Annotated in this window: 56 protein-coding genes and 1 pseudogene (2 of these 57 only partly in view); 42 read left to right on the top strand and 15 right to left on the bottom strand. The window is 54.5% G+C overall.

Features of this window, described 5'->3' with window-relative positions; genetic code table 11:
• The 12 genes from NR177_RS09245 to hisP all read left to right on the top strand — a co-directional run.
• On the top strand, positions 1-163 hold the 3' portion of the coding sequence (locus NR177_RS09245; protein ID WP_256852761.1) for a DNA polymerase V. The gene continues 77 nt to the left of window position 1, outside the view; 163 of the gene's 240 nt are visible here — the last part of the coding sequence; the start codon falls outside the window, past its left edge; its stop codon occupies positions 161-163.
• A 1-nt stretch (position 164) separates the two neighbouring features.
• On the top strand, positions 165-488 hold the full coding sequence (locus NR177_RS09250; RefSeq protein ID WP_256852762.1) for a phage repressor protein: 324 nt from the start codon (positions 165-167) through the stop codon (positions 486-488).
• A 158-nt stretch (positions 489-646) separates the two neighbouring features.
• A complete protein-coding gene (accD, locus tag NR177_RS09255; RefSeq protein WP_063880327.1) occupies positions 647-1561 on the top strand; it encodes an acetyl-CoA carboxylase, carboxyltransferase subunit beta in 915 nt (304 codons plus the stop codon).
• A gap of 91 nt (positions 1562-1652) precedes the next feature.
• The gene (folC, locus tag NR177_RS09260; RefSeq protein ID WP_218995452.1) at positions 1653-2921 is read left to right on the top strand and encodes a bifunctional tetrahydrofolate synthase/dihydrofolate synthase; all 1269 of its coding nucleotides are present in this window, start codon (positions 1653-1655) and stop codon (positions 2919-2921) included.
• The gene (gene dedD / locus NR177_RS09265) at positions 2911-3702 is read left to right on the top strand and encodes a cell division protein DedD (RefSeq protein ID WP_256852763.1); all 792 of its coding nucleotides are present in this window, start codon (positions 2911-2913) and stop codon (positions 3700-3702) included. Before folC ends, dedD begins: the two co-directional genes overlap by 11 nt.
• 264 nt (positions 3703-3966) lie before the next feature.
• Complete coding sequence (cvpA, locus tag NR177_RS09270) at positions 3967-4452, top strand: colicin V production protein (RefSeq protein ID WP_026021019.1); 486 nt, start codon at positions 3967-3969, stop codon at positions 4450-4452.
• Between the two features lie 37 nt (positions 4453-4489).
• Positions 4490-6007, top strand: a complete 1518-nt coding sequence (gene purF / locus NR177_RS09275) for an amidophosphoribosyltransferase (protein WP_063880324.1) — start codon at positions 4490-4492, stop codon at positions 6005-6007.
• Positions 6008-6108: 101 nt separating this feature from the next.
• A complete protein-coding gene (locus NR177_RS09280) occupies positions 6109-6678 on the top strand; it encodes a UbiX family flavin prenyltransferase (protein ID WP_256852764.1) in 570 nt (189 codons plus the stop codon).
• A gap of 270 nt (positions 6679-6948) precedes the next feature.
• Positions 6949-7731, top strand: a complete 783-nt coding sequence (gene argT, locus NR177_RS09285) for a lysine/arginine/ornithine ABC transporter substrate-binding protein ArgT (RefSeq protein WP_109717420.1) — start codon at positions 6949-6951, stop codon at positions 7729-7731.
• Between the two features lie 170 nt (positions 7732-7901).
• On the top strand, positions 7902-8588 hold the full coding sequence (locus NR177_RS09290; protein WP_063880321.1) for a histidine ABC transporter permease HisQ: 687 nt from the start codon (positions 7902-7904) through the stop codon (positions 8586-8588).
• Positions 8585-9301, top strand: coding sequence for an ABC transporter permease (locus tag NR177_RS09295; protein WP_063880320.1), 717 nt, complete (start codon positions 8585-8587; stop codon positions 9299-9301). Before NR177_RS09290 ends, NR177_RS09295 begins: the two co-directional genes overlap by 4 nt.
• 8 nt (positions 9302-9309) lie before the next feature.
• Complete coding sequence (hisP, locus tag NR177_RS09300) at positions 9310-10083, top strand: histidine ABC transporter ATP-binding protein HisP (RefSeq protein WP_063880319.1); 774 nt, start codon at positions 9310-9312, stop codon at positions 10081-10083.
• Between the two features lie 5 nt (positions 10084-10088).
• Here hisP and NR177_RS09305 read toward each other — a convergent pair whose 3' ends face one another.
• Entirely contained in the window at positions 10089-11039 is a 951-nt protein-coding gene (locus NR177_RS09305; RefSeq protein WP_096010896.1) for a sugar-binding transcriptional regulator, read from the bottom strand.
• Between the two features lie 193 nt (positions 11040-11232).
• Between NR177_RS09305 and dalD the strand changes: the two genes are divergently transcribed.
• The 3 genes from dalD (at position 11233) to NR177_RS09320 (ending at position 14281) form a co-directional block, all read left to right on the top strand.
• Complete coding sequence (dalD, locus tag NR177_RS09310) at positions 11233-12624, top strand: D-arabinitol 4-dehydrogenase (RefSeq protein WP_256852765.1); 1392 nt, start codon at positions 11233-11235, stop codon at positions 12622-12624.
• A gap of 20 nt (positions 12625-12644) precedes the next feature.
• Positions 12645-12929: a hypothetical protein gene (locus NR177_RS09315; protein WP_256852766.1), complete on the top strand. Its 285-nt coding sequence runs from the start codon at positions 12645-12647 to the stop codon at positions 12927-12929.
• Between the two features lie 74 nt (positions 12930-13003).
• A complete protein-coding gene (locus NR177_RS09320) occupies positions 13004-14281 on the top strand; it encodes an MFS transporter (RefSeq protein ID WP_063880315.1) in 1278 nt (425 codons plus the stop codon).
• A gap of 33 nt (positions 14282-14314) precedes the next feature.
• Here the strand turns inward: NR177_RS09320 and NR177_RS09325 are convergent, their stop codons facing one another.
• A complete protein-coding gene (locus NR177_RS09325) occupies positions 14315-15214 on the bottom strand; it encodes a TIGR01777 family oxidoreductase (protein WP_256852767.1) in 900 nt (299 codons plus the stop codon).
• A gap of 182 nt (positions 15215-15396) precedes the next feature.
• Between NR177_RS09325 and yfcF the strand changes: the two genes are divergently transcribed.
• Positions 15397-16038, top strand: a complete 642-nt coding sequence (yfcF, locus tag NR177_RS09330) for a glutathione transferase (protein ID WP_063880313.1) — start codon at positions 15397-15399, stop codon at positions 16036-16038.
• Positions 16039-16142: 104 nt separating this feature from the next.
• Positions 16143-16667 (top strand): NUDIX hydrolase YfcD, encoded by a 525-nt coding sequence (yfcD, locus tag NR177_RS09335; RefSeq protein ID WP_063880312.1) that lies wholly within the window; start codon positions 16143-16145, stop codon positions 16665-16667.
• A 390-nt stretch (positions 16668-17057) separates the two neighbouring features.
• Here the strand turns inward: yfcD and NR177_RS09340 are convergent, their stop codons facing one another.
• The 4 genes from NR177_RS09340 to NR177_RS09355 all read right to left on the bottom strand — a co-directional run bounded on the left by NR177_RS09340 (position 17058) and on the right by NR177_RS09355 (position 21608).
• A complete protein-coding gene (locus NR177_RS09340; RefSeq protein ID WP_063880311.1) occupies positions 17058-17882 on the bottom strand; it encodes an ABC transporter permease in 825 nt (274 codons plus the stop codon).
• A gap of 10 nt (positions 17883-17892) precedes the next feature.
• Entirely contained in the window at positions 17893-19158 is a 1266-nt protein-coding gene (locus tag NR177_RS09345; RefSeq protein WP_256852768.1) for an ABC transporter permease, read from the bottom strand.
• 44 nt (positions 19159-19202) lie between these two features.
• Positions 19203-20228 carry a polyamine ABC transporter substrate-binding protein gene (locus NR177_RS09350; protein WP_063880309.1) on the bottom strand — a complete coding sequence of 342 codons (1026 nt, stop codon included), beginning with the start codon at positions 20226-20228 and terminating at the stop codon, positions 19203-19205.
• A gap of 117 nt (positions 20229-20345) precedes the next feature.
• Positions 20346-21608: a 4-aminobutyrate--2-oxoglutarate transaminase gene (locus NR177_RS09355; protein ID WP_256852769.1), complete on the bottom strand. Its 1263-nt coding sequence runs from the start codon at positions 21606-21608 to the stop codon at positions 20346-20348.
• Between the two features lie 190 nt (positions 21609-21798).
• Between NR177_RS09355 and NR177_RS23985 the strand changes: the two are divergent.
• Positions 21799-21966, top strand: a pseudogene (locus NR177_RS23985) (GntR family transcriptional regulator); the annotation flags it as partial.
• On the opposite strand, the gene NR177_RS23990 reads toward NR177_RS23985, so the two are convergent.
• Positions 21942-22088, bottom strand: coding sequence for a chaplin family protein (locus NR177_RS23990; protein ID WP_371873607.1), 147 nt, complete (start codon positions 22086-22088; stop codon positions 21942-21944). The pseudogene NR177_RS23985 and the gene NR177_RS23990 overlap by 25 nt on opposite strands.
• 58 nt (positions 22089-22146) lie before the next feature.
• On the opposite strand from NR177_RS23990, the gene NR177_RS09360 reads away from it, so the two are divergent.
• Both NR177_RS09360 and NR177_RS09365 read left to right on the top strand, forming a co-directional pair.
• Entirely contained in the window at positions 22147-23220 is a 1074-nt protein-coding gene (locus NR177_RS09360) for a PLP-dependent aminotransferase family protein (protein WP_371874991.1), read from the top strand.
• Positions 23221-23486: 266 nt separating this feature from the next.
• Positions 23487-24572 (top strand): ABC transporter ATP-binding protein, encoded by a 1086-nt coding sequence (locus tag NR177_RS09365; protein WP_063880306.1) that lies wholly within the window; start codon positions 23487-23489, stop codon positions 24570-24572.
• 49 nt (positions 24573-24621) lie between these two features.
• On the opposite strand, the gene pta is transcribed toward NR177_RS09365, so the two are convergent.
• Positions 24622-26751, bottom strand: a complete 2130-nt coding sequence (pta, locus tag NR177_RS09370; protein WP_063880305.1) for a phosphate acetyltransferase — start codon at positions 26749-26751, stop codon at positions 24622-24624.
• 84 nt (positions 26752-26835) lie between these two features.
• Positions 26836-28038, bottom strand: coding sequence for an acetate kinase (gene ackA, locus NR177_RS09375; protein WP_256852770.1), 1203 nt, complete (start codon positions 28036-28038; stop codon positions 26836-26838).
• Positions 28039-28372: 334 nt separating this feature from the next.
• Here ackA and yfbV point away from each other — a divergent pair, with 334 nt between their 5' ends.
• The 3 genes from yfbV (at position 28373) to NR177_RS09390 (ending at position 30134) form a co-directional block, all read left to right on the top strand.
• Entirely contained in the window at positions 28373-28822 is a 450-nt protein-coding gene (gene yfbV, locus NR177_RS09380; RefSeq protein WP_063880303.1) for a terminus macrodomain insulation protein YfbV, read from the top strand.
• Between the two features lie 144 nt (positions 28823-28966).
• Complete coding sequence (locus NR177_RS09385; RefSeq protein ID WP_096010884.1) at positions 28967-29461, top strand: YfbU family protein; 495 nt, start codon at positions 28967-28969, stop codon at positions 29459-29461.
• Between the two features lie 13 nt (positions 29462-29474).
• Entirely contained in the window at positions 29475-30134 is a 660-nt protein-coding gene (locus NR177_RS09390; RefSeq protein WP_241567731.1) for a sugar phosphatase, read from the top strand.
• A 30-nt stretch (positions 30135-30164) separates the two neighbouring features.
• Here the strand turns inward: NR177_RS09390 and yfbR are convergent, their stop codons facing one another.
• Both yfbR and NR177_RS09400 read right to left on the bottom strand, forming a co-directional pair.
• Positions 30165-30764, bottom strand: coding sequence for a 5'-deoxynucleotidase (yfbR, locus tag NR177_RS09395; RefSeq protein WP_096010882.1), 600 nt, complete (start codon positions 30762-30764; stop codon positions 30165-30167).
• 70 nt (positions 30765-30834) lie between these two features.
• Positions 30835-32052 carry a pyridoxal phosphate-dependent aminotransferase gene (locus NR177_RS09400; protein WP_063880299.1) on the bottom strand — a complete coding sequence of 406 codons (1218 nt, stop codon included), beginning with the start codon at positions 32050-32052 and terminating at the stop codon, positions 30835-30837.
• 961 nt (positions 32053-33013) lie between these two features.
• Here NR177_RS09400 and lrhA point away from each other — a divergent pair.
• The 16 genes from lrhA (at position 33014) to NR177_RS09480 (ending at position 51372) form a co-directional block, all read left to right on the top strand.
• On the top strand, positions 33014-33937 hold the full coding sequence (lrhA, locus tag NR177_RS09405; RefSeq protein ID WP_256852771.1) for a transcriptional regulator LrhA: 924 nt from the start codon (positions 33014-33016) through the stop codon (positions 33935-33937).
• Between the two features lie 645 nt (positions 33938-34582).
• Positions 34583-35020, top strand: a complete 438-nt coding sequence (locus tag NR177_RS09410; protein WP_063880298.1) for an NADH-quinone oxidoreductase subunit A — start codon at positions 34583-34585, stop codon at positions 35018-35020.
• 15 nt (positions 35021-35035) lie between these two features.
• A complete protein-coding gene (locus NR177_RS09415; RefSeq protein WP_063880297.1) occupies positions 35036-35713 on the top strand; it encodes an NADH-quinone oxidoreductase subunit B family protein in 678 nt (225 codons plus the stop codon).
• 117 nt (positions 35714-35830) lie between these two features.
• On the top strand, positions 35831-37630 hold the full coding sequence (nuoC, locus tag NR177_RS09420; protein WP_096010881.1) for an NADH-quinone oxidoreductase subunit C/D: 1800 nt from the start codon (positions 35831-35833) through the stop codon (positions 37628-37630).
• A 2-nt stretch (positions 37631-37632) separates the two neighbouring features.
• Positions 37633-38148, top strand: a complete 516-nt coding sequence (gene nuoE, locus NR177_RS09425) for an NADH-quinone oxidoreductase subunit NuoE (RefSeq protein WP_013026512.1) — start codon at positions 37633-37635, stop codon at positions 38146-38148.
• 2 nt (positions 38149-38150) lie between these two features.
• A complete protein-coding gene (gene nuoF / locus NR177_RS09430; RefSeq protein ID WP_172823930.1) occupies positions 38151-39491 on the top strand; it encodes an NADH-quinone oxidoreductase subunit NuoF in 1341 nt (446 codons plus the stop codon).
• Between the two features lie 111 nt (positions 39492-39602).
• Complete coding sequence (gene nuoG, locus NR177_RS09435) at positions 39603-42326, top strand: NADH-quinone oxidoreductase subunit NuoG (RefSeq protein ID WP_218995459.1); 2724 nt, start codon at positions 39603-39605, stop codon at positions 42324-42326.
• On the top strand, positions 42323-43300 hold the full coding sequence (gene nuoH / locus NR177_RS09440; RefSeq protein WP_096010880.1) for an NADH-quinone oxidoreductase subunit NuoH: 978 nt from the start codon (positions 42323-42325) through the stop codon (positions 43298-43300). The genes nuoG and nuoH overlap by 4 nt, the downstream gene beginning before the upstream one ends.
• 11 nt (positions 43301-43311) lie before the next feature.
• A complete protein-coding gene (gene nuoI / locus NR177_RS09445) occupies positions 43312-43854 on the top strand; it encodes an NADH-quinone oxidoreductase subunit NuoI (protein WP_006120020.1) in 543 nt (180 codons plus the stop codon).
• 10 nt (positions 43855-43864) lie between these two features.
• Positions 43865-44416: an NADH-quinone oxidoreductase subunit J gene (nuoJ, locus tag NR177_RS09450; protein WP_063880292.1), complete on the top strand. Its 552-nt coding sequence runs from the start codon at positions 43865-43867 to the stop codon at positions 44414-44416.
• Positions 44413-44715, top strand: a complete 303-nt coding sequence (gene nuoK / locus NR177_RS09455; RefSeq protein ID WP_013026506.1) for an NADH-quinone oxidoreductase subunit NuoK — start codon at positions 44413-44415, stop codon at positions 44713-44715. Before nuoJ ends, nuoK begins: the two co-directional genes overlap by 4 nt.
• Entirely contained in the window at positions 44712-46547 is a 1836-nt protein-coding gene (gene nuoL, locus NR177_RS09460) for an NADH-quinone oxidoreductase subunit L (RefSeq protein WP_063880291.1), read from the top strand. The genes nuoK and nuoL overlap by 4 nt, the downstream gene beginning before the upstream one ends.
• 208 nt (positions 46548-46755) lie before the next feature.
• On the top strand, positions 46756-48276 hold the full coding sequence (nuoM, locus tag NR177_RS09465; protein ID WP_109717408.1) for an NADH-quinone oxidoreductase subunit M: 1521 nt from the start codon (positions 46756-46758) through the stop codon (positions 48274-48276).
• A gap of 6 nt (positions 48277-48282) precedes the next feature.
• Positions 48283-49740, top strand: a complete 1458-nt coding sequence (gene nuoN / locus NR177_RS09470; protein WP_063880289.1) for an NADH-quinone oxidoreductase subunit NuoN — start codon at positions 48283-48285, stop codon at positions 49738-49740.
• 198 nt (positions 49741-49938) lie between these two features.
• Entirely contained in the window at positions 49939-50844 is a 906-nt protein-coding gene (locus NR177_RS09475; RefSeq protein WP_256852772.1) for an alpha/beta hydrolase, read from the top strand.
• 60 nt (positions 50845-50904) lie between these two features.
• Positions 50905-51372: a GNAT family N-acetyltransferase gene (locus NR177_RS09480; RefSeq protein WP_256852773.1), complete on the top strand. Its 468-nt coding sequence runs from the start codon at positions 50905-50907 to the stop codon at positions 51370-51372.
• 148 nt (positions 51373-51520) lie between these two features.
• Here NR177_RS09480 and NR177_RS09485 read toward each other — a convergent pair whose 3' ends face one another.
• Positions 51521-53179: a glucan biosynthesis protein D gene (locus tag NR177_RS09485; RefSeq protein ID WP_241567727.1), complete on the bottom strand. Its 1659-nt coding sequence runs from the start codon at positions 53177-53179 to the stop codon at positions 51521-51523.
• A 343-nt stretch (positions 53180-53522) separates the two neighbouring features.
• On the opposite strand from NR177_RS09485, the gene elaB reads away from it, so the two are divergent.
• Positions 53523-53834: a stress response protein ElaB gene (gene elaB / locus NR177_RS09490; RefSeq protein ID WP_063880285.1), complete on the top strand. Its 312-nt coding sequence runs from the start codon at positions 53523-53525 to the stop codon at positions 53832-53834.
• Positions 53835-54050: 216 nt separating this feature from the next.
• Positions 54051-55247: a nicotinamide mononucleotide deamidase-related protein YfaY gene (locus NR177_RS09495; RefSeq protein ID WP_241567726.1), complete on the top strand. Its 1197-nt coding sequence runs from the start codon at positions 54051-54053 to the stop codon at positions 55245-55247.
• Between the two features lie 69 nt (positions 55248-55316).
• Here the strand turns inward: NR177_RS09495 and NR177_RS09500 are convergent, their stop codons facing one another.
• Positions 55317-55934, bottom strand: coding sequence for a TetR/AcrR family transcriptional regulator (locus NR177_RS09500; RefSeq protein ID WP_256852774.1), 618 nt, complete (start codon positions 55932-55934; stop codon positions 55317-55319).
• Positions 55935-56078: 144 nt separating this feature from the next.
• Between NR177_RS09500 and NR177_RS09505 the strand changes: the two genes are divergently transcribed.
• Positions 56079-56468, top strand: a complete 390-nt coding sequence (locus tag NR177_RS09505; RefSeq protein WP_063880282.1) for a RidA family protein — start codon at positions 56079-56081, stop codon at positions 56466-56468.
• A gap of 69 nt (positions 56469-56537) precedes the next feature.
• Here NR177_RS09505 and yfaE read toward each other — a convergent pair whose 3' ends face one another.
• Together yfaE and nrdB are read right to left on the bottom strand one after the other, a co-directional pair.
• Positions 56538-56798, bottom strand: a complete 261-nt coding sequence (gene yfaE, locus NR177_RS09510; protein ID WP_063880281.1) for a class I ribonucleotide reductase maintenance protein YfaE — start codon at positions 56796-56798, stop codon at positions 56538-56540.
• A gap of 2 nt (positions 56799-56800) precedes the next feature.
• On the bottom strand, positions 56801-57671 hold the 3' portion of the coding sequence (gene nrdB / locus NR177_RS09515) for a class Ia ribonucleoside-diphosphate reductase subunit beta (protein WP_063880280.1). 260 nt of this gene lie beyond the right edge of the window; the window shows 871 of its 1131 coding nt (coding positions 261-1131); its start codon lies beyond the right edge, outside the window — the gene reads right to left on this strand; the stop codon is at positions 56801-56803.

The following is a 57671-nucleotide window of genomic DNA, read 5'->3' on the forward strand; positions in this document are numbered from 1 at the left end:
GACTTCTGACTTTGTTGCTGAGCTTGCAAAGCGCAACTGGGAGATGAGCCACAAGCAGGCTAACGAGTGGATAGCGCAGAACGTCATGACGTTTCGCGATCAGTCGCCGGAAGAGGGCGAAAATAAGATCTGGCAGCGTTTCTACCATTACGGGGAGTATTGATATGGGATTTCCTTCACCGGCAGCAGACTTCGTTGAGAGCCGTATAGATTTGAACAAGCTGATGATTCATAGGCCATCGTCAACTATTCGTATTGAGACGCCAGGAGGGTTTGCGCTGGTAGACAGTTCACTGACCCCAACGCCGGGTAATAAGGTCGCCTGGCAGGTTGACGGTTATCCAATGGTTGGGAAGTATTTCAAAACGGGCATCATTACAGTGGATGGTGAGACGATCGACGGAGAATCTCTTGAAGGGGTTGTGATGCTCGGCGTTGTGACGCATGAGGTGTTGTCGGTATACGAGGCTGACTGGCTTCCATTTTAACAGTATAATGGGCACAATTGCCGTTCGAAATGGGCCGTAAGTCATTGTGTTATAAGTAGCACGATGTCGTTAATTGTGGTCTAATGTCGCATGTTTTTAATCCTTAAATTTAGCGTAAATCGTTGAATTATAACGGAAACCAACCCAAAGAGTCATCAATGAGCTGGATTGAACGCATTCTTAATAAAAGCAACATTACGCCTGCACGTCGTGCCAATATTCCGGAAGGAGTGTGGACGAAATGCGACAGCTGTGGCCAGGTACTTTATCGTGCCGAGCTGGAGCGTAATCTTGAGGTCTGCCCTAAGTGCGACCACCACATGCGCATGCACGCCCGTGAGCGCCTGGCGAGCCTGCTCGATCAGGGCACGCTGGTCGAGTTGGGCAGCGAACTGGAACCCAAGGACCTGCTGAAGTTCCGGGATTCCAAAAAGTATAAAGATCGTCTGGTGGCTGCACAGAAAGCCACGGATGAAAAAGATGCGCTGATTGTGATGAAAGGTCAGCTGCACGGTATGCCGGTTGTGGCAGCCGCCTTTGAATTCGCCTTTATGGGCGGGTCAATGGGTTCTGTGGTTGGCGCACGTTTCGTGCGAGCAGTGGAGCAGGCGCTGGAAGATAACTGCCCGATGATCTGCTTCTCTGCCAGTGGCGGGGCGCGTATGCAGGAAGCGTTAATGTCGCTGATGCAAATGGCGAAAACCAGCGCCGCGCTGGCGAAAATGCAGGAGCGGGGTCTGCCGTATATTTCGGTCCTCACCGATCCAACCATGGGCGGCGTCTCTGCCAGCTTCGCGATGCTGGGCGATCTGAATATCGCCGAACCTAAAGCCCTGATCGGCTTTGCCGGTCCGCGCGTGATTGAGCAGACCGTGCGTGAAAAACTGCCGCCGGGCTTCCAGCGTAGTGAGTTTCTGATTGAGAAAGGGGCGATTGATATGATCATCCGTCGTCCTGAAATGCGCTATAAACTGGCGAGTCTGCTGGCAAAAATGATGAATCTGCCAGCACCGCTGCACGACGGTGAAGCGTTCGCACCTGCGACGACCGACCCGGAGAGCAACGAGGCCTGACAGGAGACCGAAGGCGCGCGGGTCGCGCCTTCCACCAATGCACCGTATACCTTGCGGCTTTCACCGGGTATAAATTTGCAAAACGGGACATATGGACAATCTTCACCTTCCTCAAGCCACGTCGCCTTTGGCCACGTGGCTTTATTATCTTGAACACCTCCACTCTCAGGCGATAGAACTGGGCCTGGATCGTATTCGCCTGGTGGCGCAACGTCTGGACCTGCTTAAGCCTGCGCCCTTCGTGTTTACCGTTGCGGGCACGAATGGCAAAGGCACCACCTGTCGCACTCTGGAAACCCTACTGATGGCCGCCGGTTATCGCGTCGGGGTTTATAGCTCACCGCACCTTGTGCGTTACACCGAGCGTGTCCGGGTTCAGGGGCAGGAACTCAGTGAAGCCCAACACAGCGCCAGTTTCGCCGACATTGAAGCGGGTCGCGGTACGATTTCTTTGACCTATTTTGAATTTGGCACGCTGTCGGCGCTTAACCTGTTTAAGCAGGCAAAGCTGGATGTGGTCATTCTGGAAGTCGGGCTGGGCGGTCGGCTGGATGCGACCAACATTGTCGATGCAGACGTCGCGGTCATTACCAGTATTGCGCTGGACCATACCGACTGGCTTGGCCCGGATCGTAACAGTATTGGTCGGGAAAAAGCCGGTGTCTTCCGCCAGGCTAAACCGGCGGTCGTCGGTGAACCGGATATGCCCGCCACCATTGCTGAAGTCGCCCGTGAAAAAGGCGCGGTGTTAATGCAGCACGGGCGCGACTGGCAGTACCGGCAGCAGGCAGAAAGCTGGTCACTGCGCGATGCGCAAGGCGAGCTGAGTGATTTGCCTCTGCCTCAGGTGCCGTTGCCTAACGCGGCTACCGCCCTGGTGGCGCTTCGCGCTTCAGGGCTGAAGGTCAGCGAGGCGCTAATCCGTGCGCATCTGCCGCTGGCGATTTTGCCCGGCCGTTTCCAGACGATCAGCGAATCACCTCGCGTAATTTTGGATGTTGCCCATAATCCCCACGCCGCAGCCTATCTGGCCTCGCGACTTGCGGCGCTGCCGCAGGCAGGTCGGGTACATGCGGTCGTTGGCATGCTGCACGATAAAGATATTGCTGGCACGCTGGCGGCGCTGTCACCTCAGGTGGACAACTGGTATTGCGCGCCGCTTGATGGCCCTCGCGGTGCCAGCGCGGAACAACTCATGGCGCACGTGACCTCCGCTCAGGCGTTCGCGGATGTTGAACAGGCCTGGCAACAGGCGCGCCAGCAGGCGGAACCGCAGGATATCATTCTGGTCTGCGGCTCTTTCCTGACGGTCGCGCAGGTCATGGAATCGATTGAAACGGAGAAAGGACGTGGCGAGTAAGTTTCAAAACCGTTTAGTCGGTACCGTTATTCTGGTAGCCGTCGGCGTAATCGTATTGCCGGGGCTGCTGGATGGTAAGAAAAAGCATTACAAAGAAGAGTTTGCCGCGATCCCTCTGGTGCCCAAACCCGATGATCAGCAGGACAGCGAAATGGTGCCGCCGGTGACGCAGTCGCTTCCTGCGCAGCCACCTGCGGGCGCGGGCAGTGCGGTCAGCCATCCTGATGCGGATGACGCTGACGCCACCGAGGGCAGCAGTCAGCCAGAGCACAGCAGCGAGCCGAGCGTGGTATCGCCGCCGCCGGTACATTCGTCGACGGCCACGACCACACCGAAAGCCAAACCGGTGGAGCCAACCCGACCCAAACAGGTTGAACAGGTTAAACCGAAATCGGCAGAGCCGCCGCAGAGCAAACCGGTGGAAAAAACCCGGCCGGTTGAACAGGCTAAGCCGGTTGAAAAAACCAAACCTGCCGAACAATCGCAGCCTGCGGAAAAGTCCGCCCCAGCAGAGCAGCCTAAAGAGACTCAGCCTACTGGTCAGGCTTATGTCGTGCAGTTGGGTGCGCTGAAAAATGCCAGTAAGGTCAATGAAATCGTCGCGAAGTTGCGCTTGTCGGGCTACCGGGCTTATACGGTGCCGTCCACGCCAGTACAGGGGCAAATCACCCGTATTTATGTTGGGCCGGACGCTTCAAAAGCCAAAATGCAGGCGGCGGTAGCTGAGCTGAAAAACGTGTCGGGCTTAAGCGGCGTCGTAAAATCTTACAGCGCACGTTAAACCGCTGATTGGTGCTGCCGATAAGATTAACAGGCAGCGCCTTTCGCCGCGGGAACGGGGACGCCGGGTGCGGCTCAGGCGTGAATAGCGACCACTTTTCAACCTGTTAATGGGTTAATAATGACACAGGCGAAGAGGGATTTTTTCATCGCCTTTTTTATGGATGCAGAACCTGAAAACCCCTACGCAAACGTTTTCTTTTTCTGTTAGAATGCGCCCCGAACTGGAAGCAGGGGTGCAATGGCACTGGCGCTGGAAGAGTTCATGATCTGGATTGATTACGTCATTATTGCGGTAGTTGGTTTTTCGGCTTTGGTCAGCCTGGTTCGAGGGTTTGTCCGCGAAGCCTTATCTCTTGTTACCTGGGGATGCGCGTTTTTTGTCGCCAGTCATTACTATGCCTACCTTGCAGTCTGGTTCACAGGTTTTGACGACGAACTGGTTCGTAACGGAATCGCGATTGCGGTGCTGTTCATCGCGACCCTGATTGTGGGGGCAATCGTGAACTACGTTATCGGCTCGCTGGTTGAGAAAACCGGCCTGTCGGGAACCGATCGGGTATTAGGCGTTTGTTTCGGGGCGTTGCGTGGTGTGCTCATCGTGGCCGCTTTGCTGTTCTTCCTTGATACATTCACGGGCTTTTCGAAGAGCCCGGACTGGCAGCAGTCTCAACTTATTCCCGAGTTCAGTTCTATAATCAGGTGGTTTTTTGACTACCTGAAAAGCACGTCGAGTTTTTTGCCCCGGTGAGGCCACCGGGCGTACGGCTTAATGAGGAAATGACAACATGTGCGGTATTGTCGGTATCACCGGTTTCATGCCGGTCAACCAGTCGATCTATGACGCGTTAACGGTGCTCCAGCACCGTGGGCAGGATGCCGCAGGCATTTGTACCATCGATGCGCTGAACTGCTTTCGCCTGCGTAAGGCGAATGGTCTGGTCAGCGACGTCTTCGAAGCGCGTCATATGCAACGTTTGCAAGGCAACATGGGGATTGGTCACGCACGCTATCCTACCGCGGGCAGCTCCAGCGCTTCTGAAGCACAGCCGTTCTACGTCAACTCGCCGTACGGTATTTCTCTTGCCCATAACGGCAACCTGACCAATGCACATGAACTGCGTAAGCGCCTGTTCGAAAAGGGTCGCCGTCATGTGAATACCACCTCAGATTCTGAAATTCTGCTGAATATTTTTGCTCAGGAGCTGGATCGTTTTCAGCACTATCCGCTGGAAGCCGACAACGTTTTCGCCGCCATTGCGGCGGTGCACCAGCAGGTCCGTGGCGCATATGCCGTGGTGGCGATGATTATCGGTCACGGTATGGTGGCCTTCCGCGATCCTAATGGCATTCGTCCGCTGGTGCTGGGCAAACGCGTCATTGCCGATGGCCGTACCGAGTACATGGTGGCGTCTGAAAGTGTGGCGCTGGACACCCTGGGTTTTGAATTCATCCGTGACGTTGCACCGGGTGAAGCGGTCTATATCACTGAGCAGGGACAGCTTTCTACCCGTCAGTGCGCCGAAAACCCTAAAAACAATCCTTGCCTGTTCGAATACGTCTATTTTGCCCGTCCGGACTCATTCCTGGATAAGATTTCAGTCTACAGCGCCCGCGTCCGTATGGGCACCAAGCTGGGCCAGAAGATTGCCCGCGAGTGGGAAGATCTGGATATCGACGTGGTGATTCCGATTCCGGAAACCTCAATGGATACCGCGCTGGAAATCGCACGTATCCTCGATAAGCCTTACCGTCAGGGCTTTGTTAAAAACCGCTACGTCGGCCGTACCTTTATCATGCCGGGTCAGCAACTGCGCCGCAGCGCGGTTCGCCGCAAGCTCAACGCTAACCGTGCCGAGTTCCGCGATAAAAACGTCCTGCTGATTGATGACTCTATCGTGCGCGGCACCACCTCTGAGCAGATTATCGAGATGGCTCGTGAAGCAGGCGCGAAAAAGGTTTACCTTGCGTCTGCCGCACCGGAAGTGCGTTTTCCCAATGTCTATGGCATCGATATGCCAAGCGCGACCGAGCTGATTGCCCACGGTCGTGAAGTGGAAGAAATTCGCCAGATCATCAAAGCGGATGCGCTGATTTTTCAGGACCTTGATGACCTTATCGAAGCCGTACGGGAAGAAAACCCGGATATCGTTCAGTTCGAGTGTTCCGTCTTCAACGGTATTTATGTGACGAAAGACGTCGATCAGGGCTATCTTGAATATCTGGAATCCCTGCGTAATGACGACGCAAAAGCCATTGCCCGTCAAAATGAAGTGGAAAATCTTGAGCTGCATAACGAAGGCTAAGCTAACCTGAATGCAAATAAGAGGGCGGGACTTATCCCGCCCTCTGTGTTTTCTGCCGGTCTGCGCTATTATGGTGCGCTTTGCCACTGCAAGGTTGAACGATGAAACGACTCATTATTGGTATTTCTGGCGCAAGCGGCGTGATATTTGGCATCCGGCTGTTGCAGGTTTTGCAGCAGGTCAGCGATGTGGAAACGCACCTGATCATCAGTCAGGCAGCACGTCAGACGCTGAGCCTGGAAAGCGACTACAGCCTGCGGGACGTCCAGGCGCTGGCCGATGTGGTTCACGATGTGCGCGATATTGCCGCCAGCATCTCCTCCGGGTCGTTTAAAACGCTGGGAATGGTGATTCTGCCCTGCTCGATGAAAACCCTGTCCGGTATTGTGCATAGCTACAGCGACTCGCTGCTGACACGTGCAGCGGATGTGGTGCTGAAAGAGCAGCGCAAGCTGGTACTGTGCGTGCGTGAAACACCGCTGCATATCGGTCATCTGCGGATGATGACCACCGCGGCTGAACTGGGGGCCATCATTATGCCGCCGGTGCCTGCCTTTTATCACCGTCCCACCACTATTGATCAACTGGTCGATCAGACTGTTAATCGGGTTATCGACCAGTTTGATATTGCACTGCCGCAGGATTTATTTGTGCGCTGGCAAGGTGCATAAGTTTCTTCTTCCGCACTTCTTTGGTGCAGAAACGCGGGAGCGATCACTGTTCCTGCATTTCCTGAACTAAAAGTTCACAACATCGCTTTTTCTCTGCGACATCACTGATATATTCCATTCACAAACCCAGCCTTTTCGTGGCTAAACGGCTGGCTGGGCAGGCGGTAACGTTGCAGAACTGGCATGAAACATGCACAGGAAAAGGCAGTGTTAGTCGCAAACACACATCATGCACCACATAACAATAAGCATTTTACTTGAGGGTAATCTATGAAGAAGCGTGTTCTGGCTCTTTCTTTAATGTTGGGCCTGTCCAGTGCGGCCAGCGTATTTGCAGCAGTACCGACCTCGATTCGTGTCGGCACTGACCCAACATATCCGCCGTTTGAGTCGAAAAACGCGCAAGGACAGCTGGTCGGTTTTGATATCGATCTGGCTAACGAAATCTGTAAACGTATTCAGACCAAGTGTACTTACGTAGAAAGCGACTTTGATGCGCTGATCCCCTCTTTGAAAGCCAAGAAAATCGACGCCATCATCTCCTCGCTGTCTATCACCGCTAAGCGTCAGGAAGAAATTGCGTTCTCTGACAAGCTCTATGCCGCCAATGCGCGTTTAGTGGCGCCTAAAGGCGCAAAAATTGAACCCACTCCTGAGTCGCTGAAAGGCAAAAATATTGGCGTACTGCAGGGCACCACCCAGGAAACCTATGCTAATCAGAACTGGCGTCCAAAAGGTGTGACCGTCACGCCTTATGCTAACCAGGATCTGGTGTATCAGGATCTGACCGCTGGCCGTATCGATGCTGCCTTCCAGGACGAAGTTCAGGCTGCCGAAGGCTTCCTGAAACAGCCGGTTGGCAAGAGCTATGCGTTTGCAGGCCCGGCAGTGAAAGACGATAAAATCTTTGGCGTCGGCACCGGCATGGGATTGCGTAAAGATGACACCGAGCTGAAAGCGGCCATCGACAAAGCGTTCGAATCTATGCGTAAAGACGGTACCTACGACAAAATTGCGAAGAAATATTTTACTTTCAACGTGTACGGTGACTGATCTGTCGTCTTCGCTTCTGCTGTTCGCATAACAGGATGCGCCTCTGGTTGCCCCAGCCTGTCTGGCCGGGGCAACGTTGTGCGTTATCGTTTATGTGTTAACAGAAGCAGCGCGGCCCGTCTGTAGGGCGGGCACCGCGTCGTTTCCACCCCACGACAGGACTTTTTTCCATGTTGTATGGCTATTCTGATGTCATTTTAAAAGGGACGCTGGTCACGCTTGAGCTCGCGTTGAGTTCAGTCTTGATGGCGGTGATCCTGGGGCTGATTGGTGCTGGCGCGAAGCTATCGCGTAATCGCCTGCTGTCCCTGATTTTTGAGGGCTACACGACGCTGATTCGTGGCGTGCCCGACCTCGTTCTGATGCTGCTGATCTTCTACGGTCTGCAGATTGCGCTGAATCACCTCACCGATGCGCTCGGACTGGCCCAGTTCGATATCGATCCCATGGTTGCGGGCATCATTACGCTGGGGTTTATCTACGGCGCCTATTTTACCGAAACCTTCCGCGGTGCTTTTATGGCGGTGCCAAAAGGGCAAATCGAAGCGGCCACGGCGTTTGGTTTTACCGGTTCCCAGATTTTCCGCCGAATCCTGTTTCCGGCGATGATGCGCTATGCGCTGCCCGGTATTGGTAACAACTGGCAGGTGATCCTGAAAGCCACCGCACTGGTTTCCCTGTTAGGTCTGGAAGATGTGGTTAAAGCCACGCAACTGGCTGGCAAAAGCACATGGCAGCCGTTTTATTTTGCCATCGTAGCCGGTGTGATCTACCTGGTCTTTACCACCTTGTCTAACGGCATTCTCTGGTGGCTCAATCGTCGCTACACGGTCGGTGTGAAGAGGGCGGAGCTATGATCGAGATTCTTCACGAATACTGGAAAGCGCTGCTCTGGACAGACGGTTATCGCTTCACCGGCGTAGCCATTACCCTGTGGCTGCTGATTGTCTCGGTCGTGCTGGGCGGCTGCATGGCGGTGTTGCTGGCGATTGCGCGCGTGTCACCGAATCGTTTTATCAGCCTGCCGGTGTGGCTCTTTACCTACGTTTTTCGCGGTACGCCGCTTTATGTGCAACTGCTGGTGTTCTACTCCGGCATGTATACGCTGGAAATCGTTAAAGGCACGGAGCTGCTGAATGCGTTTTTCCGTAGCGGCCTGAACTGTACGTTACTGGCTTTCACCCTGAATACCTGCGCCTACACCACGGAAATTTTCGCCGGTGCGATTCGTGCTGTGCCACACGGCGAAATCGAAGCCGCGCGGGCCTATGGCTTTTCCACCTTTAAACTGTATCGCTGCATTATTTTGCCTTCTGCGTTGCGCACGGCCTTACCGGTTTACAGCAATGAAGTCATACTGATGCTGCACTCAACCGCTCTGGCTTTTACCGCAACCGTGCCAGATTTGCTGAAAATCGCCAGGGACATTAACGCGGCAACCTATCAGCCCTTTACCGCGTTCGGCATTGCGGCCGTGTTGTACCTGATTATTTCTTATGTGCTGATTAGCCTGTTTCGCCTTGCGGAACGTCGTTGGCTGGCGCACGTGAAACCTTCTTCATCGCATTGAGTAAGACTATGGCTGATAACAAATTAAGCGTCACCGACCTGCATAAACATTACGGTGAACATGAAGTATTAAAAGGCGTGTCATTGCACGCCAATGCGGGCGATGTCATCAGTATTATTGGCTCGTCGGGTTCAGGGAAAAGTACCTTTTTACGCTGTATCAACTTCCTCGAAAAACCGAGCGAAGGCGCCATTGTGGTCAACAACACCGCCATTACCCTGGTGCGCGATACGGATGGCCAGTTAAAAGTGGCAGACAAGGAGCAGCTGCGCCTGCTTCGTACCCGTCTGACGATGGTCTTTCAGCATTTCAACCTGTGGAGCCACATGACCGTGCTGGAAAACGTCATGGAAGCGCCGATTCAGGTGTTGGGGCTGAGTAAAGCCGAAGCACGCGAGCGCGCCATTACCTATCTGAACAAGGTCGGCATTGATGAGCGGGCGCAGGGAAAATATCCCGTACACCTGTCCGGTGGTCAGCAGCAACGCGTTTCGATTGCCCGCGCACTGGCGATGGAGCCGGAAGTGCTGCTGTTTGATGAGCCTACCTCTGCTCTGGACCCCGAACTGGTCGGTGAGGTGCTGCGCATCATGCAGAAACTGGCCGAAGAGGGCAAAACCATGGTGGTGGTCACGCACGAAATGGAATTTGCCCGTCACGTTTCCAGCCACGTGATTTTCCTGCATCAGGGAAAAATTGAGGAGCAGGGGCCCCCGACGGAATTATTCGGTAACCCGAAAAGCCCACGCTTACAGCAGTTCCTTAAGGGATCGCTGAAGTAGTTGAGTTACCTGTCATTCAGCAGGCGCATGGCGGTGGTTTCGTCGGTCACCAGGCCCGATATCCAGCCGCCGTTCACCGCAGCCTGAATGGCAGCATATTTTCGCTCACCACCGGCAAAGCCGATGATATTGCGCGTCGTCTGGCTTTCCAGCGTCACGCTGGTTAACAGCGCATCGGTCTCCCCCAGAACACGTTCGCCCTGCTGATTGAAGAAGTGGCCGAGCATTTCCCCGACAACGCCGCGCGCATTCAGCGCTTGCACCTGACGGTCAGTAATAAAGCCTTCCGCATTCAGTGGGCAGCCGGGGTTAACTTCCCCGATCCCCAGAAACGTCACATGCGCCTGCAGTGCACGATCGACCACGCGCTGATAGACCTGATGCTGACACCACATCTGCTTATCTTCCGGGCTGTCAGCAAACAGCGGCGCGGGGATGAAGAAATACTTGCCCTGCATTTTTTCAGACAGCTTAAGTGGCACGTCATAGCGGGTGCCCGAGTCGTCACGGGCAATCGCGCCAATCATGGAAACACAGTGGTGCTGAGGGCGTTCCACCCAGGGCAGCGCATCGATAATGGCACGCAGCGTTTTGCCCGATCCAATGCCAAACACCTGCGGCTGATCGTCATTGATAAACTGTGACATCACCTCTGCACCTTCCACCGCCAGCATCTGCTGTATGGCGTCGTCGTCAAGGCCACCGGAGGGCACGACGCGACAATGCTGCAGGCCAAATTTTTCCTGTACATCGTGCGCCAGACGCAGGCAGTGCGTGACAGGATGATCGATCTTCACGCTGACCATTCCCATTTCACGCGCCCCTGAAATCAGGCGCTGGGCAACCTGGCGCGACAATCCCAGCGCCCGGGCGATCTCCTGCTGCGTTAAGCCCGCGACGTAATACATCCAGGCAGCACGCGCGGCGAGTTCCTGTTTCTTCTCTTCTTTGTTCATTCCGGCATTCCATCTTCTGTGAACCGCCATTTTATCGCGCAATGCGGCGAAAAGCCTATTCGGGCAAAAGCGCATTTGCTGGGCGAATGTTATAAATGTGAAATTAATCACAGTACATCGACGTAACCTCTGATTAACATATGTGCATCCGGGCAAATGCCCTTTGGTTAAACAAATGCTTAAAGAGGTCGTGATGACAACGTCAGTTTGGATGCATATCGGCGCAGGCTCGTTCCATCGTGCTCATCAGGCATGGTATCTGCATCGACTGATGCAGCAGGGCGACAGCCGTTGGCACATCGCCCTGGGAAATATCCGCGATGATGCCACGCCGTTACTCACGCAGTTGGCTGCGCAGCAAGGCGAATATGTGCTGGAAACGGTCACGCCAGAAGGCGAACGCGATTACGAAACCATCACCTCGATTCGTCAGGTTCTGCCGTGGGACAAAGAGATCAGCGCGCTGGTGCGGCAGGGTGCCGATCCGGCAACCCGGGTGATCGCGTTTACCGTGACCGAAGCCGGTTACTATTTAACGCCGGAGCATGAACTGGACCTGCAGCAGCCCGATATCCGTGCAGATCTTAACGGCGAGGCAAGGACGCTGTATGGCGCGCTGGTGCGCATCCTGACGGCACGTGTTGCCAACGGCGGTGCACCCGTAACGCTGTTGAACTGCGACAATCTGCGTCATAACGGTGAACGTTTTCGCCAAGGCTTTTTAGCTTTCCTGGCGGCGAAGGGCGCAGATCGTCTGGCCGAGTGGGTACGCGAGAAGACGACATCGCCAAATACCATGGTTGACCGTATCACCCCGCGCCCCACGGCAGATGTCGCTGAGCGGGTTCAGGCCGCGACAGGTAAAGATGATGCGGTGCCGGTGATGGCGGAATCCTTTATTCAGTGGGTCATTGAAGACGATTTTATTGCCGGACGTCCGGCGCTGGAGCAGGTTGGCGTCGAGCTGGTGGACTCGGTACTGCCCTGGGAAGAAGCCAAAATTCGTATCCTGAACGCCACCCACAGTGCAATTGCCTGGGCGGGAACCCTTATCGGCTTGCTTTACATCGATGAAAGCACCCGACAGAAAGCCATCCACCAGATGGCCTGGGAATACGTCTCTCAGGATGTCATTCCCTCGCTCTCTCCCAGCCCGCTAAACCTGGCGGACTATCGGGATGTGGTGTTGTCTCGCTTCAGTAACCCGTGGATCAAAGACACCAACCAACGTGTGGCGGCGGATGGCCTGTCAAAAATTCCCGCGATGGTGACGCCGACCTTGCAGGAATGTTACCGGCGCGGCACGCCACCTGCCGCCAGCGTGGTGCTACCCGCGCTGTTCTATCTGTTTTTGCAGCGTTGGGCCCGGGGCGAGCTGCCCTATGACTATCAGGATGGCGTGCTGCAACCCGACGTGATCCAGCAGTGGTTTGCCCGCACCGATCCGCTGGCGGCATATATGAGCCAGTCTTCCCTGTTTGGTGAGCTGGCCGCGTCTGACGATTTTCATGCGCGGCTGACCACGACCGTGGCCGGGCTGGAAACATGGTTGGTCCAGCCAGAGCAACTTCTTGCCGTGGTGTAGGGAGATGACTGGTTCTGGCTATGGATATTGGCCGCTCAGCGCTAAAAGCGCCGATGGTGAAATCACGGCAGCAATGTGGCATCGGAACATGCCGCATCTTATCCGCACCGGGCAAAGCAGAGCCCATGAAGCGGGTAACGCGCAGTTGCCTGAACGTCGCGATGCTGGCGCTGACCATCGTTATACCTCTCGTCAATGCGGCGGGTCATGAGCGGGCGGACGCGCAAATGTACCTCAACGTGCCAAATCCTGGCGTTTTCTGCCCAGGACCAGAGGCTTTAGCGCCGCCTTACACAGTGCCGTGAGCTCTACCGTCAACCATGTCAGTCTCGCTTGCTGACCTGAATAACCTGTAACCGAACAGAGAAGGACCATCGTCATGCACTCTACTGCGTACTGGTTTGGCTTGCCCAAACATCTGATCTGGGGATTTGTGGCTATTGCCGTTTTTATGGCGGGTGACGGCTTCGAGATGGCTTTCCTGTCACGCCATATTACCGATATGGGGTTCACGCCAGGCCAGTCGGCGCTGGTGTTCACTTTTTACGGTTTAGCCGTGGCGCTGGCGGCATGGGCGTCAGGTGTGGTGGCGGAGCTGATTACCCCGCAGCGCGCCATGCTGATTGGTTTTATTTTGTGGGTGGTCATGCATGCCCTGTTTATGAGCCTGGGGTTAGGGATGCGTAATTATCCGCTCATGGTGCTGTTCTATGGTATTCGTGGTTTGGCCTATCCGCTGTTTATCTACTCATTCATGATGATGCTGGTGCAGGTCCTGCCACGGGAAAGGCTGGCTGCCGCCACGGGCTGGTTCTGGGCGATGTATTCGGTGGGGATCGGTGTAGTGGGAAGCTATCTGCCAAGCCTGATTATCCCTTCCGTTGGTGAAACCGGCACATTATGGCTGGCGATTGGCTGGGTCACCTGCGGCGGCTTGCTGGCGTACTTTAGCCTGCGCAACGTGCCGGTCGATCGTTCTCGCGTCAACTTGCCTCTGCGGGAAAAAATGACGGAGATGTCGCGAGCGGTGACCATCCTGTTCACCAACCAGCATGTGTTTTATGCCTGCCTTATCCGCATCATTAACACACTGTCGCTGTTTGGCTTTGCCATCATCATGCCGCTGCTGTTTGTGGACCGCCTTGGGTTTACCCTGTCGGAGTGGCTACAAATTTGGGCGGTGTTCTTCTTTGTAACCATCTTTACCAATATTTTCTGGGGCATCATGGGCGAACGTATTGGCTGGATTCGCCAGGTTCGCTGGTTTGGCTGCCTGGGAATGGCCGTTTCCAGCCTGGCGTTCTACTACCTGCCTGTCTATGCCGGTCACAATTTCCTGGTCGCCCTTATTCCCGCCGTGATGCTGGGGATTTTCGTTGCGGCCTTTGTGCCGATGACGGCGGTTTTCCCCACGCTGGAGCCGCATCATCAGGGCGCGGCCGTTTCGGTATATAACCTGTCTGCCGGTATGAGCAATTTTGTCGCGCCCGCTATCGCCTCGGTGATGCTGCCGTTTTTTGATATCGTCGGCGTGGTCTGGGCGTACACCGGTCTGTATGTGTTTGCCGGTGTGCTGACGTTTATCATTCGCGTCCCGCAACCGAATCACGGCGCGCTGCGTAGGGTGAAGTCAAAACCCGCCGTCACGTCGCAGTAAACGACAGGGGAGCGCCATGCTCCCCTCTGTCGCTCAGTTTTTTACCACGTCCTGTAACGCGTCCTGCAGCTCATACCAGCGGAAGCGAAAACCCGACGCCTCCAGACGTTTGGGCAGCACATGTTGCCCACCCAGCACCAGCACAGAAGATTCACCCATCATCAGTTTTATGGCACTGGCTGGGGTGCGCATGAAAGCAGGGCGGTGCATTACCTCGCCCAGCGTGGCGGCAAACTGCTCATTGCGCACGGCATAGGGCGAAACCATGTTAAAAGGGCCGCTGCAGTCGTCATTGTCCAGCAACCACATAATGCCATTGACCATGTCATCAATATGAATCCACGGCATATACTGTTTGCCGCTGCCGATAGGGCCACCGATACCCAGTTTAAACGGCAGTTTCATTTTACTCAGCGCGCCGCCCTCGCGCGCCAGCACGACGCCGGTTCGCAGCAGGCAGACGCGCGTGCGCTCCGTTTGAGCGGTCAGCGCCAACTGCTCCCAGCGGGCACACAGCTCGTGGGTAAACTCATTTTGGCCGGGATCATCCTCGGTTAATACGACGTCGCCACTGTTGCCATAAAAGCCCGTCGCCGATCCCGAAATGAAGACGCGCGGTGGTGTGGTGCTGGCATTGATCAGTGAGGCGATGCGTTCCGTGATTTGCCAGCGGCTCTCGCACAACTGCTGTTTATGCGCCTCGGTCCAGCGTTTATCAGAGATGGGTTCGCCGGCCAGGTTAATGACGGCATCGATGCCGTCAAGCGACTGCTGTTGCGCCAGGCCTGACCAGAGCGCGATATCCTCCCCCAGCTTTTCTCGTGCGGTGGCCACGTCGCGGGTGACCACGCTAACCTCGTGACCGAAGTGTTGTAAACGTGGGATAAGATGGCGGCCAATAAGCCCGGTTCCACCGGTGATTAAGATATGCATAGTGCGGCTCCGTCTGATTTTTTATTTTTTGCTTACTTCATCATAGAAGAGTCGTACCCGTGTGGCGTGAGCCGCTTCGTAATTTAGCGAGTTGACCCCAAACATCGGACCAGCGCCTGGTTGTTTTCAGAAATAAAAGTCGGTAAACATGAGGCACCCCTTTTAGCCATTCGAGGTAGCAGATGAATTACCCTTCCATCACCCTGTGGTCAGATTCATCTTTCTTTAGTCCTTATGTCATGTCGGCTTATGTTGCGCTCAGCGAAAAAGGGGTGCCTTTTAGCGTAAAGCGTCTCGATTTATCGCAAAACCAGCAGCGTGCGGAAACCTACCGCGATCTGTCGTTAACCTGCCGTGTGCCGACCTTACAGGTCGATGACTTTATGCTGAGTGAATCCTCGGCGATCTGCGAATACCTTGAGGAGCGTTTTGCCGCCCCCGAGTACGAACGTCTTTATCCCAAAGATCGCGAGAAACGTGCGCGCGCCCGGCAAATTCAGGCCTGGCTACGCAGCGATCTGATGCCGATTCGCCAGGAGCGTCCTACCGAGGTGTTGTTTGCGGGAGAGCATTTTGCGCCGTTGTCGCCAGCGGCACTGGAAGCGGCGGATAAACTGATCGCCGCCGTACAGCGCCTGTTACCGGAGCGGCAGCAAAATTTATTTGGTGAGTGGTGCATTGCAGATACCGATTTGGCTGTCATGCTTAATCGACTGGCGCTGCATGGTGATACGTTGCCTGCGCGTTTACAACATTATGCCGAGTTTCAATGGCAGCGAGCATCAGTCCAGTTATGGTTAGCGGAAAGCGGCAAAAATCGCTAGCGATCGGCGCTTGCTCAACCCGTCATAAGTGATTACCTTACGACTGATAAAAACGTGGCAAACAGCGCTTGCATAAAGACACGCTAAACAGGAAAGGGTTACGGATGGTGGATCACATTGCTGGTGGCGAAATCGAATGGGTCGATATCGTAAGCGAAGAGAATGAAGTCGTTGCACAGGCTACGCGTGCGCAGATGCGCGCGCAATGCTTACGTCACCGCGCAACCTATATCGTGGTTCATGACGGTATGGGCAAAATACTGGTTCAGCGCCGTACTGAAATCAAAGATTTTATGCCGGGTAAACTGGATGCAACTGCCGGTGGCGTGGTGCAGAGTGGCGAGGACATGCTGGAATCTGCGCGACGCGAAGCCGAAGAAGAGCTGGGCATTGCGGATGTTCCCTTTGCAGAACATGGCAAATTCTACTTTGAAGATGAGCATTGCCGCGTCTGGGGCGGCTTATTCAGTTGCGTATCGCACGGCCCCTTTGCCATGCAGGAAGAAGAGGTGGATGAAATCTTCTGGATGACCCCGGATGAAATCACCGCGCGCTGTGATGAGTTTACCGATGATTCGCTTAAAGCTTTGTCTTTATGGCTGAGTCGTAACAACGAAAACAATCACTGATACCTTCTGTTAGCTTTGCGCGCGGTCATGGCCGTTCGCAAAGCTAGTCCTCTGTTTTAATCGCCGCCGCATTCCCGCCTGATTATCAGCTCCCCGTCTTTTAGCCATCAGTCGCGTTGTCAGGGCCACGCCGTCCATTCACCTTGCGCGCAAGAAACGGGCAGGGGATTTATGCTAGTCGGCCTGTCAGAACAGGAAAGCGGTTATGGGTCAACGGTGCGGTTCACCTTCACCGGACGATGACAAGGCGCAGGGCCGGTTCAGCGCTTGCTGTGACTTTGCGCCTGTCAGGCTGACAGCGGCAGGATGCGCACTGTCCAGATCGTACCACCGCCCACCGGTTAACCGCGTGGGCGGTAGTACAATGCGCACCCTTATACTGAGGGTGGTCTAAGCCGGTTGCGCCTGGCGCATCTTTTCCCCGCGCCGCCGCAGCACTTCCATCACGATCAGTAATAAAAGCGAAGCCGCAATCATGATAGTGGCGGCCGCTGCAATGGTGGGATCGAGATTTTCGCGGATACCGGCAAACATCTGAATCGGCAATGTCCGCTGCGTTGGGCTGGCAAGGAATAGCGTCACGACCACTTCATCAAATGAGGTCGCAAACGCGAATAACGCGCCGGAAAATACGCCGGGTGCAATCAGCGGCAGGGTGACTTTACGAAACGCCAGCAGCGGCGAGGCACCGAGGCTGGCGGCGGCCCGCGTCAGATTTGTGTCGTAACTTTTCAGCACGGCAACCACCGTGATCACCACAAAGGGCACGCCCAGCAGCGCATGGGCCAGTACCAGCCCAAGATAGCTGTTCAGCAGTGACAGTTTGGCGAAGAAGAAAAACATGCCAACGGCGATGATCACTACGGGCGCAACCATGGGAGAGATAATGATCGCCATCACCAGGGCTTTTCCGCGAAACTCACCGCGTACCAGGCCCATAGCGGCCAGCACCCCGAGGACGCTGGCCAGCAGCGTCGCCAGTGGGGCAACCAGCAGGCTGTTCATTAGCGCACCGATCCACTCCTTCGAGTGAAAAAAGGCCGCATACCAGCGCAGCGAAAAGCCACTTAGCGGATAGCTCAGAAACGAACTTTCGTTAAATGACAGCGGCACGATGACCAGAACAGGCACAATCAAAAACAGCAGTGCCGCTGCGCCGTAGAAATTAAACAGGTAGCGCCAGACCCGCAGCAACGTTGAACCTTGTTGTCTCATCATTCGCTCCTTAACGCACCGCAGCTTCGGATGAAGTCCGGGTGACACGTGAATACACCACATACAGCAACGTCACGATAATCAGCAACTGGCTACCTAAGGCGGCGGCCATGCCCCAGTTCATGGTGCTGTTGGTAAAGAAGGCAACAAAGTAGCTGACCATTTGGTCGTCCGGCCCGCCTAACAGGGCAGGTGTCACGTAGTAGCCAATCGCCATCATGAACACCAGCAGCGCACCTGCGGTAATTCCGGCAAATGTCTGTGGGACATAGACGCGCCAGAAGGCCACAAAGGGATGCGCACCCAGCGACACGGCAGCACGGACATAGCTGGGGGAAATGCCTTTCATTACCGCATACAGAGGCAGCACGATGAAGGGCAGTAGGATATGTGTCATCGAGATGTAGACGCCGACCCGGTTAAACACCAGCGTGAGCGGGCTGTCGATGAGACCTGTTGCCATTAAGGTCCGGTTAATTAATCCTCCAGACTGCAGCAACACAATCCAGCTCGCGGTACGCACAATTAATGAGGTCCAGAAGGGCAGCAGCACCATAATCATCAGGAGGTTGGCCCGGTTAGACGGCTGTTTCGCCAGCCAGTAAGCCAGCGGATAGCCTAGGCCGACGCACAATAAGGTGACGACGGTCGCCATCCACAACGTGCGCAGCAGAACATTCACGTAAAGCGCCTGATCGGGCGACTGTGGTGTGATGTCGCCGGTTTTGGCATCGACCTTATGGTCAAACACCGACAGCAGATAATAACTGGTATAAGGTTTGGCCACGCGTTTCAGGGTTTGCCAGGTGGACAGCTCTCCCCACATCGGCTGCTTGTCGATCAACGTTTGTTTGACGTTAAGGCCATCTTCGGGAGCCTGGCGAGGGACGGCCAGGATCAGCCGACGAAAGATGCTGTCTTCATAACTTAACCGCTTAGCAATACCGGAAATCTGGCCCTGTTCACGCGCCGCGCTGACTTCTTTTGCCATAGTGGCAAACAGGCTTTCATCCGGCAGCGCCTTGCCATCCCACTTAGTTAAGGCCTGGCTGGTTTGCGGGAGCCCATCTTTAAGCTCAGGGTTATTCACGCTCATACTGAGAATCGAGCCGATGGGAAATAAAAAACACACCACGACGAAAATCAGTAAAGGGGCAACCAAAAGCAGGGAGCGTTGCGTTTTGATCCAACCAGCCCGGTTAAATTTGTGACGCAGACTGAATGCGCCTTCCGTGCGTCTGACGGGTGCTGAATCCATAACGGGGTTTTGACTCATGCCGACCTCCTCAATGGTGCTGCCGGAGCGGGTCCGGCAGAGGGTTATTTCGCGGCCCAGGCGTTAAAGCGCTGTTCCAGTTCTTCACCATGTTCCAACCAGAACGTCGCGTTCACCTGAACCGCCTTGGCCATATTGTCAGGCGCAGTGGGCAGTTGGGCTAAACGATCGGCAGCCAGCAGCTTGCCAGCCTGGATATTGGCAGGGCCATAAGGAATATTTTCGGCATAGACCTTTTGGTTTTCCGGCTTCAGCGTGAAGGCAATAAACTTTTCCGCCAGCGCTTTGTGTTTTGAGCCTTTCACAATGGCCCAGTTGTCGAAGTCGTACAGGTTGCCATCCCAGACGATTTTAAAATTATGGCCTTCTGCCTGGGCGGTGCCGATGCGACCGTTATAGGCCGACGCCAGCGTTACGTCGCCTGAAACCAGCCACTGCAGGGGCTGTGCGCCCGATTCCCACCACTGAATGTTCGGCTTGAGCTGATCCAGCTTCTTAAAGGCACGATCCACGCCCGCCGGGGTTGCCAGCACGTTATAAACGTCTTCGCGCTTCACGCCATCCGCCATCAGCGCAATTTCCAGCGTGTATTTCGCGCTCTTACGCAAGGCGCGTTTGCCCGGGAATTTTTTCACGTCCCAAAAATCCGCCCAACTGGTTGGGGCCGTTTTTAGCTTGTTGCCATCGTAGGTCAGTACGGTAGACCAGACGAAGAAGCCTGCGCCACATTCGCTTACGCTGCCCTTGGCAAAGTCGGCTTTATTACCCAACTTGCTCCAGTCCAGCGTTTCAAGCAGCCCTTCTTCACAACCACGTTCCAGTTCCGGGGTTTCGAGCTCGACCACGTCCCAGCCGACCTGTTTGGTTTCGACCATGGCACGGATGCGCGCCATCTCACCGTTATATTCACCCGCTTCTATGCCGTCATGACCTGAGGCCATAAAAGGCTTATAAAACGCTTTATCCTGCGCGTCTTTGTTGGTACCACCGAAAGAAACCACCGTAAGGTTTTCGGCCTGCGCCTGGACAGCCACCGCCGCCAGAACCAGTGCCGCTATATTTTTCATCATCCCCGGACTCCTGAATTATTATGTTTGGGCAGAATCCTCTGCCCGGTGTTTGCTTTGCAATCTTAATGCCAGGGTACTGCCACGCTGCGGAACGGGCTGCGTGGCAGAACGCGAAACTCAATACTTGCCCAGAATACGGTTCAGCAGGTTCAGTGCCGTGCGGAACTGCGCGTCCGGGATGGTGAGCGGGTAGAGGAAGCGGATCACGTTGCCGTGCACGCCGCAGGTGAGCAGCAGCAGCCCCTCGTCCAGCGCCTGTTGCTGAATTGCTTTGGCGATGTCCGCACTGGGCTTGCCTGCGCCATCCATGAATTCAGCGGCGATCATTGAACCATGACCGCGCACCTCTGCCAGCGCTTTACAGCCTGCACCTTGCAGGGTTTCAACCAGTTGTCCACCCAGTTGCAGGGCTCGCTCGCTCAGGTTCTCATCGCGAATCACCTCAAGCACGGCCAGCGCGGCGGCAATGGCCGGTGGGCTGCCGGCGTAGGTGCCGCCCAGACCGCCGGGCAGCGGCGCATCCATCACCTCAGCCCGTCCTGATACCGCCGACAGCGGCATACCGCCCGCCAGGCTTTTTGCCATTGTGATCAGGTCTGGCTGCACGTCGGGATAGTACTCACTGGCAAACAGCTTGCCGGTGCGGGCGAAGCCACTTTGAATCTCATCGGCGATGAGCAAAATGCCATGCTGATCGCACAGCTTACGCAGAGCGGTGACGAAGGCGGGCGGTGCCACATTAAAGCCGCCTTCACCCTGAATCGGTTCATAGATAATGGCCGCCACCTGTTGTGGGCTGATATCGCAGCGGAAAATGGCCTGCAAACTTTCCAGTGCATCATCCACGCTGCAGCCATGCAGTGCATTCGGGTAGCGGGCGTGAAATACTGAGCTGGCAAAAGGGCCAAAACCGATTTTATACGGGACCACTTTGCCCGTCAGCGACATCGTCATGTTGGTGCGACCGTGGAAAGCCCCCGTAAAGGCGATAACGCCAGGACGGCCCGTGGCGGCGCGTGCAATTTTCACCGCATTCTCAACGGCCTCCGCCCCGGTGGAGAAAAAAGTGGTTTTGGCGGGCCCATTCACCGGCACCAGCGCATTCAGTTTTTCTGCCAGGGCGATGTAGTTTTCGTAGGGCACGACCTGAAACGCGGTATGGGTAAAATGGTCGAGCTGTTCTTTGATGGCGGCGATGACTTTGGGATGGCGATGTCCGGTATTCAGCACGGCAATGCCTGCGCTGAAATCGATAATTTCGCGTCCCTGATGATCCCATAACGTGGCGTTTTCTGCTTTCACCGCATAGAAATCGCACATCACGCCCACGCCGCGCGGCGTAGCATTGAGACGACGAACCTGAACTTCACTGTTACTCATAACGCGACCTCATGGTGTTTGTTGCCATATTGTTACAGTGGAATCTGCCTCCTTGCTTTTTAGCGTTTTCAGGGTTTTATAATCCAGAGCCAGTTTTTTTTATTTTGAGGTACCAATTTTGCGAAGCTTACTCGGTGACCTGCTTGCACAACGTCTGGCCTCGCTTTCCGGCGGTACGCTGAATAAGCGATTGTATGATGTCTTGCAGGCAGCCATTCAGGATGGAGCCATTGCCACCGCGACGCGACTGCCCGCCAGCCGCGACCTTGCTCGTGAACTCGCAGTCTCACGTAACACCGTGCTGGCAGTTTATGAACAGCTTCAGTCTGAGGGTTACTTACAAACCCGTACCGGAAGCGGCACCTTCGTCAGTGCGGTATTGCCGGAACAGGCACCGGGAGAGCCGCTGGTCAGGCCGGTAACGCCGCCGATGAAACCCGTCCGGCTGTCGCGACGGGGTTCACGTCTGCTGGCGAACAGCGGTGCCGGGAGCCATCAGTGGGGCGCGTTTATGCCCGGCGTACCGGACGTCAGCCATATGCCGCACGACATCTGGCGAAAAATTCAGCTTCGCCTCAGCCGACGGCTGCCGGTTGAGAACCTGAGCTATGCCAGCCACGGCGGCTGCGTTGAGTTACAACAGGCGCTGGCCGATTACCTGCGGGTGATCCGATCGGTGAACTGCAGCCCCGAGCAGATCCTGGTCACCGCCGGAACGCATCAGTCGCTGGATCTGCTGGCGAAAATGCTTTGCGATCCCGGTGACAGGGCTATCGTGGAAGAGCCGGGATACTGGGGAATTCGTAATGTGCTGGCGGTGAATGGGGTGACGCTGATTCCCACTCAGGTGGACGACCAGGGGCTGGTTTTGCCCCCTGAGCAACCGGACAGCCCGGTACCGCGCCTGATTTGTGTGACGCCTTCCCACCAGTACCCACTGGGTGCGGTGATGAGCCTGCAACGGCGCCATGAATTACTGGAGCGCGCGAAAAGCAGCGGCAGTTGGGTGGTGGAAGATGACTACGATGGCGAGTTTCGCTTTACCGGTAGCCCGATCCCGGCGCTACAGGGCCTGGCGGCGGATGCACCGGTGATCTATCTGGGCACCTTCAGCAAAACGCTGTACCCGGGCATCCGGCTCAGCTACATGGTGGTGCCTAAATCCATGGCCGCACGCATGAAAATGGCGCACTCAGAGCTGTACCGTGGCGGCTACGGCCTGGTGCAGCTCACTCTGGCGGAGTTTATTCGGGAAGGGCACTATGCGGCCCACGTTCGGCGCATGCGGCAGATTTACAGCCGTCGCCGGGCCGTGCTGGTGGAGGTGATTAGCACCTCGCTGGGCGCTGACTGGATTGTGCACCACAGCAATGCAGGTTTGCATCTGGTGCTCAGGCTGCCCGACAGCATCGACGATGTGGCCTTCAGCGCAGAGTTAGAACAGTGCGGTGTGTTAACGCGTCCGCTTTCATCCTACTACCTGCAAGGTACGCCGCAGCGAGGCTTGCTGCTGGGCTACGCCTGCGTTAACGAGGCAGATATCCCCGCCGCCTTTGCGCCTGTCCTTGCCCGATTGGAACATCATCTGCAAATTGCCTCAGTTTCGCCCTGAGGCACCATCAGCGTGCATCACCCTGGCTTGCCTGATTCTGTGAGCAATCTCACGTTAAATTAATGTTAAATATAAAAAGACAAAAAAATACAATGGCCTGCAAATTGATTTTGTAAGCCGTTTCTTTTCCTGTTGTCAAATTCTGCTTGTGCAAATCAAAGGCGTTGTGGTAGTGCTAAAAAAAGGCCCGCCAGAATTCGCACGTCAAAAGGATGATGCATGAATCGTGCCGACACCTTTTTTTATCCTGTTTACGAGAGTACGCCATGAGAAATTTTGTCAGTTTTCGCAACATCAAAAAGAGCTACGACGGCGACAAGCTGGTGGTGCGCAACCTCAATCTGGATGTGGCAGAAGGGGAGTTTTTGACCCTGTTAGGGCCATCTGGCTCCGGGAAAACCACCAGCCTGATGATGCTGGCAGGATTTGAAACGCCCACCGATGGTGAGATCCTGCTGCGTGATAAACCCCTTCACACCTTGCCGCCGCATCAACGTGATATCGGTATGGTATTCCAAAACTATGCGCTTTTTCCCCACATGACGGTGGCGGAAAATCTGGCGTTTCCGTTGTCGATTCGCCGTTTGAGCAAAGCCGATATCAGTGTGCGGGTTAAGCGGGTGCTGGATATGATTAAACTCACTTCGCTGGCAGACCGCTATCCCGCGCAGATGTCTGGGGGGCAGCAGCAGCGTGTGGCCCTGGCGCGGGCGCTGGTCTTTGAACCCAAACTGATCCTGATGGATGAGCCGCTAGGCGCGCTGGATAAACAACTGCGCGAGCACATGCAGATGGAGATTAAGCAGCTCCACAGCATGCTCGGGCTGACCATTGTCTATGTCACGCATGACCAGAGTGAAGCCATGACCATGTCAGACCGGGTGGCGGTCTTCAATGATGGAATGATCCAGCAAATGGACAGTCCGCATAAGCTTTATGAGCAGCCCGATAACGCCTTTGTGGCGCAGTTTATCGGCGAAAATAACAGCCTGTTGGCCACGCAGTCGGGACAGCATGGCGATTATTATCAGGTGACGCTGGATAACGGTGTTCAACTGGATGCGCTGAAGGTGCGCCCGAGCTCGCCTGGTAAGAAAATACAGCTCAGTATTCGCCCAGAACGCATCAACGTGAACGCCGCCAAACCGGGCGAACAGTCTGTTCAGGCCAGGATACAGCAGTTTATCTATCTGGGGGATCACGTGAGAATGCTCACTGAGGTTGCCGGGCAGGGGAATTTTATGGTGAAAATGGCCGCATCTGAGGTGTCACCCGACTGGAAAGCCGGCAGTGAAGTGAGACTGTCCTGGCAGCCTCAGCACCTGCGCGCGCTTGACGTTACGCTGCAATAGGCAAAAAAAAGAGCATGCAGTCTGCATGCTCTTGTTCAGCCATGGAAACTTAGCCTTCAGCCTGCTGCGACTGAATCGCCGTCAGAGCGATGGTGTAGACGATGTCATCCACCAGCGCGCCACGTGACAGGTCGTTGACCGGTTTACGCATGCCCTGCAGCATTGGCCCGATTGAAATCAGGTCAGCTGAACGCTGTACCGCTTTATAGGTGGTATTACCGGTATTGAGATCCGGGAAAATAAACACCGTTGCGCGACCGGCAACCTGCGAGTTGGGGGCTTTGGATTTTGCCACGTCTTCCATAATCGCCGCGTCATACTGCAACGGACCATCAATCACCAGATCTGGACGTTTTTCCTGGGCAAGTCGCGTTGCTTCGCGCACTTTCTCCACGTCGCTACCTGCACCTGAGTTACCGGTTGAGTAGGAGATCATCGCGACGCGCGGATCGATGCCGAAGGCTTTGGCGGAATCGGCGGACTGAATGGCAATTTCTGCCAGCTGTTCAGCGGTGGGGTCCGGGTTGATCGCACAGTCGCCGTAGACCAGCACCTGCTCCGGAAGCAGCATAAAGAACACCGATGAGACCAGCGAACTGTTGGGTGCGGTTTTGATCAGCTGTAACGGCGGACGGATGGTGTTTGCAGTGGTATGCACTGCGCCGGAGACCAGCCCGTCGACTTCACCACTTTCCAGCATCATGGTGCCCAGCACCACGTTATCTTCCAGCTGTTCCTGAGCAACCACTTCGGTCATGCCTTTGCTTTTACGCAGTTCGACCAGACGTGGAACGTAGTTCTGGCGAACCACTTCGGGATCAACAATCTCAATCCCTTTGCCCAGCTCAACGCCCTGAGCTGCCGCAACGCGCTGGATTTCATCCGGATTGCCTAACAAGACACAGGTCGCGATGCCGCGCTCGGCGCAGATGGCTGCCGCTTTGACGGTGCGGGGTTCATCCCCTTCCGGCAGCACAATGCGTTTGCCTGCCTTGCGTGCCAGCTCGGTCAACTGATAGCGGAAGGCCGGCGGTGACAGGCGACGGCTGCGTTCAGACGTCGCCGTCAGGGATTCAACCCAGTCAGCATTGATGTAGCTGGCAACGTACTCCTGGACTTTCTCAATACGCTGCGTGTCGTCCACGGGCACTTCAAGGTTGAAGCTTTGCAGGCTGAGCGAGGTTTGCCAGGTGTTGGTTTTCACCATAAATACCGGCAGACCGGTCTGGAAGGCACGTTCGCACAGTTTGGCGATGCGCTCATCAATTTCATAGTTACCGGTTAAGAGGATGGCACCAATCTCAATACCGTTCATTGCCGCCAGGCAGGCAGCAACCAGCACATCAGGACGGTCGGCAGAGGTGACCAGCAGCGAGCCTGGACGGAAGTGCTCAAGCATGTGCGGAATGCTGCGTGCGCAGAACGTCACTGATTTTACGCGGCGCGTCTGAAGTTCACCTTCGTTAATGACCCGGGCGTTAAGGTGGCGGCACATATCAATGGCGCGGGTGGCAATCAGGTCAAAGCTCCATGGCACACAACCCAGGATGGGCAGTGGGCTATTGGCAAACAGCTGGTCAGGATTGATGTTGGCAATGCTGGCCTTTGACGAATCATCGAAAATTTCTGACAGGTCGGGGCGCGTGCGGCCCTGTTCGTCGACCGGCGCGTTCAGTTTGTTAATGATCACGCCAGTGATGTTTTTATTCTTTGACCCGCCAAAGCTGCTTTGCGTCAGTTCAATACGCTCTTTAAGCTGTGCAGGCGAATCGTTACCCAGCGCGGTCACAAAGACGATTTCAGCGTTTAACGTTTTGGCGATTTCATAGTTCAGGGCGTTGGCAAACTGGTGCTTGCGCGTGGGGACTAAGCCCTCGACCAGGACCACTTCAGCATTCTGGGTATTGGCGTGGTAGCGGGCAATAATCTCTTCCATCAGCACATCTTGCTGATTTGACCCCAACAGCGATTCCACGCGGGACATTGGCAACGGCTCTGCGGCCGGAATGCCTGAACTCTTGCGCACAATGCTGGTGGTCTGGTCTGGTGCATTGCCGCCCGCACGCGGTTGAGCAATGGGTTTGAAAACGCTCAGTCGAACGCCTTTACGTTCCATGGCGCGAATGACGCCAAGGCTAACGCTGGTCAGACCGACGCTGGTGCCGGTCGGAATGAGCATAATTGTACGTGACACGATTGAACCTCTCAGATTTCACTGGGTGTCAAAACAACGCCGTCAGCATGGGCTGACGGCGAAAGGAGATCAGGCGGTAAGACGTGCGGCGTCGCGGGCAATCACTAACTCTTCGTTAGTCGGAATCACCACAGCCGGGCGGGTGCCTTCTTTATTGATAAAACCTGACTTGCCAAAGCGTGCCGCCAGGTTGCGGTCGTGGTCAAGCTCAAAGCCAAGCAGCGCCAGTTTATTTAAGGTCAGCTCGCGCACCATTGCCGCATTTTCGCCGATACCACCGGTAAAGATCACACCATCAAGACGGCCGTCCATCAGCGCCGTATAGCTGCCAATGTATTTGGCAAGACGATGGCAGAAGACATCCATCGCGCGTTTGGCATCCGCTTTCGTTGCATAGTTATCTTCGACATAACGGCAGTCGCTGGTGACTTCGGTGAGCCCTAACAGGCCGGACTCTTTGGTCAACATTTTGTTGATGGCGTCAACGCTCATGCCTAAGGTGTCGTGCAGGAAGAAAATAATCGCGGGATCGATGTCGCCACTGCGGGTACCCATCACCAGGCCTTCCAGCGGTGTCAGGCCCATCGAAGTATCCACACATTCGCCGTTGCGAATGGCAGAAACAGACCCACCGTTACCGAGGTGACAGGTAATAATGTTCAGCGTTTCCAGCGGCTTGTTGAGCATTTTTGCCGCTTCGTGGGTCACATAGTAGTGACTGGTGCCGTGCGCGCCATAGCGACGAACGCCATGTTCTTTATAAAGCGCATACGGCAGCGCATAAAGATAGGACTCTTCCGGCATTGTCTGATGGAAAGCCGTGTCGAAAACCGCCACATTCTTGTCGGACAAATGCGGGAAGTTTTTCATGGCTTCATCAATACCGATCAGGCCGGCTGGGTTATGCAGTGGTGCAAAAGATGACGCATCTTTGATACCCTGCACGACAGACTGAGAAATGACCACTGACTGCGTGAGTTTTTCGCCGCCGTGAACAATACGGTGACCTATTGCTGCGATTTGTGCTGAAAGCTCTGGTTTTTGTGCCAGAATTGTTTTAACAATGAAATTCAGCGCTTCGCTGTGGGCAGCGCCAGCACCCAGAGGGGTTTCCTGCTTCTGGCCCTCAAGTTTCCATTTAATCCGCGCTTCGGGAAGGTGGAAGCATTCTGCCAGGCCAGACAGGAATTCTTCACCGCTGGTGGGATTAAGGATGGCAAACTTAAGGGAAGAGCTGCCGCAGTTCAGAACCAGTACTAACTTACTCGACATGGAAGTACCTATTTGTTAAAAGTGGCTAAAAATAACGCAATCAGACTTACAGCGTAGCCCATTGAAGCAGCCAGATTAATGACAGAAGTCATACCCAGGTCAAAATAGTGCGTTTTTACGCAAAAAAATTTGAGTTTTTACGCATAAATTTGAAAATTCGCTTAAAACGGGCCTTGTCGTCTCTGTTACAAGGAAAGTTGCGGCAGGGACGTTGTTAAATCGGCGACAGAATAGCCGGAGTCACCTTTAAAGACAAAAACATTTGAAGGATGTTACGTAAAGTTGTGTCGTTATAATTATTTTTCAAAAAATACAGCATTAGTTGAGGCGAGCCATGGCGAATGAATCCCACACCGGCTGGTTCCGGATGTTTCAACGCGGACAGCATTATATGAAGACCTGGCCCAACGATAAACGCCTGGCGCCAGTCTTTCCTGAAAATCGTGTCTCTTCGGCGACACGGTTTTCAATTCGCTTTATGCCGCCGCTGGCGGTCTTTACGTTAACGTGGCAAATCGCGATGGGTGGCCAACTTGGCCCAGCGGTCGCGACGGCCCTGTTCGCCTGCAGTTTGCCCATGCAGGGTTTATGGTGGTTAGGTAAGCGTTCGGTCACGCCATTGCCGCCCACGCTGCTGCGCTGGTTTCACGAGGTGCGCACGAAACTGGAAGCCGCAGGGCAGGCGATTGCCCCGGTTGAGGGGAAACCCACATACCAGGCGCTGGCCGATCTGCTTAAGCGTGCCTTTAAGCAGCTGGACCGGACATTTCTGGACGATCTTTAATCTGCGCCGTGCGGCAAATTATTGCACCCAAACCCGCGCTTAAATCAATGAAAAGCGATGTGGCAACGCCCACATCGTTTCCCCTGTGTAATTATCCTTCCATCGTATAAAACCTGAACGGCCAGCGAGCTTGAGGAAGAGATGATGGAAATGACCCATGCACAACGTTTGATCCTGACAAACCAGTACAAAATCATGGCGATGCTGGAGCCGGAGAACGCCGAACGTTTTCGTCGCTACCAAACCATCATTGAGCGTGGTTACGGCCTGCAGATGCGTGAACTGGATAAAGAATTTGGCAAACTACCCGAAGAAACCTGCCGCACGCTCATCGATATTATGGAGATGCACCATGCGCTGCAGGTTTCCTGGTCTAATCTCAAAGCCGAAGGCGACATCGATCCACGACGTCTGGCGTTCCTGGGTTTTGATGCCGCCACGGAATCGCGTTATCTGGGCTACGTGCGTTTTATGGTGAACACCGAAGGGCGCTATACCCATTTTGATGCCGGCACGCACGGCTTTAATGCGCAAACGCCGATGTGGGAAAAGTATCAACGGATGCTGGCTTTGTGGCAGACTTGTCCTCGCCAATACCATTTAAGCGTAAACGAGATTGCGCAAATCATTAACGCCTGATGAGGAGTGACGCGTGGAGTACAGTGGTTTTTTATTTGATTTAGATGGCACCTTAGTTGATTCACTACCGGCGGTAGAACGCGCCTGGAGCAACTGGGGTGCGCGTCATGGCATTGCGGCTGATGAAATTCTGGACTTCATTCACGGTAAGCAGGCTATTACTTCACTGCGCCACTTCATGTCGGGCCAGTCAGAAGAAGCGATACAGGCTGAGTTTCTGGCGCTGGAAAAAACAGAAGCAGAAGACACCGACGGCGTGCAGGCGCTGCCAGGCGCAAAAGCGCTGCTCACGCAACTGGATGCGTTGCAGATCCCCTGGGCGATTGTCACCTCAGGTTCCGTGCCGGTGGCACATGCGCGCCATAAAGCAGCAGGATTACCGCAGCCTGCCGTGTTTATTACGGCTGAGCAGGTGGCAAAGGGCAAACCGGAACCCGATCCTTACTTACTCGGGGCGAAAATGCTGAAACTCTCTCCGGCCGACTGTGTCGTGGTCGAAGACGCGCCTGCCGGTGTGGTGTCAGGATTGGCGGCAGGCTGTGCTGTCATTGCCGCCAATGCGCCAGATGATACACCACGCATCGATGAGGTGGCGCTGCGCCTGACCTCACTGACATCACTGGTGGTCACCCGACAGACGACGGGCAAGTTTGCTTTTCACAGTAAAGACTAAGCAGAACGTGGCGGCGTGAAGCCGCCCGTATCAGAGCGGCGAATCCTGCGAAATTTCATCCAGAGACAGGCTAAAGCTGGGAATAAACACCTCGACGAAATAGCTCATTTCGGGTGAGCGACGTTGGCTCAGGGTTTTCTCCAGTCGCGCCTTTGCTAATAAAAATTCATTGTTGCCGGCCGACAGCTCTTCAAGGCATTTTACGTATGCGCAAAGTGCATCGGCCTGCTTCACCACGGCTTTCTCTTCTTCACTGTGCAGGTGCTCATCAATCAGCGGGCGGTAAATATCCTGCAGTTCTTCCGGCAGCATCTCAATCAACTTCTGCTGCGCAATCTTTTCAATCTTTTTGTATTCGTGGGCTATCTGCGCGTTGTAGTACTTCACCGGCGTCGGTAAATCGCCGGTCAGCACTTCACTGGCATCGTGATACAGCGCCATCATAGCGATGCGCTCGGCATTGAGATTGCCATTGAACTTCTTGTTCTTAATGGCGGCCAGGGCATGGGCAACCATCGCCACCTGCAAACTGTGTTCCGAGACGTTTTCGGTGCGTACGTTACGCATCAGCGGCCAGCGGTTGATCAGTTTGAGACGGGAAAGGTGGGCGAAGAAATGGCTTTGAGTCATGGTGGTTCCTGTTTGCAACAGGGGAGAGGCGAGCTCTCCCCGACATCACATCAGTATAGGCGCAACAGGACTACTGACGGTAGCCCTGCAGGAAACGGCCAAACTTATTGATCGCCATCTCCAGATCGTCAACGCGTGGCAGCGTGACGATTCGCAGGTGATCGGGCCACGGCCAGTTAAACGCCGTGCCCTGTACCAGCAGGACCTTCTCCTGCAACAGGAAATCCAGCACCATTTTCTGATCGTCGTGAATATTGAATTTTTTAGCATCAATACGTGGGAACATGTAGAGCGCGCCCTGCGGCTTCACACAGCTGACGCCGGGGATCTCGTTGATCAGTTCCCAGGCACGTTGGCGCTGCTCATAGAGCCGTCCACCGGGCACAATGAATTCACTAATGCTTTGGTAGCCACCCAGCGCAGTCTGAATCGCGTGCTGCGCCGGTACATTGGCACACAGGCGCATGGATGCCAGCATTTCCAGGCCTTCGATATAGCCTTTCGCATGCTTTTTAGGGCCGTTCAGCACCATCCAGCCCTGGCGGAAACCCGCGACGCGGTAGGTTTTAGACAGGCCATTAAAGGTGACGGTCAGTAAATCCGGTGCCAGCGCAGCGATAGAATGGTGCTGTGCCGCGTCATACAGAATTTTGTCGTAGATTTCGTCAGCAAAAATAATCAGGTTATGCTGACGGGCAATCTCAACCACTTCCATTAACAGCTCTTTGCTGTAAACCGCACCGGTGGGGTTATTGGGATTGATAATCACAATGCCACGGGTGCGCGGCGTGATTTTACTGCGGATATCATCAAGATCCGGGAACCAGCCTGCGGATTCATCACACAGATAGTGCACGGCCTTGCCGCTCGACAGGGACACGGCGGCGGTCCACAACGGATAGTCGGGCGCAGGCACCAGCATTTCATCACCGCTGTTCAGTAACGCCTGCATAGCCTGGACAATCAGTTCTGACACACCATTGCCGATGTAAATGTCCTCGACCGTAACGTCGCGCATATCGCGCGCCTGGTAGTGCTGCATAATGGCTTTGCGGGCAGAATACAGCCCTTTGGAATCACAGTACCCCTGCGCACTGGGGAGATTGCGGATGACATCAACCAGAATCTCATCCGGCGCTTCGAAACCAAAAGGTGCCGGATTGCCGATGTTCAACTTAAGAACTTTATTACCTTCTTCTTCAAGGCGTTTAGCCTCTTTTAAAACCGGCCCACGAATGTCGTAACAGACATTGTCCAGTTTGCCGGATTTATCAATTTGAAAAGTCATTGTGGCCGCCTTAATGTGCAGAATCCTTTTGCCTGCCGCTGAAAACAAACCTGCACAATGTACTCTCCTCAGGCCTACAAAAGAAGGGCAAGAAACGGTTTTGGCGTGTTCAGCATCTTTGTCTTCGGGCAGACGACGTAATGCATATTGGTTATCATGCAGTCCGGTTGAAACGTTTGGTTTATAAGGCTTTCCTGGTTTATTGTTCTGTGAGTAAAAGTTGAGCGCTGGGTAATGTCTGCTTTTATTATGCCGATAATGAACCTGAAGGCCGTGACACAATCTGAGTCTGCGCAATGCGTCATGAGCGAAATAGTTTAATTATGCTTTATTAATGCATAAAATTTGCGCGACTTTGACCGCAGTTAATCAGAGTAACCTGAAAAACAACGGTTGCTCTTGATGTTAACGCATTTATATCTAAGGTTTTTTTAACGATTATTAAGGCCGACAGAAATAATGCAGAGCATCTTCAATGCATGTTTCGACAATGAAAAGTCGTATTTACTGTTTTCCGGCAGGTTACGTCCGCTCAGGAGGGACAAGGATGGATGTAAGATGCGATTTGATCAAAATATGCAATGCTTTTCATAAAAACATTTCCATTTTGCGGTCAAAAATGATTAAGTATAATTTACTATTTGATGAGATTAAACGCTACACACCGTTAGCGTATTCCAGACCTGTTTACCCCTGCTTAACCGCATTTTGGGGGTAGAAAAAAGACAACTACACAGCTTCCCGCATTTTTGCATCCCGTGCCCTCGGCACAGAAGTTGTCTCTGTCTTCAGGAGCCGGTTTCCTTGTTTTGCAGGGAAGTTCCGTCTTCCTCCGTAAGTAAATTTTATGTCGGCCCTTTGCCGGGACGCCATGAAGCATCATTACCGCTTATCGCTTTGATAAGCATGTAATAACACCAGGATAGTAGTTCTTAAAAATCTAATAAGTGAAGAAAAAAACATGACTAATGCAAATCGTCCGATACTTAATCTCGATCTCGATCTGCTCCGAACTTTTGTTGCTGTTGCTGATTTGAACACCTTTGCAGCCGCTGCTGCTGCGGTGTGCAGAACGCAATCGGCAGTAAGTCAGCAGATGCAACGTCTGGAACAACTGGTTGGTAAAGAGTTGTTTGCCAGACATGGCCGCAACAAGTTGTTAACAGAACACGGTATTCAGCTTCTGGGCTATGCCAGGAAAATCCTGCGTTTTAACGATGAAGCCTGTACTTCCCTGATGTACAGCAACATCCAGGGCGTACTGACGATTGGCGCTTCTGACGATACGTCCGACACCATTCTGCCGTTCCTGTTAAACCGCGTGACCTCTGTCTATCCAAAACTGGCGATTGATGTTCGCGTGAAACGCAATCCCTTTATGATGGAAATGCTGAACCAGGGCGAAGTCGATTTAGTTGTCACGACCTCCAGCCCGGGTAACTTTACTTACCAGGTCCTGCGCACGTCGCCGACCTTGTGGTACTGCGCGGCGGATTACGTGTTCCAGCGTGGGGAAGCGATTCCGTTGGTATTACTTGATGAGCCAAGCCCGTACCGCGATATGGCGATTGACCATCTTAATGAAGCTGGTATTCCGTGGCGTATCTCCTACGTTGCATCAACCCTGGCGGCCGTGCGCGCTGCGGTGAAAGCAGGATTAGGTGTAACGGCGCGTCCGGTAGAAATGATGAGCCCGGAATTGCGTGTCATGGGTGCCGCTGAAGGCTTACCGGTATTACCTGATACGCAATATCTGCTGTGTCGCAATGCTGACAGTGATAACGAGCTGGCGCTGGCGATCTTTAATGCTATGCAGTCTACGCACGATCCTTACAACATGGTGGCCAATGCCGATGGCACATTGTTGCTGGATGATGAAGAGTAAATACCGCATTCTTTTGCAAAAAATGCGCAATTTAGCAGCACGATAACCTCTGTAAATACGCCTCTTGTCCTGTAAAAAGGACAGGGGGCTTTTTTTTAGGCTTTTTCTTGCGCAAAAAAACCGATTTTCGAGGTGTTGTCTTTACTTGCTGTCAGCCACCCGCAATCGAGCGGACGTGAGAGAAGGACGCCTGTAAAATGTGAAATAGTTGATTCGAATCAGTCTGATAACTGCTGAAATTTAACACAAAAAAGATAATTCTGTGTTCTGGATCAACAAAATAGCCATTCCAAAGGGAAGGAAAAGCCTGAAAATCCTGTCAAAATATGGGGGTTAAACGCACGATCCATGCGCGCAAATACCCGCTACACTAAAATTACCCTTACAGACTGAAGCGATTTAGCTGGAAACACGCGCATCATATGTTAATAATATGATGCAGGTGTAAAATAAAGTTTGGATACTTTTGTCTAAGTTGACAAAAGGTTATAGAAAGGAGTAAAAAACCCCATAAAATTGCTGCTTATTCCAGAGTAACAGCAAAATTTGTAAGGTTTTTATCCTTCCCTTTGAATCGATGTGGTGAGTTTGCTGCCAGAACCCGAGCAGGATGCCAGCGCCACTTTTGATGAGTAAGCAAAGAGTATGTCAACTACCACCGAAATCATCGCTCAGCATTGGGCATTCGTCGTTTTTATCGTCATTGCATTTGGCCTCTGTGCGTTTATGTTAACCGGAGGATGGCTGCTTGGCGGCAGAGCGCGTGCCCGTTACAAAGACACACCTTTTGAGTCCGGCATTGAATCTGTCGGTGATACTCACCTCCGCTTGTCAGCAAAATTCTACCTGGTGGCGATGTTCTTCGTTATCTTCGACGTAGAAGCTCTCTTTTTATACGCATGGGCGACTTCAATCCGCGAAAGTGGATGGATCGGCTTTGCGGAAGCCGCAATTTTCATTTTGGTGCTCCTGGCGGGCTTGGTTTATCTGGTGCGCATTGGCGCGTTGGACTGGACGCCTGCACGCCGCCGAATCGTGGTTAAAACTCCCACGGTAAGTCACACCAATCCTCACAAGCAGTAAAAGAGAGGCAATAAGATGGACTATACGCTCACCCGCATAGACCCAAACGGTGGTGAGAACGACCGTTACCCTCTGCAAAAGCAGGAAATCGTCAGCGATCCGCTGGAGCAGCACGTTCATCGCAGCGTTTACATGGGCAAGCTCGAACATGCCCTGCACGACATGGTGAACTGGGGACGTAAAAATTCCCTGTGGCCGTACAACTTTGGTCTTTCCTGCTGCTACGTTGAGATGACGACCTCTTTCACCGCCGTGCACGATGTGGCGCGCTTTGGTGCTGAGGTTATGCGTGCTTCTCCACGTCAGGCTGACTTTATGGTGATCGCCGGTACGCCATTTACCAAAATGGCCCCGGTGATTCAGCGTTTGTACGATCAAATGCTGGAGCCGAAATGGGTCATTTCCATGGGTGCCTGTGCCAACTCAGGCGGCATGTACGATATCTATTCTGTCGTGCAGGGCGTGGATAAGTTCCTGCCGGTTGACGTTTATATCCCAGGCTGCCCGCCGCGTCCTGAAGCCTATATGCAGGCGCTACTGCTGCTGCAGGAGTCGATTGGCAAAGAGCGTCGTCCCCTGTCGTGGGTGGTCGGTGATCAGGGCGTTTATCGTGCCAATATGCAGCCTGAGCGTGAACGTAAGCGTGGCGAACGTATTGCAGTAACCAACCTGCGTACACCAGACGAAGTTTAAGTTAACCGTATGGATGGAATTCGTGCCTGCAGCAGACAACATCACAAATTAATGCATGGCACCATCCTGACGCCTTCATTTGAGCGCCTGTTATCAGGCCGGAATGGTGAGTAACGTATGACAGATTTGACCACGCAAGATCTCGCTCAGCCACTATGGCAAACCCGCGATCACCTGGATGATCCGGTGATTGGCGAGCTGCGTAATCGTTTTGGGCCGGATGCTTTTACCGTTCAGGCCACCCGCACCGGTATTCCGGTGGTGTGGATAAAGCGTGAACAGCTGCTGGAAATCATTACATTCCTGCGTAAATTACCTAAGCCGTACGTCATGCTCTATGACCTGCACGGCATGGACGAACGTTTACGTACCCACCGCGCAGGTTTACCTGACGCGGATTTTTCCGTTTTCTACCACCTGCTGTCGATTGAACGCAATCGCGACATCATGCTCAAGGTGGCTTTATCTGAAAACGATATGCATGTGCCGACCATCACCACTATTTTCGCCAATGCCAACTGGTACGAGCGCGAAACCTGGGAGATGTTTGGCATCACCTTTGATGGTCACCCGCATCTGACGCGCATTATGATGCCGCAGACCTGGGAAGGGCATCCGCTGCGTAAGGATTATCCCGCGCGCGCGACCGAGTTCGATCCTTTTACGCTGACGAAGCAGAAAGAAGATCTGGAAATGGAAGCGTTGACGTTCAAGCCTGAAGACTGGGGCATGAAACGCAGCACCGCCAATGAAGACTTTATGTTCCTCAACCTCGGTCCAAACCACCCCTCCGCGCACGGTGCTTTCCGCATCATTTTGCAGCTGGATGGTGAAGAGATCGTCGACTGCGTCCCGGACATTGGTTATCACCACCGTGGCGCGGAGAAGATGGGCGAGCGTCAGTCCTGGCACAGCTACATTCCTTACACCGACCGTATCGAGTACCTCGGTGGCTGCGTCAACGAAATGCCTTACGTACTGGCGGTAGAAAAACTGGCCGGTATCGTTGTCCCTGACCGCGTTAATGTGATTCGCGTTATGCTCTCCGAGCTGTTCCGCATTAACAGTCACCTGCTGTACATCTCCACCTTTATTCAGGACGTCGGTGCCATGACACCGGTGTTCTTTGCCTTTACCGACCGCCAGAAAATCTATGACGTGGTTGAGGCGATTACCGGTTTCCGTATGCACCCGGCCTGGTTCCGTATTGGCGGTGTGGCACACGACCTGCCGAATGGCTGGGAACGCCTGCTGCGTGACTTCCTGGACTGGATGCCGAAGCGCCTGAAAGAGTATGACAAAGCGGCGCTGCGCAACACGGTACTGATGGGACGTTCACAAGGTGTGGCGGCCTACAATATGGAAGAAGCGCTGGCATGGGGCACCACAGGTGCGGCTCTGCGCGCGACCGGTCTTGATTTTGACGTGCGTAAATGGCGGCCATATTCAGGCTATGAAAACTTCGACTTCGATGTGCCCGTGGGTGCCGGCATCAGTGATGCCTACACGCGCGTGCAGCTGAAAATGGAAGAGATGTGGCAGTCGCTGCGTATTCTTGAGCAGTGCCTGAACAACATGCCGGCAGGGCCGTTTAAAGCGGATCATCCGCTGACCACGCCGCCGCCGAAAGAGCGCACGCTGCAGCACATTGAAACCCTGATCACTCACTTCCTGCAGGTGTCATGGGGCCCGGTTATGCCGGCCAATGAATCCTTCCAGATGATTGAGGCGACCAAAGGGATTAACAGTTACTACCTGACCAGCGATGGCAGCACAATGAGCTATCGCACACGTGTGCGTACGCCGAGCTTCCCGCATCTGCAACAGATTCCTTCGGTAATCCGTGGCAGCCTGGTATCCGATTTAATCGTGTACCTCGGTAGTATCGACTTTGTTATGTCAGACGTGGACCGCTAATTATGCACGATCAACACATTGCTATTAAAACGATCGACCCCAACGAGGTCTTCGTGCTGAGTGCGGAAGAGCACCATGCGATTGAGCACGAAAAACACCATTACGAAGATGCACGCGCCGCGTCAATTGAAGCGCTGAAAATCGTGCAGAAGCAACGCGGCTGGGTACCCGACGGCGCAATTCACGCCATTGCAGACGTCTTAGGTATTCCTGCCAGCGATGTAGAAGGTGTTGCCACTTTCTATAGTCAGATTTTCCGTCAGCCGGTTGGCCGCCACGTGATCCGCTATTGCGACAGCGTGGTATGCCACATTACGGGTTTTCAGGGAATTCAGGCTGCACTGGAAGAAAACCTGAATATCAAGCCGGGTCAGACGACAACCGATGGTCGCTTTACGTTGCTGCCAACCTGCTGCCTGGGTAACTGCGATAAAGGCCCAACCATGATGGTGGATGAAGATACGCACGTTCATCTGACGCCGGAAGGCATCGCCTCTTTGCTGGAGCAGTATCAATGACAATTAAACAGATCATTCGTACTGCCGAAACCCATCCCCTGACCTGGCGCATGCGTGACGATCAGCAGCCCGTTTGGCTGGATGAGTATCGCAGTAAAAACGGTTATGCCGGTGCAGAAAAAGCCCTGAAAGGCATGGCACCAGATGAGATCGTGGCGCTGGTGAAAGATTCCGGCCTGAAGGGACGCGGTGGTGCAGGCTTCTCTACCGGTTTGAAGTGGAGCCTGATGCCGAAAGACGAATCCATGAACATCCGTTACCTGCTGTGTAACGCCGATGAGATGGAGCCGGGCACCTATAAAGACCGCCTGTTGATGGAGCAAATGCCCCATCAGCTGGTGGAAGGCATGCTGATCAGTGCGTTTGCCCTGAAAGCTTACCGTGGCTATATCTTCCTGCGTGGCGAATACATTGAAGCTGCGGTGCACCTGCGCCGCGCTATCGCCGAAGCCACCGAAGCCGGTTTACTGGGTAAAAATATCCTGGGCTCGGGGTTCGATTTCGAACTCATCGTGCACACCGGTGCCGGCCGCTATATTTGTGGTGAAGAAACAGCCTTGATCAACTCGCTGGAAGGGCGTCGTGCTAACCCACGTTCTAAGCCACCTTTCCCGGCGAGTGCGGGCGTCTGGGGTAAACCGACCTGCGTCAACAACGTTGAAACGCTGTCAAACGTGCCAGCTATTCTGGCCAACGGGGTTGAATGGTATCAGGGCCTGTCAAAGAGCGATGATGCCGGTACGAAACTGATGGGCTTCTCAGGTCGGGTAAAAAACCCCGGCGTCTGGGAGCTGCCGTTTGGTATCACTGCCCGTGAAATTCTTGAAGACTATGCGGGCGGCATGCGCGATGGCCTGCGCTTCAAAGCCTGGCAGCCGGGCGGTGCAGGAACAGACTTCCTGACCGATCAGCACCTGGATCTGCCGATGGAGTTCGCCAGCATCGGTAAAGCAGGCAGCCGCCTGGGTACTGCCCTGGCTATGGCCGTCGACCATGAAATCAATATGGTTTCACTGGTGCGCAACCTGGAAGAGTTCTTTGCTCGCGAATCCTGCGGCTGGTGTACGCCATGCCGTGATGGTTTGCCGTGGAGCGTGAAGATCCTGCGCGCGCTGGAGCAGAAAAAAGGCCAGCCGGGGGATATCGAAACCCTGGAGCAGCTTTGCCGCCAGCTCGGCCCGGGCAAAACCTTCTGTGCTCACGCACCTGGTGCCGTCGAACCGCTGCAAAGCGCCATTAAATATTTCCGTGAAGAGTTTGAAGCCGGCATCGCGCCGCAGGTGTTTGGTAATACCCGAGCTATCGGTGGTATTCAGCCAAACCTGCTGAAAGCGCGCTGGTAATTCGCCGTTATCCACGGGAGCTGGCCCTGTGCCGCCGTTCCTGCTGCAGTGTGCAGGGACAAGAATTTGATTAACGCTCGTTTATGACGAGCCTTACGGAAGCATGTCACTATGGCTACAATCCATGTAGACGGTAAAGAATATGATGTGAACGGAGCGGACAACCTGCTACAGGCATGTCTGTCTCTGGGCCTTGATATTCCTTATTTTTGCTGGCATCCGGCGCTGGGAAGCGTGGGTGCCTGCCGCCAGTGTGCGGTAAAGCAATTCCAGAACGCTGAAGATACCCGCGGCCGCCTTGTCATGTCCTGTATGACGCCGGCGTCTGATGGCACCTTCATCTCTATTGATGATGGCGAAGCGAAAGAGTTCCGTGAAAGCGTGGTCGAGTGGTTAATGACGAACCACCCGCACGACTGTCCGGTATGTGAAGAGGGCGGTAACTGTCATCTGCAGGATATGACGGTGATGACCGGCCACAGCTTCCGTCGCTATCGCTTTACCAAACGCACCCATCGCAATCAGGATCTTGGCCCGTTCATTTCGCATGAAATGAACCGCTGTATTGCCTGCTATCGCTGCGTGCGTTACTACAAAGATTATGCTGATGGCACCGATCTGGGCGTTTATGGTGCCCATGACAACGTTTACTTCGGCCGCCCGGAAGACGGCACCCTGGAAAGCGAGTTTTCCGGTAACCTTGTCGAAATCTGCCCAACCGGCGTCTTCACCGATAAAACTCACTCTGAACGCTATAACCGTAAATGGGATATGCAGTTCGCGCCAAGCATCTGCCAGCAGTGCAGCGTAGGTTGTAACACCAGCCCGGGTGAGCGCTATGGTGAACTGCGCCGCATAGAAAACCGTTATAACGGCAGCGTTAACCACTATTTCCTGTGTGACCGTGGTCGCTTTGGTTACGGCTACGTGAACCTGAAAGATCGTCCTCATCATCCGGTGCAGTTACGTGGCAGCGACCGCGTAACGTTGAATGCAGAGCAGGCGGTGAACGTCGGTGCTGACGTTCTGCGTCAGGCGAAACGCGTGATTGGTATTGGCTCACCGCGCGCCAGCATCGAGAGTAACTTTGCGCTGCGTGAACTGGTCGGGGCCGAAAACTTCTCTACCGGTATGCCTGCGGGTGAGCAGGAGCGCCTTGAGCTGCTGTTAAAAGTGCTGCGCGAAGGTGGGATTTATACACCGTCGCTGCGCGAAATTGAAAGCTATGACGCGGTGCTGGTGTTGGGTGAAGACCTGACGCAGGTCGGCGCGCGCGTTGCTCTGTCTGTTCGTCAGGCGGTGAAAGGCAAGGCCCGTGAAATGGCCGCTGCGCAGAAAGTCGCAGACTGGCAAATCGCGGCCATCATGAATATCGGTCAGCACGCTAAGCATCCACTCTTTGTTACCAACGTCGATGAAACGCGTCTCGATGATATTGCCGCATGGAGCTACCGTGCCCCAGTGGAAGATCAGGCGCGTCTTGGATTTGCCATCGCCAATGCGCTGGACGAAACCGCCCCGGCCGTAAGCGATTTCGACCCTGCGCTGAACGGCAAGCTGGATGTGGTGGTACAGGCTCTGGCGGGTGCGAGAAAGCCGCTGATTATCTCCGGCGTCCACTCCGGCAGCCGCGCCATGATTGAAGCCGCAGCAAACGTGGCGAAAGCGCTTAAAGCACGCGGCGCAGAGGTGGGTATCACCTTACTGGCAAGCCATGCGAACAGCATGGGGCTGGGCCTGATGGGCGGAAACACCCTGGACCACGCGCTGGAGCAGCTGCAAAGCGGCGAAGCCGATGCGGTTGTCGTGCTGGAAAACGATCTTTATCGTCATGCGCCAAAAGCGCAGGTCGATGCCGCGCTGAATCATGCCGCTAATGTGATCGTGGTTGATCATCAACGCACCGCCACGCTGGAAAAAGCCGGACTGGTTCTTTCCGCTGCCAGCTTCGCAGAAAGTGACGGCACCTCGATTAACCATGAAGGCCGCGCACAGCGCTTCTTCCAGGTCTACGATCCTGCCTATTATGACAACAGCATCGTGATGCTTGAAAGCTGGCGCTGGCTGCATTCACTGCACAGCGCGCTGGAAAGCCGTCACGTTGACTGGACGCAGCTCGATCATGTTATTGATGCCGTGGTCGCCAGCCTGCCACAGCTTAAAGGCATTAAAGAAGCTGCACCGGATGCCAGCTTCCGTATTCGTGGTCAGAAACTGGCGCGTTCACCGCACCGTGCCAGTGGACGTACCGCCGCGCGCGCTAATATCAGCGTGCATGAGCCGCGTCAGCCACAGGATCAGGACACCATGTTTGCCTTCTCTATGGAAGGGAACAACCAGCCGAGTGCACCGCGTTCGCAGATTCCGTTTGCCTGGGCACCCGGCTGGAACTCACCTCAGGCATGGAACAAATTCCAGGATGAAGTGGGCGGTAAACTGCGTCACGGCGATCCCGGCGTTCGCCTGTTTGAAGCCAGCGAGGCGCAGTTAGCCTGGTTCAGCAGCGTACCAGGTGCTTATGCCACCACCGGTCAGTTCCGTGTCGCCCCTTACTACCAGTTGTTTGGTAGTGAAGAGATGACGCAGCGTGCGCCGGTAATCCAACAGCGTATGTCGGCACCGACCCTGGTGCTGAACCCGGATGATGCGGCTAAGCTGGGCGTGAACAGCGGCGCATCCGTGGAATTAACCTGTGCCGGTGAAACCGTTCGCTTACCTGTGCGCTTCTCTTCTTCGCTGCAGGCAGGGCAGGTGGGCCTTCCACTCGGTCTGCCAGGCGTGCCGCCATTCCTGGCGAATGCAAAAATTGATTCTCTGCAGGAGGCGGCGCAATGAGCTGGTTAACTCCGGGTGTTATCGACATTCTGATCGCCGTGGGTAAAGCGCTGGTGATTCTGCTGGTTGTCGTGGGCTGTGGTGCGTTTATGAGCTTCGCCGAGCGTCGTTTGCTTGGTCTGTTCCAGAACCGCTACGGACCAAACCGCGTGGGCTGGGGCGGCTCCTTGCAGCTGGTTGCTGACATGATCAAGATGTTCTTTAAAGAGGACTGGGTTCCCCCCTTTACAGACCGCTTTATCTTTACCCTGGCGCCGGTGATTGCTTTTGTGTCACTGCTGCTGGCGTTTGCCATCGTACCGGTCTCACCGACCTGGGTCGTCACTGACCTGAACATCGGGTTGCTGTTCTTCCTGATGATGGCTGGCCTGGCGGTCTATGCGGTGCTGTTTGCTGGCTGGTCGAGTAACAACAAATACTCACTGTTAGGTGCCATGCGTGCTTCTGCCCAGACGCTGAGTTATGAAGTGTTCCTGGGGCTGTCGCTGATGGGCGTAGTGGCGCAGGCGGGCTCGTTCAATATGACCGATATCGTCAACAGCCAGACGCACCTGTGGAACATCATCCCGCAGTTCTTTGGTTTTCTGACCTTCTGTATTGCGGGCGTCGCAGTGTGCCACCGTCATCCATTTGACCAGCCAGAAGCTGAGCAAGAACTGGCCGACGGTTACCACATTGAATATGCCGGTATGAAGTTTGGCCTGTTCTTTGTGGGCGAATACGTTGCGATTACCACCGTTTCAGCGCTGATTGTTACGCTGTTCTTCGGTGGCTGGCATGGGCCTTTCCTGCCGCCATTCATCTGGTTCGCCCTGAAAACGGCGTTCTTTATGATGATGTTCATCCTGATTCGTGCTGCGCTTCCGCGTCCACGCTATGACCAGGTGCTGTCGTTCGGCTGGAAAGTGTGTCTGCCGTTGACGCTGTTGAACCTGCTGGCAACCGCCGCAGTCATTCTGTATACAGCGCAGTAAGGGGTAAACAAATGACATTAAAAGATATTGTCGTAGGCTTCGGCACGACAGTGCGCAGTATCTGGATGATAGGCATGCATGCCTTCGCGAAACGCGAAACCCAGATGTATCCGGAAGAGCCGGTCTACCTGCCACCACGCTATCGTGGTCGTATTGTACTGACCCGAGATCCCGACGGGGCAGAGCGTTGCGTTGCCTGTAACCTTTGTGCAGTAGCCTGCCCGGTAGGCTGTATTTCACTGCAAAAGGCCGAAACAAAAGACGGTCGCTGGTATCCAGAGTTCTTCCGCATTAACTTCTCACGCTGCATTTTCTGCGGTCTGTGTGAAGAGGCCTGCCCAACCACCGCTATCCAGCTGACGCCGGATTTCGAACTGGGCGAGTTCAAGCGTCAGGATCTGGTGTATGAGAAAGAAGACCTGCTGATCTCGGGGCCGGGTAAATATCCGGAATACAACTTCTACCGCATGGCAGGTATGGCGATTGACGGTAAAGATAAAGGTGACGCTGAAAACGAAGCGAAACCCATCGACGTCAAAGGCTTATTACCTTAAGGAGCAAGGCATGGAATTTGCGTTTTATCTTTGCGGACTGGTGGCGGTAGTGACGACGTTACGCGTTATCACCCACACTAATCCGGTACATGCGTTGCTGTACCTGATCGTTTCGCTGTTATCGGTGGCTGGCGTCTTTTTCTCCCTGGGTGCCTATTTTGCCGGTGCGCTGGAAATCATCGTTTATGCCGGTGCCATTATGGTGCTGTTCGTGTTCGTCGTGATGATGCTCAATCTGGGCAAAGCCACTGAAAAACAGGAACGCGAATGGCTGAGCCCGTCATTGTGGATTGGTCCCGGACTGGTTTCGTTTCTGCTGTTAGCGGTCATGATTTACGCCATCATGACAGCGCATGACCAGGGCATTGACGGTAAAATCATCGACGCAAAAGCGGTCGGTATTAGCCTGTTTGGCCCTTATGTCCTGGCGGTTGAACTGGCGTCAATGCTGCTGCTGGCCGGTCTGGTGGTGGCCTTCCATCTGGGACGCGAAGAGCGTCAGGGTGAAGTGCTGAGCAACCGTTCAAACGAAGCCGCGCAGGCGAATAAGGAGCAAGCATGATTCCGTTACAACATGGATTGATTCTGGCCGCGGTGCTGTTCGTCCTTGGACTGACCTCGCTGGTACTGCGCCGTAACCTGCTGTTTATGCTGATCAGCCTTGAAATCATGATCAACGCTGCGGCCCTGGCGCTGGTCGTCGCGGGCAGCTACTGGGGACAGGCCGATGGTCAGGTGATGTATATTCTGGCAATCAGCCTCGCCGCAGCGGAAGCCAGTATTGGTCTGGCCCTGCTGCTTCAGCTCTATCGTCGTCGTCAGACGCTGAACATTGATATTGTGAGCGAGATGCGCGGATGAATCTTCTCTATTTAACTGTCTTGTTTCCGCTAATCGGCTTTTTGCTGTTAGCGTTTTCCCGTGGTCGCTGGTCAGAGAATTTATCGGCTGCTGTGGGAATGGGATCGGTGGGGTTAGCCGCACTGACGACCGTTTTTGTTGGCTTCGACTTCTTTGCTAACGGGCAGCAGGTCTTCACTCAGGCGCTGTGGACCTGGATTCACGTGGGCAATTTCAACATCCAGGTCAATCTGACCCTGGATGGCCTGTCACTGACCATGCTGTCGGTGGTCACCGGCGTCGGTTTCCTGATCCATATGTTCGCCTCCTGGTACATGCGTGGCGAAGAGGGCTATTCCCGCTTCTTCGCCTATACCAACCTGTTTATCGCCAGCATGGTGGTTCTGGTGCTGGCGGATAACCTGATGCTGATGTATCTGGGCTGGGAAGGGGTAGGGTTGTGCTCCTACTTACTGATTGGCTTCTACTACAGCAATCCAGAAAACGGCAAAGCGGCGATGAAAGCTTTTATCATCACGCGCGTCGGCGATGTGTTTCTGGCCTTTGCCCTGTTCATTCTTTACAACGAACTGGGTACGCTCAACTTCCGCGAAATGGTTGAACTGGCACCGGCACACTTTGCCGCCGACAATCACATGCTGCAGTGGGCGACCCTGATGCTGTTAGGCGGTGCGGTCGGTAAGTCTGCCCAATTGCCTTTACAGACCTGGCTGGCGGATGCAATGGCAGGTCCAACACCGGTATCGGCACTGATTCACGCCGCGACCATGGTGACGGCGGGTGTGTACCTGATTGCCCGCACACATGGCCTGTTCCTGCTGACGCCTGAAGTGCTGCATCTGGTCGGTATTATCGGTGCCATTACCCTGGTGCTTGCCGGTTTTGCCGCGCTGGTTCAGACGGACATCAAACGTGTTCTCGCTTACTCCACCATGAGCCAGATTGGCTATATGTTCCTGGCGCTGGGCGTACAGGCGTGGGATGCCGCGATTTTCCACCTGATGACTCACGCCTTCTTTAAAGCCTTACTGTTCCTCTCTTCAGGTTCGGTTATTCTGGCCTGCCACCACGAGCAGAACATCTTTAAGATGGGCGGACTGCGTAAAAGTATCCCGCTGGTTTATACCTGCTTCCTGGTCGGCGGCGCGGCGCTGGCGGCACTGCCGCTGATTACCGCAGGTTTCTACAGTAAAGATGAAATCCTGTTTGGTGCGCTGGCTAACGGTCATCTTAACCTGATGGTTGCGGGTCTGGTGGGGGCGTTCCTGACCTCAATCTATACCTTCCGCATGATCTTCATCGTGTTCCACGGCGAAGAGAAAATTCATGCTCATGCGGGTAAAGGCATTACCCATCATCTGCCGCTGATTGTACTGCTGGTGCTCTCCACCTTTATTGGCGCATTAATTACCCCACCGCTGGCGGGTGTTTTACCGGCTAATGAGTTTGGTGAAAACGGTAAAGTGACGCTGGAGATCGCTTCTGGTCTGGTCGCCGTTGCCGGCATCGTTATTGCTGCCGCGCTCTGGCTGGGCAAGCGTCAACTGGTTACCCGCATCGCCAATAGCGGCCCGGGCCGGTTCTTTGGCACCTGGTGGTTCGCCGCCTGGGGCTTCGACTGGCTCTACGATAAAGTGTTTGTCAAACCTTACCTGGGCATTGCGTGGCTGTTGAAACGCGATCCGCTTAACGGCTTGATGAACCTGCCTGCGTTGCTTTCACGTATCGCCAATAAAGGTCTGGTGGTGAGTGAAAACGGTTATCTGCGCTGGTACGTGGCGTCGATGAGCGTGGGCGCCGTCGTGGTTCTGGCCCTGTTGCTGGTAATTTAAAGATTGATGAGCGGGTAGGTGTGAAAACTTACCCATTAAGAATGTCAAAGATTGTCTGATGTAAGGGCGTAATCGGCGCAGTCCGTTTCGCCACCGCCAGCGCACAGCAACCGGAGCGTACTGAAGTACGTGAGGATGCGAGCACTGCCGGGGGCGAAACGGGCAAGTGAGATAGCCCGAGCCAGGACAAAAAAAAGGGAAGTATGCCGTGTTATTACCTTGGCTAATTTTCATACCCTTCTTCGGTGGTTTTATCTGCTGGCTCACCGAGCGCTTCGGCGCGAAGGTGCCACGCTGGATTGCCCTGATCACCATGGGGCTGACGTTGGCGCTTTCACTGCAGCTCTGGTTGCAGGGTGGCTATTCACTGACGCAGGCAGCGGGTATTCCGCAGTGGCAATCGAGCTTCTCAGTACCCTGGATTCCTCGTTTCGGCATTAATTTCCATTTAGCGCTTGATGGCCTTTCGCTGTTAATGGTGGTGCTGACTGGACTGCTCGGCCTGATGGCGGTGCTGTGTTCATGGAACGAGATCGAGAAGTATCAGGGATTCTTCCATCTTAACCTGATGTGGATTCTGGGCGGCGTTATCGGCGTGTTCCTTGCCATCGACATGTTCCTGTTCTTCTTCTTCTGGGAAATGATGCTGGTGCCGATGTACTTCCTCATTGCACTGTGGGGACATAAGGCATCGGACGGTAAGACACGTATCACCGCCGCCACCAAATTCTTTATTTATACCCAGGCGTCAGGTCTGGTGATGCTGATTGCGATTCTGGCGCTGGTGTTTGTTCATTACAACGCTACCGGCGTCTGGACCTTCAACTACGAACAGTTGTTGAAAACGCCAATGTCGCACACCGTTGAATATCTGCTAATGCTGGGCTTCTTTATCGCGTTTGCGGTGAAAATGCCGGTTGTGCCGCTGCACGGCTGGCTGCCGGATGCGCACAGTCAGGCACCGACAGCCGGTTCAGTTGACCTTGCGGGTATTCTGCTGAAAACCGCAGCCTATGGTTTGCTGCGCTTCAGCCTGCCGCTGTTTCCCAACGCCTCGGCTGAGTTTGCACCTATCGCGATGTGGTTAGGTATTATCGGTATCTTCTACGGCGCATGGATGGCGTTCTCGCAGACTGATATTAAACGACTGATTGCCTACACCTCGATTTCACACATGGGCTTTGTGCTGATTGCGATTTACACCGGTAGCCAGCTGGCTATGCAGGGCGCAGTGGTACAGATGATTGCGCACGGTTTGTCGGCGGCGGCACTGTTCATCCTGTGTGGACAGTTGTATGAGCGTCTGCACACGCGTGACATGCGTCAGATGGGCGGTCTGTGGTCGCGTATCAAATGGATTCCGGGTTTATCACTGTTCTTTGCTGTCGCCAACCTGGGGATGCCGGGCACCGGTAACTTCGTGGGTGAGTTTATGATCCTCACCGGCAGCTTCCAGATCGTCCCTGTCATTATTGTGATTGCGACCTTTGGTCTGGTTTTCGCTTCGGTTTATTCGCTGGTAATGATGCAGCGTGCCTATTACGGTGAAGCGAAATCTAAAGATCCACTGCCGGGAATGTCGGCACGTGAATTCATGACCATTGGCGTGCTCGTGGTTCTGCTGGTGCTGCTGGGTATTTATCCACAGCCGATTCTGGATACCTCACATGCTGCAATGAGCAATATTCAGCAGTGGTTTACCGCTTCAATTTCAACTACAAGGCCGTAATTCGCCATGACAATAACTCCTCAACAATTGATCGCGTTGCTGCCGCTGTTAATCGTCGGATTGACGGTGGTGGTTGTGATGCTGTCCATTGCCTGGCGACGCAACCACTTTGTTAACGCCACGCTAACGGTGGTTGGCCTGAACCTGGCTCTGCTGTCACTCTACTTTGTGGGCCATGTCGGGGCGATGGACGTCACGCCGCTGTTGCGCGTCGACGCTTATTCGATGTTCTATACCGCACTGGTGATGCTGGCCAGCCTGGCAACCTGTACCTTCGCCTATCCGTGGCTGGCAACATTCCCGGATAACAAGGACGAGTTCTATCTGCTGGTATTGATTGCCGCGCTGGGCGGTATTGTACTGTCAGCCTCTAACCACCTTGCGTCGCTGTTTATTGGTATTGAACTGCTGTCTCTGCCGCTGTTTGGGTTGATTGGTTACGCGTTCCGCCAGAAACGTTCTCTGGAAGCGGCCCTGAAATACACCATCTTGTCGGCGGCAGCATCGTCTTTCCTGCTGTTTGGTATCGCGCTGATTTACGCTGACTCCGGCAACCTGGGCTTTGTCAGCTTGGGCAAAAGCCTCACTGACAGCATGATTCAGGAACCGCTGTTGCTAGTGGGACTGGGGATGCTGATTATCGGCCTGGGCTTTAAGCTGTCGCTGGTGCCGTTCCACCTGTGGACGCCAGACGTGTATCAAGGCGCGCCTGCACCGGTGTCAACCTTCCTGGCAACCGCCAGTAAAATTGCCATTTTTGGTGTTGTCATGCGTCTGTTCATGTACGCGCCGGTCACGGACAGCGAAGCCGTGCGGACGGTACTGGGCATTATCGCCTTTGTTTCCATCCTGTTCGGTAACCTGATGGCGATTTCGCAGAGCAACATCAAGCGTCTGCTGGGTTACTCGTCTATCGCCCATTTGGGTTACCTGCTGGTCGCGCTGATTGCGGTTAAAGATCATCAGCTGTCGCTGGAAACCTCTGGGGTTTACCTGGCGGGTTATCTGTTCAGCAGCCTGGGTGCTTTTGGTGTCGTGAGCCTGATGTCGAGCCCGTATCGTGGCCCGGACGCCGATTCACTGTACTCCTACCGTGGTCTGTTCTGGCATCGTCCGATTCTGTCTGCGGTAATGACCGTAATGATGCTGTCACTGGCCGGTATTCCAATGACGCTGGGCTTTATCGGTAAGTTCTACGTTATTGCCTCAGGTGTCAGTGCTCACCTGTGGTGGCTGACCGGTGCGGTCGTGGTCGGTAGTGCGATTGGCCTGTATTACTATCTGCGCGTTACCGTCAGTCTGTACCTCAGTCCACCAGAACTGCTGAGCCGCGATACGCCAGCGAACTGGGCTTTCACCGCCGGTGGTGTTGTGGTGCTGATTTCTGCGATTCTGGTGCTGCTGTTGGGTGTTTATCCACAGCCGCTAATCAGACTGGTACAAATGGCCCAGCCGCTGATGTAAGTTTACGCCGTTACACTGAATCAGGCCTCCGGGCCTGATTTTTTTTGCCTTGATCCTATCCCGTCAGCCCGTTGGTCAGTTCAAACCCGCTTGATCCTACTGATGCGTCCACCTTCCCGTTATAAAATGCATATCTTCATTCTGTTTCCATAGTTTCCTGCTGAAATGGGCCATACCTTGCTATCAGGAGTACCCTCTATGGATCGTCGCCGTTTTCTGACAGGTTTGGCGGCTGCATGGGTTGCCGCCAGGAGTACCGGTTCCCAGGCTCAGCCATCCGCTTACTCACAAAGGGTGGTGCCGCTCTGGCCTGGCACACCGCCGGGCGGCGGCGGACCGGAAGGCCAGATCGAGACGCTGCCTTCAGGGGCGCAACGTCATATCGCCATTCCGACCTTAACGGTGTTAAGTCCCAGCGTGTCGAACGGTCATGTTGTTCTGATAGCCGGAGGCGGCGGCTATCAGCGCATTGAGATGGCAAAAGAGTCCTGGCCTGCAGCGCGCTGGTTAACTGCACGCGGCTATACCGCAGCGGTGCTGCGCTACCGTCTTCCCGGTGAGGGCTGGGCTGATGGGAATGAAGTGGCCTTACAGGACGCCCAGCGCGCGCTGCGGCTGTTAAGACCGCAGGCAAAGCGGTTAACGGTGCTGGGTTTTTCAGCCGGTGCGCATCTGCTCGGGATGGCCGTGACCCGGCATCAGCTTCACAGCTACCCAGCCATGGATGCCCTGGACAGCACGCCCGCTTATGCTGATGCTGCTGCGTTGATCTATCCAGTCATCACCCTGGAAGCGCCTTATACGCACACGGCAACGCACCGTATGTTAGTCGGTGCGCATGCCACGGCGGCAGAAGATGCAGCCTGGTCAGTGCAGAATTATGTGACATCAACATCGCCCCCTTTTTTTCTGGTCCAGGCCGAGGACGATCCGGTTTCCGATCCCCATAACACACTGATTATGGCACGTGCCTGTCAACAGCATCAGGTTGACGTTGAGATGTATCGTTATCTCACGGGCGGTCATGGGTTTGGCATGGGAAAACCCGGAACGCCCACGGTCGCCTGGCCTGGGCATTATCAACGCTGGCTGCAGAAAGGGTAGCATTGTAGATTAGTGTTATTGCGCCGCCGGGCAGTCAGCCCATTGTGATAAGGATAAGAGATGCAAATCAGTTGGCTGGATCTTCACCAGCAAGCCATAACCGTACCGCAGCTTTATGCGGCGCTGGTCCTGCGCTGCAAGGTGTTCGTGGTGGAGCAAAACTGTGCCTATCTGGACGTCGATGGCCTGGATTTGCAGGCCGATAACCGCCATGTGTTGGGCATGGCGCAGGATGATCTGCTCGCGTATGCCCGCATCTTGTCACCGGATGGCCCGCAGGCAGACATCACCATCGGGCGCGTTATCGTTTCTGATAAGGCGCGTGGTCTGAATCTGGGAAACCAGCTCATGGCGCAGGCGATAGCCAGTTGTGAGCAGCACTGGCCGGGACATGCGCTGTTTCTTTCCGCCCAGGCGCATCTCCAGGCTTTCTATCAGCGACATGGCTTTGTTGCGGTCAGCGACAGCTATCTTGAAGATGGCATTGCCCATATTGATATGCGCAGAGCAGAACAGGCTGGCGAATGAGTCTGCCTGTACACTGGGCGAAACGGAGCAGGTTTGAAAAGAGAGGCGCGCTGACGGGTGCGCATTCACCACGCGCTCAGGAGATGATGGGCAAAAAAAATGCATCCCGGCAGAGCGCCTGGGATGCATTTAGGTCAAGCCTGAACGATTAACTCACCGTCATCTGACGGTCATCAACGTATTTACGCTGATCCGGCGGCGGCGGAACGTACTGATAGAGCCAGGTTTCACTCAGGGTTTCCTCTTTTGTCCGCAGGAACAGACGCATTTCAACCGGTTTGACGGCGTCGCTGTTGGGATACCAGTCGAACAGAATGCGGTAGCCCTTGATGGGTTCGACATAGAGAATCTCAACCTGTTTGAAGGTACCGGATGAAACGGTAATTACCGGCTCAATCCCTTTCGCGGCCGCGGCCTGCAAATCACCACCGATGAAATCGATAGCAAAGCGACGGCACCAGACATCCGGGAAGTGCTCGCCGGGTGCCCAGCCTTCAGGGAAACCACCGATGCCGGTACGGGTTGCATCCACGCGCGCCAGATCGCTCTGTACAGGCGGCAGGGCACTCCAGTAAAGCTTGTAGGCAAAACTGTATTCGCTGCCGGCTTTAATGGGCTCAGCGGGCTGCCAGAAGCAAACAATGTTATCGAGCGTTTCACCGGTCGTCGGAATTTCCATCAGGTTGATGGCGCCTTTGCCCCATTTGCCTACTGGTTCAACCCACAGGCTCGGACGTTTGTTATACCAGCCGATAACGTCCTGATAATTCTCGAAGTCATGGTCAAGCTGCAGCAGACCAAAACCACGTGGGTTTTCATCTTCATAGGCGTTGAACTGCAAACGCTGAGGATTATTCAACGGACGGGCAATCCATTCCCCTTTACCGCTCCACATCGCCAGGCGATCGGAGTCGTGAATCTGTGGGTGATAGGTATTACACATGCGACGTTCGTTGGTGCCGCAGCTGAACATGCTGGTCATCGGCGAAATGCCTAACTGGCGAATATCCTTGCGGGCAAAGAGATGATTTTCAATCTCCATCACCACGCGTTCGGCTTCGCAGTGAATGACAAACTTATAGGCACCGGTAACGCTGGCTCCGTCCAGTAAGGCATAGCAGGTAAACGTGGTGTCCTCGGCTTTCGGCGTTTCAAACCAGAACGCCGTAAAGTCGGGGAACTCTTCCTGACCATTGCTGAACGTGTTGATTGCCACGCCACGGGCGGACAGGCCGTACTGATAAGTGTCATCGACCGCACGGAAGTAACTGGCACCCAGGAAAGAGACGATATCCCGGCGGGCCAGCTCAGGCTTTTTAAACGCGCGGAAGCCCGCAAAGCCAAGATCGGTTTTGCCTTCCAGCTGTTTGGTGTCGACTTTGGCATCGTTGTAATTAAACAACTCAGGACGGAAATGAATTTCACGTGCTTCACGGCTGGCGCTGTCCACGGAGAACATGCGGATGCGGCGTTTGAATCCCATTCCTACGTGAAAGAACTGCACATCCAGTTCGCGATTGGGAATATTGTTCCACAGAGAGTGGCTGGCATCATACTGAATGTCGTTGTATGCCTGCGGTGTCAGGGTCGCCAGCGTGGGTGGAAGAGGGCCGGGTGCGCCGCCCCAGGGTTTTTTAGCCAGCGCGGCCGCATTCTTCTTCAACTCATCGAAATCGAAGCGTACTGCGGTTCCGTCAGCAATGCCATCGTCTGCCCAGGCGGATTGCGCGAACAGCGTCGATAAACCTGTCATACCGCTTACCGCGGAGAAGGCCATTGACGCTTTCATAAACATTCTTCGATTCATGCCAGAGATCATTCCTTAGCTGTTCGAGTTTGTTGTGACTGTCGTGTCAGCACATTGTTATGCACATGGCCTGATTATTACAGGCAACAGCAGGGTACGACAGTCGGCGTAGAGAAAAATTCAGTTCGCTAAAAATTTATCAGATAAATCAAATAAGCGAAGCGAAATTACGGCCAGCAGGCCATCTCTTACACTTCTTTGCGTAGCGCTCAGCGTGACACAGATTGACTTGCGTTCGGTTTACTTATGCTGATTTTCAGGCGATTCCTGGTCGGGTTCCGCGCAAAGCCCTATTTTATGGCTATAGTTACCTTTGTGCTTTGCAATTCACATGGAGGAAATGATGGTAAAACAGACTGAACCTTTCGAAACAGGCTATGACGACGATATCGCACTGCTGACCGAAACGCTGGAAGAAGTGCTGAAGTCATCAGGCGATCCGGCCGACCAGAAATATATCGAACTCAAAACCAAAGCTGAACGAGCGCTGGAAGATGTAAAGTCACGTGTTAGCCAGGCATCCGATAGCTACTACTACCGTGCTAAGCAGGTGGCTTACCGTGCTGATGACTACGTACATGAGAAACCGTGGAAAGGCATCGGCATCGGTGCGACTGCGGGACTGATTTTAGGCTTGCTGCTGGCTCGCCGTTAATCGTAACGCGCACTACATCGCGTACAACGGGCAGGCTTCGTCCTGTCCGTTTTGTTTTTGAATTCCGGCTTCTTCGCACCCGCATGTTAGTCCCGCTGTTTTACTCTCCCGCCTGTCCCGCCAGAAAAGGTCTTATTCCGTGCTAAATCCGCCTTACAGATTGTGTTTTACGCAGGGGCTTCCTAAAGTGAAGTGACTGGCACAAGGAGAAAGAACGTGATTAGAGTTGAAATGCTGTCCACGGGCGATGAAGTGTTACATGGTCAAATCGTCGATACCAACGCGGCCTGGCTGGCTGATGTGTTATTTCAGCACGGGCTGCCGATGACCAGCCGTACGACGGTCGGTGACTCCCTGTCATCGCTGGTGGAGACGCTACAGGCGCGTAGCCTTGAGGCGGACGTTCTCATCGTCAACGGCGGTCTGGGCCCTACCAGTGACGATCTCAGTGCTCAGGCGGCGGCCAAAGCGAGCGGTGTAGCGCTGGTCATGCAGGAGGACTGGCTGGAAACCATGGAGGCCTGGTTCGCCAGCCGCGGACGGGTGATGGCAGACAGCAATCGCAAGCAGGCAGAAATCCCCGCTAACGCTGAAATGCTGGATAACCCGGTCGGTACCGCCTGTGGATTCGCCATGCAACTCAACCGCTGCTGGCTGTTTTTCACGCCTGGCGTACCTTCAGAATTTAAAGTAATGGTTGAGCAACAAATCATTCCCCGCCTGAAAGACAAATTTGAACTGCCCGAGCCGCCGCTTTGTCTGCGCCTGACCACGTTTGGTCGTGGGGAAAGTGACATTGCCAATGAACTGGAGCCGCTGCCCCTGCCAGAGAACGTGTTGATGGGCTACCGCTCGTCGATGCCCATTATCGAAATCAAACTGACCGGGCCGGCCGCCCAGCGTGTTGCAATGGAGCAGGTCTGGCAACAGGTGCGTTTGCTGCTGGCGGAGTGCACGATTTTTGAAGGCACCGAGGGGCTGCCTGCACTGTTGGCGCGTGAGCTGCATCAGCGTAACTGGCGCCTGGCGATTAGCGAGCAGTACACCGCAGGTTTACTGAACTGGCAGCTGGCTTCAGCTGAGGTTCCCCTGAGCGCCACCGAAATTTTACCGCAGCAGGACGAAAGTCTTGAAGTACAGGTAATGCGTACTCAGGCGCTGGCGGCGAGGCTTCAGACACCGTTAGCCCTGTCGGTAGGCAATCTGCGCGAAGGCGAAATCTCCGTTGCGCTCCATACGCCAGAGGCCACATGGGGGCAACGCGTGAAGTTCAGCCACGGTCGCCACAACCTGGAAACCCGGCAAAAAGTCGTGGCGATGATGGCGATGAATATGCTGCGGCGCTGGTTGCACGGCAGTGAGGTAAGCACAGGCCACGGCTGGATTGACGTAATCGAAACGGTTAAGCACTAAGGATTACAGGGCCGCATTGCGTGAAGGCGGCCCTGTACATCCAGGCTGTTCGGCTCTTCTGCACGAACGCTACTCCGGTCTCGGCTGGCATGATGCCGTAGGCTGCAGTAACCCCCCCGCCAGCACGTTAAATGTCGCCGTCACTTTCGCTAAGGTCGCCTGAGGATCATCACTGGCGGCCACCCACAATGCGGCAGTAAAAGCGGCACCGTTGAGCAAGCGGGCTGCCGCTTCGACGTCCACCGGCTTCACTACTCCGTTCTCAACCATCTCACTCAGCGCGCTTTGCGTGGCAGCCAGGCAGGCGTTCTGGCTGGGCCAGAGAGAGGGATCGCCAAGAAAGGCCGGGCCATCCAGTAACACAATGCGCTGGACTTCAGGGTCGAGCGCCATGTGAATGTACGCGATCCCTTCCTCCAGTAGCTGGTTCCAGCTGTCTTTTATACCCGCCGCTCTCTCTTTGGCCCGATGGGCTATTTCGCTATCGACTTCCGCTACAACGGCGGCGAGCAGGCCGCGCTTATCGCCAAAGTTGTGGTAGAGCGCTCCCCGGGTTAACCCGACGCTGGCGGTAAGCTCATCCATGGATGCGGCTGCAAAGCCTTTTTCTGCAAACGCTTTGCGTGCTGCGGATATCAGTTTGACGCGATTCTCTTCCATCGTGACCGCGCGTGGCCGTGCTGTCATCTCTCCTCCTTTTCAGATACGTACCGTATTTGGCTTTGACATACGGCGCGTATCTGTGTTCTATTTCATATACGCCATGTATCTTAAATCAAGCAGGTGATGCGTGCATGACTTACTGACCGTAAATCGATTAAAGGTGATTGTATGATGACTCGTGAGGCCGTATTTCCCGAAGGACGCCATGCGCTGTATGACATGCATGGGTATTCTGCTGCCATCCGCTCTGGTGACCTGCTGTTTGTCTCCGGCCAGGTCGGCAGCCGCACAGACGGCACGCCAGAGCCGGATTTTGCCGCTCAGGTTGCGCTTGCCTTTGATAACCTGCGGCAAACCCTGGCGGCGGCGGGCTGCACATTGGACGATCTTATCGACGTCACCACCTTTCATACCGATCCTGAACATCAGTTTGAAACCATCATGCAGGTAAAGAATGCCCTGTTTCCTCAGGCACCTTATCCCAACTGGACGGCGGTCGGCGTGACCTGGCTGGCGGGGTTTGATTTTGAAATTAAGGTGATTGCGCGTATTCCCTGAACTATCCGTGGATATAAAAAAACCGCAACCCGGTCGGGATTACGGTTTTTAACGCGGACGGCTCAGGCGTTAAAGCTCAAGCTCAATGTCGCCTTTCGCCTTACAGCAGCAGGGCAGAATCTCGCCCTGTTCAATGAAAGCCAGCGGCGTTTCCGCATAGTCGACCTCACCGCTCAGCAGCCGCATACGGCAGGAGCCGCAGTAGCCTTCGCGGCACTGGAATTCAACACACAGATTGTTGGCTTCCAGCATGGTCAGCAGGTTAGGGTGATCGTCTGCGCACTCCAGTCGGGTACCGGAGCTGCGCAGAATAACAACAGAACGGCTCATTATTACAGCTGGAAGTCGTCGAAGTCGTTTTCACCCACTTCGGAGTCAATCTGACCGACCAGGTAAGAGCTGACTTCCACTTCCTGCGGGGCCACCTGAACGTTGTCCGACACCAGCCAGGCGTTAATCCAGGGAATCGGGTTCGAGCGTGTTTCAAACGGCAGGTCGAGGCCAACTGCCTGCATACGAATATTGGTGATGTATTCAATATACTGGCACAGGATATCTTTGTTCAGGCCGATCATTGAGCCGCCGCTGAACAGGTATTCCGCCCACTCTTTTTCCTGCAACGCCGCTTTCTTAAACAGCTCAAAACACTCCTGACGACACTCAGCGGCAATCTCTTTCATTTCAGGATCGTCTTCGCCCGTGCGCAGCAGGTTCAGCATGTGCTGGGTGCCGGTCAGATGTAAGGCTTCATCGCGGGCAATCAGCTTGATGATTTTCGCATTCCCTTCCATCAGCTCACGCTCAGCGAACGCGAATGAACAGGCAAAGCTGACGTAGAAACGAATCGCTTCCAGCGCATTGACACTCATCAGGCAGATATAAAGCTGCTTTTTCAGCGCACGCAGGCTGACGGTAACGGACTTACCCGCGACCTGATGTGTGCCTTCACCTAACAGATGCCAGTAGCTGGTCATCTCAATCAGGTCATCGTAGTACTTCGAGATATCCTGGGCACGCGCCAGAATCTGCTGGTTGGTGACGATATCGTCAAACACCACAGCCGGATCGTTGACGATGTTGCGGATGATGTGCGTATAAGAGCGCGAGTGAATCGTCTCTGAGAACGCCCAGGTTTCGATCCAGGTTTCCAGTTCAGGAATGGAGATCAGCGGCAGGAGCGCCACGTTCGGGCTGCGTCCCTGA

The organism is Pantoea sp. Fr+CA_20, assembly GCF_024520835.1.
GTDB classification, from domain to species: Bacteria; Pseudomonadota; Gammaproteobacteria; order Enterobacterales; family Enterobacteriaceae; genus Pantoea; species Pantoea allii.

What these genes read in the sequence shown, in the direction of transcription:
- NR177_RS09505 (WP_063880282.1), top strand. Translation starts at nt 56,079, where the DNA reads ATGATGACTCGTGAGGCCGTATTTCCCGAAGGACGCCATGCGCTGTAT.
- dalD (WP_256852765.1), top strand. Translation starts at nt 11,233, where the DNA reads ATGACAACGTCAGTTTGGATGCATATCGGCGCAGGCTCGTTCCATCGT.
- NR177_RS09350 (WP_063880309.1), bottom strand. Translation starts at nt 20,228, where the DNA reads ATGATGAAAAATATAGCGGCACTGGTTCTGGCGGCGGTGGCTGTCCAG.
- nuoK (WP_013026506.1), top strand. Translation starts at nt 44,413, where the DNA reads ATGATTCCGTTACAACATGGATTGATTCTGGCCGCGGTGCTGTTCGTC.
- elaB (WP_063880285.1), top strand. Translation starts at nt 53,523, where the DNA reads ATGGTAAAACAGACTGAACCTTTCGAAACAGGCTATGACGACGATATC.
- cvpA (WP_026021019.1), top strand. Translation starts at nt 3,967, where the DNA reads ATGATCTGGATTGATTACGTCATTATTGCGGTAGTTGGTTTTTCGGCT.
- yfcD (WP_063880312.1), top strand. Translation starts at nt 16,143, where the DNA reads ATGGTGGATCACATTGCTGGTGGCGAAATCGAATGGGTCGATATCGTA.
- argT (WP_109717420.1), top strand. Translation starts at nt 6,949, where the DNA reads ATGAAGAAGCGTGTTCTGGCTCTTTCTTTAATGTTGGGCCTGTCCAGT.
- NR177_RS09305 (WP_096010896.1), bottom strand. Translation starts at nt 11,039, where the DNA reads ATGAACAAAGAAGAGAAGAAACAGGAACTCGCCGCGCGTGCTGCCTGG.
- NR177_RS09475 (WP_256852772.1), top strand. Translation starts at nt 49,939, where the DNA reads ATGGATCGTCGCCGTTTTCTGACAGGTTTGGCGGCTGCATGGGTTGCC.
- NR177_RS09290 (WP_063880321.1), top strand. Translation starts at nt 7,902, where the DNA reads ATGTTGTATGGCTATTCTGATGTCATTTTAAAAGGGACGCTGGTCACG.
- yfaE (WP_063880281.1), bottom strand. Translation starts at nt 56,798, where the DNA reads ATGAGCCGTTCTGTTGTTATTCTGCGCAGCTCCGGTACCCGACTGGAG.
- folC (WP_218995452.1), top strand. Translation starts at nt 1,653, where the DNA reads ATGGACAATCTTCACCTTCCTCAAGCCACGTCGCCTTTGGCCACGTGG.
- NR177_RS09410 (WP_063880298.1), top strand. Translation starts at nt 34,583, where the DNA reads ATGTCAACTACCACCGAAATCATCGCTCAGCATTGGGCATTCGTCGTT.
- nuoN (WP_063880289.1), top strand. Translation starts at nt 48,283, where the DNA reads ATGACAATAACTCCTCAACAATTGATCGCGTTGCTGCCGCTGTTAATC.
- nuoC (WP_096010881.1), top strand. Translation starts at nt 35,831, where the DNA reads ATGACAGATTTGACCACGCAAGATCTCGCTCAGCCACTATGGCAAACC.
- ackA (WP_256852770.1), bottom strand. Translation starts at nt 28,038, where the DNA reads ATGTCGAGTAAGTTAGTACTGGTTCTGAACTGCGGCAGCTCTTCCCTT.
- NR177_RS09315 (WP_256852766.1), top strand. Translation starts at nt 12,645, where the DNA reads ATGGATATTGGCCGCTCAGCGCTAAAAGCGCCGATGGTGAAATCACGG.
- nuoJ (WP_063880292.1), top strand. Translation starts at nt 43,865, where the DNA reads ATGGAATTTGCGTTTTATCTTTGCGGACTGGTGGCGGTAGTGACGACG.
- NR177_RS09355 (WP_256852769.1), bottom strand. Translation starts at nt 21,608, where the DNA reads ATGAGTAACAGTGAAGTTCAGGTTCGTCGTCTCAATGCTACGCCGCGC.
- NR177_RS09325 (WP_256852767.1), bottom strand. Translation starts at nt 15,214, where the DNA reads ATGCATATCTTAATCACCGGTGGAACCGGGCTTATTGGCCGCCATCTT.
- nuoE (WP_013026512.1), top strand. Translation starts at nt 37,633, where the DNA reads ATGCACGATCAACACATTGCTATTAAAACGATCGACCCCAACGAGGTC.
- NR177_RS09480 (WP_256852773.1), top strand. Translation starts at nt 50,905, where the DNA reads ATGCAAATCAGTTGGCTGGATCTTCACCAGCAAGCCATAACCGTACCG.
- NR177_RS09485 (WP_241567727.1), bottom strand. Translation starts at nt 53,179, where the DNA reads ATGAATCGAAGAATGTTTATGAAAGCGTCAATGGCCTTCTCCGCGGTA.
- lrhA (WP_256852771.1), top strand. Translation starts at nt 33,014, where the DNA reads ATGACTAATGCAAATCGTCCGATACTTAATCTCGATCTCGATCTGCTC.
- NR177_RS09415 (WP_063880297.1), top strand. Translation starts at nt 35,036, where the DNA reads ATGGACTATACGCTCACCCGCATAGACCCAAACGGTGGTGAGAACGAC.
- NR177_RS09320 (WP_063880315.1), top strand. Translation starts at nt 13,004, where the DNA reads ATGCACTCTACTGCGTACTGGTTTGGCTTGCCCAAACATCTGATCTGG.
- pta (WP_063880305.1), bottom strand. Translation starts at nt 26,751, where the DNA reads ATGCTCATTCCGACCGGCACCAGCGTCGGTCTGACCAGCGTTAGCCTT.
- nuoG (WP_218995459.1), top strand. Translation starts at nt 39,603, where the DNA reads ATGGCTACAATCCATGTAGACGGTAAAGAATATGATGTGAACGGAGCG.
- accD (WP_063880327.1), top strand. Translation starts at nt 647, where the DNA reads ATGAGCTGGATTGAACGCATTCTTAATAAAAGCAACATTACGCCTGCA.
- NR177_RS09340 (WP_063880311.1), bottom strand. Translation starts at nt 17,882, where the DNA reads ATGAGACAACAAGGTTCAACGTTGCTGCGGGTCTGGCGCTACCTGTTT.
- yfcF (WP_063880313.1), top strand. Translation starts at nt 15,397, where the DNA reads ATGAATTACCCTTCCATCACCCTGTGGTCAGATTCATCTTTCTTTAGT.
- NR177_RS09360 (WP_371874991.1), top strand. Translation starts at nt 22,147, where the DNA reads ATGCCGCACGACATCTGGCGAAAAATTCAGCTTCGCCTCAGCCGACGG.
- NR177_RS09295 (WP_063880320.1), top strand. Translation starts at nt 8,585, where the DNA reads ATGATCGAGATTCTTCACGAATACTGGAAAGCGCTGCTCTGGACAGAC.
- NR177_RS09365 (WP_063880306.1), top strand. Translation starts at nt 23,487, where the DNA reads ATGAGAAATTTTGTCAGTTTTCGCAACATCAAAAAGAGCTACGACGGC.
- nuoH (WP_096010880.1), top strand. Translation starts at nt 42,323, where the DNA reads ATGAGCTGGTTAACTCCGGGTGTTATCGACATTCTGATCGCCGTGGGT.
- NR177_RS09385 (WP_096010884.1), top strand. Translation starts at nt 28,967, where the DNA reads ATGGAAATGACCCATGCACAACGTTTGATCCTGACAAACCAGTACAAA.
- purF (WP_063880324.1), top strand. Translation starts at nt 4,490, where the DNA reads ATGTGCGGTATTGTCGGTATCACCGGTTTCATGCCGGTCAACCAGTCG.
- yfbV (WP_063880303.1), top strand. Translation starts at nt 28,373, where the DNA reads ATGGCGAATGAATCCCACACCGGCTGGTTCCGGATGTTTCAACGCGGA.
- hisP (WP_063880319.1), top strand. Translation starts at nt 9,310, where the DNA reads ATGGCTGATAACAAATTAAGCGTCACCGACCTGCATAAACATTACGGT.
- NR177_RS09500 (WP_256852774.1), bottom strand. Translation starts at nt 55,934, where the DNA reads ATGACAGCACGGCCACGCGCGGTCACGATGGAAGAGAATCGCGTCAAA.
- NR177_RS09250 (WP_256852762.1), top strand. Translation starts at nt 165, where the DNA reads ATGGGATTTCCTTCACCGGCAGCAGACTTCGTTGAGAGCCGTATAGAT.
- nuoL (WP_063880291.1), top strand. Translation starts at nt 44,712, where the DNA reads ATGAATCTTCTCTATTTAACTGTCTTGTTTCCGCTAATCGGCTTTTTG.
- yfbR (WP_096010882.1), bottom strand. Translation starts at nt 30,764, where the DNA reads ATGACTCAAAGCCATTTCTTCGCCCACCTTTCCCGTCTCAAACTGATC.
- NR177_RS09280 (WP_256852764.1), top strand. Translation starts at nt 6,109, where the DNA reads ATGAAACGACTCATTATTGGTATTTCTGGCGCAAGCGGCGTGATATTT.
- NR177_RS09400 (WP_063880299.1), bottom strand. Translation starts at nt 32,052, where the DNA reads ATGACTTTTCAAATTGATAAATCCGGCAAACTGGACAATGTCTGTTAC.
- nuoI (WP_006120020.1), top strand. Translation starts at nt 43,312, where the DNA reads ATGACATTAAAAGATATTGTCGTAGGCTTCGGCACGACAGTGCGCAGT.
- NR177_RS09345 (WP_256852768.1), bottom strand. Translation starts at nt 19,158, where the DNA reads ATGAGTCAAAACCCCGTTATGGATTCAGCACCCGTCAGACGCACGGAA.